This is a genomic window from Massilia pinisoli (assembly GCF_024753285.1).
Taxonomy (GTDB): domain Bacteria; phylum Pseudomonadota; class Gammaproteobacteria; order Burkholderiales; family Burkholderiaceae_D; genus Telluria; species Telluria pinisoli.
The window spans coordinates 1-47,908 of record NZ_JANUGW010000033.1 but is presented as its reverse complement, the minus strand read 5'-3'; the positions used below and the strand labels follow the sequence as shown (position 1 = coordinate 47,908).

The window sequence follows — 47,908 nt, the reverse complement described above, 5'->3', positions numbered from 1 at the left end:
CCCGCCAACGAAAAAGGCGCCGTGACAGGCGCCTTTTTCGTTATGCGATCCTGCGTTCAGCGCAGGCGCGGCGTATCGACGTGCACGTCGCCGCACTGGGCGCGGTGCATCAGCGCGTGGTCGATCAGCACGAGCGCCAGCATCGCTTCCGCGATCGGCGTCGCACGGATGCCCACGCACGGGTCGTGGCGCCCGAACGTCTCGACCGACACGAGATTGCCGGCCTTGTCGATCGAGCGGCGCGGCGTGCGGATCGATGACGTGGGCTTGATGGCGATCGACACGGTGATGTCCTGGCCTGTCGAAATCCCGCCCAGCACGCCGCCCGCGTTGTTACCCACGAAACCTTCCGGCGTCAGCTCGTCGCCGTGCTCGGAACCCTTCTGCATGACGGAATGGAAGCCGGCGCCGATCTCGACGCCCTTCACGGCGTTGATACCCATCATGGCAAAGGCGATGTCCGCGTCCAGCTTGTCGTAGATCGGCTGGCCAAGGCCCACCGGGACGTTCTTCGCGACGACGTCGATGCGCGCGCCGATCGAATCGCCGGCGCGGCGCAGGTCGTCCATCGCCGCTTCCATGCGCGCGATCAGGTCGGCGTCGGACGTGGCGGCGAAGAACGGGTTGGCGTGCACATGCTTGAAATCCTCGAACGGCACGGCGATGTCGCCCAGCTGGCTCATGCACCCCATGAATTCGGTGCCGAATTTTTCGCGCATCCATTTCTTGGCGATGGCGCCGGCACCCACGACGGGCGCCGTCAGGCGGGCCGACGAGCGGCCGCCGCCGCGCGGGTCGCGCACGCCGTACTTGTGCCAGTAGGTGTAATCGGCGTGGCCGGGGCGGAACGTGTCGGCGATGTTGCCGTAGTCCTTGCTGCGCTGGTCCGTGTTCTCGATCAGCAGCGCGATCGGCGTGCCCGTCGTCACCCCCTCGTAGACGCCGGACAGGATCTTGACCTGGTCGGCCTCCTGGCGCTGGGTCACGTGGCGCGACGTGCCCGGCTTGCGGCGGTCCAGCTCCGGCTGGATGTCCGCTTCGGACAGCGCCAGTCCCGGCGGACAACCGTCGATCACGCAGCCGATTGCGGGACCGTGCGACTCGCCGAAAGTGGTGACGGAAAACAGCTTGCCAAATGTGTTGCCGGACATGGATTCTCGTTGGGTTGTGCGAATGGAATGAAAGATTTTACCAGCATGGACAGGTGGGCGGGCAAATGCCCCTCCACCTCAACAAAAATGTTGCCCTGTGGAAGTTTCTTGCCTGAATTGATAGCATTGCATATATACTTGTTCGCAACCACCGAGCTTACCTGGAGACGCAGCACATGCCCGCATCGAACACGCCCCAGGGCGCCGCACAGGACGATGACCTGGTGTTCGCAGACGAGACGCCGGCCATCGCTTCCGACGGCGGCCATGCGTGGCGGGTGTTGATCGTCGACGACGACGCCGACGTCCATTCGACGACGACGTTCGCGCTGGGCAGTCTCGAGATGCATGGCCGGCCGCTGGCGTTCCTGCACGTCTACTCGGCCGCCGAAGCGAAGGCGGTACTGGAACGCGAGCACGACATCGCCGTGATCCTCCTCGACGTCGTGATGGAGGCGCCGGACGCCGGCCTGCACCTCGTGCGCCACGTGCGCGACACCTTGGGGCGCCACGACGTGCGCATCATCCTGCGCACGGGCCAGCCCGGCTACGCGCCCGAGATGGACGCCATCCGCGGCTACGACATCAACGACTACCGCACGAAATCGGAACTCACGCGCACGAAGCTGTACACGAGCGTGGCCGCGGCGATCCGCGCCTACGAGCAGATCCACGCGCTGGAAGACAGCCGCACGGGCCTGGCCGAGGTCGTGCGCGCGAACACGGAGCTGATGGCCCTGCACTCCGTCGGCGAGATGACCCTCGGCATCCTGCGCGAAGTGGCCGCCCTCGCCGGCCAGCTGGCCGATGGCCTGCTGTGCGCCTGCCCGCCGGGCGCCGCAAGCGTCGCCTGGCACGTGCTGGCCAGTTGCGGCCCGAGTGCCGAACTCGCGCGCGACGGCATGCTGGCCGCCGGCGCGGACGGCCCGACGGCGGCCCTCGCGCAGGCGCTCGCCGAACGCCGCAACCTGTACCATGACGATCACCTTGCCTTGTACTTTCCCGGCAAGGCGCATGCCGACTTCGCCGCCTGGGTGCGCCTGACGCGGCCGCTGGACGACATGCGCCGCGGCCTTGTCGACGTCTTCACGAGCAGCATCGCCGTCGGCCTGGACAACGTGGCGCTGATGACGGACCTGCACCGTGCCGCGTTCTACGATCCGCTGACGGGCCTGCCGAACCGGACGCGCCTCGTCGAACTCGTCGACGACAGTCTGCAGGCCGGCGCCGACGCCACGCTGTGCCTCGTCGACATCGACCAATTTTCGGAAACGAACGACGCGCTCGGCCACCAGTTCGGCGACGCCCTGCTCGTCGCGGTCGCCCAGCGCCTGCGTGCGCGCCTGGACGCGGGTCTCGCGCTGGCGCGGATCGGCGGCGACATCTTCAGCCTGCTGGGCCAGGCCGATCTCATCGACCCGGCCGCCATGCAGGACCTGTTCGCGGCGCCGTTCTCCATCGAAGGCCAGGACGTGCAGGTGTCGGCCACGCTGGGCCTCGTCCGTCTCGTCGAGCACGACGGCAACGCGGGCGACGCGCTGAAGGACGCCGACATCGCCTTGAAGCGCGCGAAGAGCCAGCGGCGCGGCGGCCATTTCTATTTTTCGCGCGGCATGGGTGTGGAGATCCGCGAGCGCGTCCGGCTGATGCACGCACTGCGCACCGGCTTCGCCCGCGGCGAACTGTTCCTTGCCTACCAGCCGCAGGTCGAACTGGCCGCGCGCCGCGCGTACGGCGCCGAAGCCCTGCTGCGCTGGCGCACGGAAGACGGCCGCTTCGTGCCGCCCGACCGCTTCATTCCCATCGCCGAATACTCCGGGCTGATCATCGACATCGGCGCCTGGGTGCTGCGCGAAGCGTGCGCGGAACTCGTGCGCGTGCGCGCGGCCGGCTACCTCGACTTCACGATGTCGATCAACGTCTCGCAAGTCCAGTTCCGCCACCCGCACTTCATCGACATGCTGCGCCAGGCATTGGACGACACCGGCGCGCCGCCGGAACGCGTGGAACTGGAAATCACGGAATCGATGGCGATGGAAGAGCCGGACCTGCTGATCGAGCGCCTCGCGGAAATCAAGCGGACGGGCGTGTCGATCGCCATCGACGACTTCGGGACGGGATTCTCGTCGCTGTCCTACTTGCAGCGCCTGTGTGTGGACCGGCTGAAGATTGACCGCACGTTCGTCACCGAGATCACGGACGCGGCGCGCGGCAGCAGCATCGCCGAGATGGTGATCGAGCTGGGGCGCAACCTCGGCCTGTCGATCATTGCCGAGGGTGTCGAAGACGAGCGTCAGGCGCAGATCCTGCAGACGCTCGGCTGCCCGCTGGCGCAGGGTTATCTGTTCGCGCGGCCGCTGGCGCCCTCAGCGCTCATCGAATGGCTGGCCAGCGATGCGCGGACGCGCGCCGCGTGATCTGAACGCGACCAACGACAACGGCGCGGTCGCGCCGCGCCATTGATCAAACGGTCGGGGACGTCAATCCTCGGCCATCTGCTCCGCGGGCCAGTCGCGGATATAGGCCTTGAGCATGCGGTTCTCGAAGCTCTGCGCTTCCAGCACGGCCTTCGCGACGTCGTAGAACGAGATCACGCCCAGCAAGGTGCGTGCGTTCATGACGGGCAGGTAGCGCGCGTGCTTTTCCAGCATGATGCGGCGTACTTCGTTGACTTCGGTGTCCGGCGTGACGGTGATCGGGCTGTCGTCCATGTGCTTGCGCACGGTGCCCGCCGACTCGAGCGAGCCGCCATGCGCATGCAAGGCCTTGATGACCTCGCGGAAGGTCAACATGCCGACCAGGTCGCCGTATTCCATCACGACGAGCGAGCCGATGTCGCGCTCGGCCATCGTGGCGGCGGCGTTCGCCAGGTCGGTGTCCGGCGACACGGTGTACAGAATGTCGCCCTTGACCTGCAGGATTTCCGATACCTTCATTTGGACCCCCTTGATTGGAGATGCGTGCTGCGTTGTGTATTTCATAAATTTGACTCTAGCCTAAGCAACCCGAAAAATCCAGCTTTATGCCCTGCAACCGTGCACAGCGCACCATCATGATGATTAAATGTAACGGTTAGCGCTATCGGATGCTAGCATGCGCCGTCTTCGTCATACAGGAACAGCATGCCATGAGCGGACCCAGGTATCCCGGCTTCACCACCCTCGCGCTGCACACGGCCGCCGGCGCGCCAAGCGGCCCCACCGCCGCCGCCGTGCTGGAAGAGCGCATCGCCGCCCTCGAAGGGGGTGTTGCAGGCATCGCGACCGCGAGCGGCCAGGCCGCCCTGCACCTCGCGCTCGCGACGCTCGCCGGCGCCGGCCACCACGTCGTTGCCGCGCGCACGATGCGTCCCGACGCGGCCGCGCTGCTGGCGCACGGGCTCGCGCGCTTCGGCGTGACGACGACGTTCGTCGACCCGCGCGACCCCGACGCCTGGCGCAGCGCCATCCGGCCGGAGACGCGCGTGCTGGTCGGCGCGGCCCTCGGCCATCCGGGCCTCGAGGTGCTGGACATCCCGCACGTCGCGGCCATCGCGCACGAGCACGACCTGCCGCTGCTCGTCGACGCGACGCTCGCGACGCCGTGGCTCCTGACGGCGTTCGACCAAGGCGCCGACCTCGTCGTCCACGCCGCCGGCTTCCTTGCCGGCCAGGCCGGCGCGGCGGGCGGGCTGCTCGTCGACGGCGGGACGTTCGACTGGCACGCCGCCCATGCGCGTACGGGGCGCTATCCCGGCCTGTGCGAACCGGACGCCCGCTTCGACGGACGGGTGTTTGCCGAGGAATCCACGGTGGGCGCGTTCGCCCTTGCGGCGCGCCACGCAGGGCTGGCCGACTTCGGCGCCGTGCTCGGCGCGCACGATGCGGCCGGCGTGCTGCGCGGGCTCGACACGTTGGGCGTGCGCATGGAGCGCCACGTCGCCGGTGCGCGCAAGGTCGCGGAGGCGCTCGTTCACCATCCGGCGGTCGTGCAGGTTGCGTATCCGGACCTCGAAGGCCATCCCGACCACGAACTCGCCCGTCGACTGCTGGCGCGCGGCTGCGGCGCCGTCGTCCCGTTCTCGCTGCAGGGCGGCCCCGCAGCGGCCGGCCGCTTCCTCCGCGCGTTGCAGCTCGTCGGCCGCGGCGATGCGCTCGGCGGCCCGCGCTCGCTGGCATCGAGCGACGGCGCCGGCATGGTCCACCTGGCAATCGGCCTGGAAGACACGGACGACCTCGTCGACGACATCACGCGCGCCCTCAAACTCGCGCAGAAGGGAGCCTGACATGCAGCTCGACGTGAACGGCAACACCGCCTACGCGTACGCGGCCGGCACCCGGCCGGGATCCGGCGCGCCCGCCATCGTGTTCATCCACGGCGCCCAGAACGACCATTCCGTCTGGACGGCGCAGGCGCGCCGCTGTGCGCAGTTGGGCCTGGACGTGCTCGCCGTCGACCTGCCCGGCCACGGCCGCAGCGCCGGCCCCGCGCTGGCGACGGTGGAAGCGATGGCCGCCTGGATGCTGGCCGTGCTGGACGCGGCCGGCGTCGACCGCGCCATCCTCGCCGGCCACAGCATGGGGTCGCTGATCGCCCTCGACACGGCGTATCGCGCACCGGCCCGCGTGCGCGCCCTCGCGCTGCTGGGCAGCACGTGGCCCATGAAGGTGTCGGATGCATTGCTGGAGACGGCCCGCACGGACGAAGCCGCGGCCATCGACATGGTGAACGTGTGGTCGCACGCGAGCATCGCGCCGGCGGCGCCGGGCCAACCGCAAGGGGTCTGGGTACCCGGCGCGTCGCGCCGCCTGATGCAGCGCCTGTCCCAGCTGAATCCGGCGCAGTTGTTCTACACGGACTTCGTCGCGTGCAACACGTACGGGGACGGCGGCGCCGCGGCGCAGGCCGTCACTTGCCCGGCGTTGTTCGTGCAGGCCCGGCGCGACGTGATGACACCGCCCCGCTCGGCCGGTGCGCTCGTCGCGGCGATCCCGCATGCGCGCGTGGCCGCGATCGATTGCGGCCATTCGATGATGACGGAACAGCCGGAGGCCGTATCGACCTTGCTGGAGGACTTCGTGCGCGCCCTGGATTAATCTACACTGGGTACGGGACACGACCGGAGACCCGCATGGCCGCAGTACGCTACGACAGCTTCTCGCAGTTCTATCCTTACTATCTGTCACAGCACGAGCACAGGCTGTGCCGGCGCGCGCACTTCCTCGGCACGTCGTCGGCCGTCGCCGGCATCGCGCAATGCGTCGCCACCGCGGATCCGTGGTGGCTGCTGCTGGCCGTCGTCACGGGCTATGGCGGCGCCTGGCTCGGGCACTTCGCGTTCGAGAAGAACCGCCCGGCCACGTTCGACTATCCGTGGTACTCGTTCCGCGCCGACTGGGTGATGTACTGGGAGATGCTGACTGGCAAGCTCAGCTGGTAGACGGCGCCGTCGCGTTGCGGTCGAAATGGTCGGCCAGCGTCTCGTCCAGCCCTTGCTCGACGGCGGCCTCGACCTCGCGCGCGAGCGCGGCCGTGTCCAGCGCCAGCGGCGCCTGCGCGACGTCCACGGCCGGGCCCGCTTCGCTGCCGATGCCGCCGAACACGAACAGCCGGTAGACGTCGGCCAGCCGCACGGAACGCGGATCGACGAGCAGCACCCAGCAATCCGTCCCGGCCCGCACACTTCTACCCCAACGCTGTGCATCGACCTGCACCTGCCCGACCCAGCCCGCCGCCACCATCTGCGCCAGCAGCGACGTCATTTCGTCATAGCCGATGCGCGTGCAGGCGCGGATGCGGGCGCTGGACACCATCGCCGTCCCCGTCAGGCGCACGCTGCCGTGCAACACCTTGAGCACGGCCATCGCGTCGACGAATGCGCCGCCCGGCACCGGCTCGTACCACCAGCGTTCGTACTTGACGATGGGCAGCGCCGCCGTCAGCAAGGCGCCCACCAACGTGATCATCCACGACAAATACATCCAGACGAGGAACAGCGGCAACGCCGCCAGTGCGCCGTAGATGATGGCGTACGTGGGAAACTGGCGGATGAAGATGGCGAACACCCGCTTGGCGATCTCGAACGCGATGGCCGCCACGAGCCCGCCCCAGACGGCGTCGCGCCAGTCGACGTCGCGGTTCGGCACCACGCGGTACAGCAGCGCGTACGCCCCCGTCGTCAGGGCGATGGAAACGACCGTGTAGAAGACGGCACCGAGGAACGGCACGAGGCTCATCAAGCCGTTCGTGGCGGAGAACAGCTGCGACGTGAGCGTCAGTGAAATACCGAACGCCAGCGGCCCGAGGGTGACGAGCGCCCAGTACACGAGCACCCGCTGGACGAGGGGACGCGGCCGGCGGACTTTCCAGATCTGGTTGAACGCCCGCTCGATCGTGCTGATCATCGCGATGGTGGTGAACACGAGCGCGATACCGCCCACGGCCGACAGCCCCGTCGCCTTGCTCGCGAACTGCGTCAGATTCGACGTGATCGTGTTGGCGATGGCCTTCGGCATCAGCATCTGGACAAAATAATTGTCGAGCGCCGTGCGCAGCTTGCCGAACATGGGGAACGTCGTGAAGATCGCCAGCACGATCGTCAGCAGCGGCACGAGGGCGAGCGTCGTCGTGAACGTGAGGCTGCCCGCCACCTGGGGCAGTTTTTCCTCGGTCAGGCGGCGGCGCGCGAAGCGCACGAGGTCGCGCGCCTCGTTCCACGTCAGTCCGCGCACCCGGTCGACGCCTGTGTTGATCATCTCGGTCGTGCTGCGGGACAGGTTGGTGACGGTCTTGGAAAGCATCGATAGGCAAAAGGCCCGCGACAAAACGCGTGTGGCAGGCGTGTCATCTTGTAAAGCGCCCTATAATACCAATGATGAACCCAACCAATGAGATTATCCTCGTGTTGTACTACTCGCGTCATGGCAAGACGCGCCGGCTGGCGGAACTGATCGGCCAGGGCGTCGACAGCGTCCCGGGCATGGAAGCCCGGCTGCGGACCGTGCCCGCCGTGTCCACCGTGGCCGAGGCGACGGAACCCGACATCCCGCGTTCGGGCAGCCCGTACGTCGAACTCGAGGACCTGGCGGAATGCGCCGGGCTGGCACTGGGATCGCCCACGCGATTCGGCAATATGGCGGCAGCGATGAAATATTTTTGGGACGGCACGTCCGCGCAGTGGCTGTCCGGCACGCTGGCCGGCAAGCCGGCTGCCGTGTTCACGTCGACGGGCAGCCTGCATGGCGGCCAGGAATCGACGTTGCTGTCCATGATGATCCCGCTGCTGCACCACGGCATGATGGTGATGGGCCTGCCCTACACCGAGCCGGAACTGATGACCACCGCCAGCGGCGGCAGTCCCTACGGCGCGACCCACTGGTCGGGCGTGGACGGCACCCGCCCGGTGTCCGACGACGAGAAGCGGCTCGCGATCGCGCTCGGCCGGCGCCTCGCGCTGGCGGCCCGCAAACTGCAGGGGACGGAGTAAGTAATGCAAGTGCTAAGGGTATTTCATACGGGCGCGGTGACCAGCCTGGTCCTGCTGTTCGCGTGGCTGCTGGCCTGGGAAATCGTCGTGGCGCCGCTGCATCCGGGCGGCTCGCTGCTCGCATTGAAGGCCTTGCCGCTGCTGCTGCCGCTGCGCGGTGTCCTCAAGCGCGACCTGTACACGCTGCAATGGTCGTCGATGGTCATCCTGATCTACTTCATCGAAGGCATCGTGCGCGCGTGGAGCGACCGCACGGAACTGTCGCGCATGATGGCGCTGGGCGAGACCTTGCTCGTCGTCTCGTACTTCCTGTTCGCGCTGCTGTACCTGCGGCCGTACAAGAAGCAGGCGCAGAAACTGGCGAAAGAATTGCTCGACAAGGTCAAAGTCCCGCATGACTGACGGCTTCCTGGAACGTTGCGGCGCCATCGTCGGCGCGGCCAACCTCCTCGTCGACGACCACGACACCGCGCCCTACCTGACCGACTGGCGCGGCCGCTTCACGGGACGCGCCCGCGCCGTCGTGCGCCCCGCGAACACGGCGGAAGTGGCGGCCGTCGTGCGCCTGTGCGCCGAATTCTCCGTGCCGATCGTCCCGCAGGGCGGCCGCACGGGCCTCGTGCTGGGCAGCGTCCCGGACGCGACGGGCGATGCCGTCGTGCTGTCGCTGCGCCGCCTGAACCGCATCCGCGCCGTCGATCCGTTCAACCGCACAATGACCGTGGACGCCGGCTGCATCCTGCACGACGTCCAGCAGGCGGCAGCCGAACATGGGCTGCTGTTTCCGCTGTCGCTGGCCGCCGAGGGCAGTTGCACCATCGGTGGCAACCTGTCGACCAATGCGGGCGGCACGGGCGTGCTGCGTTACGGGAACACGCGGGAATTGTGCCTCGGCCTCGAAGTCGTCACGGCGCAGGGCGAGGTGTGGGATGCGCTGCGCGGCCTGCGCAAGGACAACACGGGCTATGACCTGCGCGACCTGTACGTGGGCGCCGAAGGCACGCTGGGCATCATCACGGCCGCCGTGCTGAAGCTGTTCCCGCAGCCGAAGGCAGCGATCACGGCGCTCGTCGCGCTGGCCAGTCCGCGCGACGCGCTTGCGCTGCTGAAGCTCGTCGAGGCCGAATGCGGCCCCACGCTGACGGGCTACGAACTGATGAGCGACGTCAGCCTGCGCCTCGTCGCCAGCCACTTCCCCGACCTGCCCCGGCCGTTCCCCGAGCGCTATCCGCAGTACGCGCTGCTGGAGTTGTCGAGCCATGAGTCCGAGGCACACGGCGTCGCCCTGCTGGAGCGCGCCATCGAGCGGGCGCTGGAGGACGGCCTCGCGCGCGACGCCGTCGTCGCAACGTCGATCGCGCAGTCGCGCGCGCTGTGGGCCATCCGCGAGCACATCCCGCTCGCGCAGGCGGCCGCCGGCAAGAACATCAAGCACGACATCTCCGTGCCCATCTCGCGCATTGCCGACTTCATCGAGACGACGGACGCCCAGCTCGAAGCGGACTACCCCGGCGTGCAAGTCGTCTGCTTCGGCCACCTGGGCGACGGCAACCTGCACTACAACGTGGCGCCGCCGGACGGCATCGGCCACGACGATTTCCTCGCCGAGCAAGGCCCCATCAACCGCATCGTGCACGACAGCGCGGCGGCGCACGGCGGGTCGATCTCGGCCGAACACGGCGTCGGCGCGCTGAAGCGGGACGAACTGCCGCGCTACAAGTCGCCTGTCGAGCTGCGGCTGATGCGTGCGATCAAGGTCGCGCTGGACCCGCTGGGCATCATGAACCCCGGTAAAATCCTTTGACCCGGACACTATCATGACGCGCCTCCTGCCCCTTCTCGCCGCCTGCCTGCTGACCAACGCCTACGCCGACCCCGTCTACAAATGCACGCAGGACGGCAAGACGACTTACGCGGACCACCCCTGCGTCCAGGGGCAATCCACCGTGTTGCCGCCGCCGGCCGGCATCCGCCCGGAAGGCGCGGAGACAGTGGCGACGCGCGACGCGCGCACCTTGCTGGAACTGGAAAAGCTGCGCATCGCGCGGGAAAAAGAGCAGCAGCGCATTGACCACGCCGACGCCCGCCAAGCCCGCGCGGCGGACAAGCACCGCAAACAGTGCGCGCGCCTGCACCTGCGCCGGCAGTGGGCAGAGGAAGACGTCGCCCGCCTGACGGGACGCGCGAAGACGGCCGCGCAGCGCCGCATGCAGCGGGCGACGGCGGCGCTGGCGGTGGAATGTCCGGCGTGAACCAGCTTGCGCGCTGGCTCCTGTTCGGCGAATGGCGCGCGCACCCGATGCGCGCCGTGCTGGCCGTCGTGGCCATCGCCGTCGGTGTCGCGATGGGCTTCGCCATCCACCTGATCAACGCCGCGGCATTCAATGAATTCAACGCGGCCGTCCATAGCCTGTCCGGCCAGGCCGACGTCCAGGTGACGGGCCGCGAGGCGCTGTTCGACGAAGACGTGTATCCGCACCTCGCCCGGCACGAAGGCGTCGCCGTCGCGTCGCCCGTGCTGGAGATCGACGCTGCGCGCGCGGATGGCCAGGGCGCGCTGAAGATCGTCGGCGTCGACGCCTTCCGCGCCGGCTATATCGCACCGGACCTGATGGGCGTGCCCGACGCCGCGCACCCGTACGACGTCCTCGCCGACGACGCCGTGTTCCTGTCGCCGGCGGCGCAGGCCTGGCTGGGCAAGACGCGGGGCGACACGATCGCCCTGCGCGCGGGCACGCACGACCTGCGCCTGCGCGTGGCGGGGCCCATCCTGCGCGCACGCAGCGGGCAGCGTCTCGGCGTGATGGACATCGGCGCGCTGCAGTGGCATTTTCATCTCGTCGGCAAGCTGTCGCGCGTCGATTTGAAGCTGCGCGACGGCGTCGACCGCGCCGCGTTCGAACGGGCGCTGGCCGCGCAGCTCGAGCGCGATTATCCCGGCCGCTTCACGGTCGGCACGCCCGGCGACGCGAACCAGGAAAGCCGCAGCAATAACCTCAGTCGCGCGTACCGCGTCAACCTGACGGTGCTCGCACTCGTCGCGCTGTTCACGGGCGCGTTCCTGGTCTTTTCCACGCAGGTCCTGTCCGTGCTGCGCCGCCGCAGCCAGTTCGCGCTGCTGCGCGTGCTGGGCCTGCCCCGCCGTGCGCTGCTGCGCCAGGTGCTGGCGGAAGGCGCGGTGCTCGGCGTGCTCGGTGCGGTGCTCGGCATCGCGGGCGGCTATGCGCTCGCGGCCGCGGCGCTCGCGCTGTTCGGCGGCGACCTCGGTGCCGGCTACTTCCCCGGCATGAAGCCGCACGTCGCGTTTGCGCCGGGCGCCGCCCTCGTGTATTTCGGCCTGGGCCTCGGTGTCGCCCTGCTCGGCTGCGCGGCGCCGGCGCTCGAGGCGGCGCGCGCCCGTCCGGCCATCGCGCTCAAATCCGGCAACGACGAGACGGCGCTCGCGCGCCTCAACCGCATCTGGCCCCCCGTCGTCTGCCTCGCGCTCGCCGCCGCGTGCGCGTTCGCACCGCCCGTGTTCGGGTTGCCGCTGTTCGGCTACCTCGCCGTGGCGTTGCTCCTTGTGGGCGGCATCGGCCTGATGCCACGGCTGGCGGCCTCCGCGTTCCGGCTGCTCGATGGCCTGCTGCGCCGGCGCGGCGAGCGTGCGCCCGTGCTGGCGCTGACGCTCGCCCGCCTCGCGAATGCGCCGGGCCAGGCGTCGATCGCCCTCGGCGGCGTGCTCGCGAGCTTCAGCCTGATGGTCGCGATGGGCATCATGGTCGCGAGCTTCCGCGTCTCCGTCGACGACTGGATCCTGCACATCCTGCCGGCCGACCTGTACGTGCGCAGCAGCGGGGGCGGCAACACGGGCGGCTTCGGGTCACAAGAGCAAGCCGCGATCGCCGGCGCGCCCGGCGTCGCGCGCACCGCGTTCCTGCGCACGCGGCCCCTGTCGCTCGACCCCGCGCGTCCGAACGTCGTCCTCGTCGCGCGCGACCTCGACGCAGCCGATCCCGGTCGCATGCTCGCCCTCGTGGGCGACGCCGTGCCCGTACCTGCGGGCACGCGGCCCGTGTGGGTGTCGGAAGCGATGACGGACCTGTACCACGTACGGCCGGGCCAGGTGCTGACCTTGCCGCTGGGCGGCCGGCCGGAACCGTTCTTCGTCGCCGGGGTTTGGCGCGACTACGCAAATCAGACGGGTTCCGTCGTCGTGCAACTGGCCGACTACCGCGCGCTGACGGGAGACGCCACCGTCACCGATGCCGCCGTGTGGGCCGCGCCCGGCGCCGACGCGGCACGCATCGAGGGCGCGTTGCGCCGCCTGCCATTCGGCGCCGCGCTGCAGATGGCGCGTCCCGGCGACATCCGCGCCATGAGCTTGCGGATCTTCGACCGCAGCTTCGCCGTGACCTATCTGCTGGAAGCGATCGCCATCGGCATCGGCCTGTCGGGCGTGGCCGCGACGTTTTCCGCGCAGACGCTCGCGCGCGCCAAGGAATTCGGCATGCTGCGCCACGTTGGCGTCACGCGCAGGCAGGTGCTGGGCATCCTCGCCGTCGAAGGGGGCGCCCTGACGACCCTCGGCGTGCTCACCGGGTTCGTGCTGGGCCTCGTCATCAGCCTGATCCTGGTCTATGTCGTCAATCCGCAATCGTTCCACTGGACGATGCAGCTGCACCTGCCATGGCCGCTGATCGGCAGCGTGGCAGCGGTGCTCGTGGCGGCGTCCGTCGCGACGGCGCTCGTGTCGGGCCGCTACGCGCTGTCCGGCGGACCGGTGCGCGCCGTGCGGGAGGACTGGTGATGGCGCTGCTCCGCATCCTGATCCTGTGGCTCGCGGCCGCGTGCGCACACGCGGCGCCGCCCGTGTTCGCGGCCGTCACGCCGGGCCGCACGCTGGCCTTCCCCGCCGACTATGGCGCGCATCCCGACTACCGCACGGAGTGGTGGTACGCGACCGGCTGGCTGCGCACGCCGGACGGCAAGCCGCTCGGCTTCCAGGTCACGTTCTTCCGGAGCCGCACGGGGACGGACCCCGCGAATCCGAGCGCATTCGCACCGAAGCAGCTGATCATCGGCCACGCGGCGCTGTCCGACCCGTCACTCGGCCACCTCGTGCACGACCAGAGAAGCGCCCGCGCCGGCTTCGGCCTCGCGTTCGCGGACACGGGCACGACGGATGTGAAGCTGGACGATTGGCGCATGCGCCGCGAACCGGACGGCCGCTACCTCGTCGTCGTGCGGTCGGGCGGGTTCGCGTTCACGTTGCGCCTCGCCCCCACGCAACCGCTGCTGCTGCAAGGCGCGGCCGGCTATTCGCAGAAGGGCCCGCAGGCGGGCCACGCCAGCTATTACTACAGCGAGCCGCACCTGCAGGTGGATGGCGAGATCGTGCGGGGCGGCCGCAAGCAGGCCGTGACGGGGACTGCGTGGCTCGACCACGAATGGTCCAGCCAGGTGCTGGACGCGAACGCCGCCGGCTGGGACTGGGCCGGCATCAACCTCGACGACGGCGGCGCCCTCATGGCCTTCCGGATCCGCGCCAAGGATGGGAGTACACTGTGGGCCCACGCGACCTGGCGCGACGGCGCCGGCAAGGTGACGCAGTATGGCGCCGATCAAGTGAGCTTCGCGCCGACGCGAACCTGGACGTCGCCCCGCACGAACGCCGCCTACCCGGTGGCGGCCACGTTGACGACGGGGTCGACCGAATGGCGCATCGAACCCTTGCAGCCCGACCAGGAACTGGATTCGCGCCGCTCCACGGGCGCCGTCTACTGGGAGGGCGCCGTCGCCGTGCAGCGCGCCGGCCGGCCCGCCGGACGGGGCTACCTGGAACTGACCGGCTACGTCGCCGCGATGAAGCTGTGAACGCGCACATCCGCCCACCACGAACCACGATTGAAGACATGAGCAACGGCACCGCCACCGACACGACAATCTCCGCACCCGCCGCCTCCCGCAAGGGCGCCCTCGCCGCATTGAAAGGCCTGTTGCCGTTCCTGCGGCCTTACCGCCGCCAGTTCCTGTTCGCCGGCATCGCACTGCTCGTCGCGGCCGGCGCCACCTTGGCGATCCCGTACGCGTTCAAGCAGATGATCGACCACGGCTTCGGCGCAGCATCGATCAACCGCGGAGGCGCAGCGAGCGCGGCCAGCGTGAACACGACCTTCCTCGCCCTGTTCGGCGTCGCCGCGATCCTCGCAGTGGCGACGGCGGCCCGCTACTACACGGTGTCGTGGCTGGGCGAGCGCGTGACGGCAGACATCCGCAGCGCCGTCTACCGCCACGTGGTGGAGCAAAGCCCGGAATTCTTCGAGACGACGCGCACCGGCGAAGTGCTGTCGCGCCTGACGACGGACACCACCTTGATCCAGGCCGTCGTCGGCACGAGCATCTCGCTCGCGCTGCGCAACACGCTGCTGTTCGTCGGCGGCCTCGCGATGCTGTTCGTGACGAGCGCGAAGCTCACGTCGATCATCCTCGGCCTGCTCGTGCTCGTCGTCGTGCCCATCGTGCTGTTCGGCCGGCGCGTGCGCAAGCTGTCGCGCGATTCGCAGGACCGCATCGCCGACGCCTCCGCGATGGCCGGCGAAATCCTCAACGCCATGCCGACCGTGCAGGCCTTCACGCACGAACACATCGAGGCCCAGCGCTTCGGCGCGTCCGTCGAAGGCGCGTTCGCGACCGCGATGCGGCGCATCCGCGCGCGTGCCGTGCTGACGATGCTCGCCATCGCCCTCGTGTTCGGCGCCATCGTGTTCGTGCTGTGGCTCGGCGCGCACGCCGTGCTGGAAGGGACGATGACGGGCGGCGACCTGGGCCAGTTCATCCTGTACGCGTCGATCGTCTCCGGTGCCATCGGCGCGCTGTCCGAAGTGATGGGCGAAGCGCAGCGCGCGGCCGGCGCCACTGAGCGCCTGCTGGAGCTGCTCGCCGTCCAATCCGACATCCGCAACCCGGCGCACCCGACGCTGCTCCCCGCGCGCACGGCCGGCGGCGCCGCGCTGCACCTGGCGAACGTCCAGTTCTCGTACCCGTCGCGCCCGGAGACGGCCGCGCTGGACCGCGTGACTCTGGACGTGAAACCCGGCGAGACGGTGGCCGTCGTGGGCCCGTCCGGCGCCGGCAAGACCACGCTGTTCCAGCTGCTGCTGCGCTTCTACGATCCGCAGGCGGGCAACATCCGCCTGGACGGCGTGGACATCCGCGACCTCGACCTGCACGTGCTGCGCGACGCCATCGGCATCGTCCCGCAGGACACGGTGATCTTCTCCGCGAATGCGCTGGAAAACATCCGCTACGGCCGCTCCGACGCGACGGACGCGGAAGTGATCGCTGCCGCGAAGCTCGCCGCCGCCCACGAATTCATCGAGCGCCTGCCGGAGGGCTACCAGTCGTACCTGGGCGAACGGGGCGTGCGCCTGTCCGGCGGCCAGCGCCAGCGCATCGCCATCGCCCGCGCGCTGTTGAAGAATCCCCCGCTCCTGCTGCTCGACGAGGCGACGAGTGCCCTCGACGCCGAGTCGGAACGCCTCGTGCAGCGCGCACTGGAGGCGGCGATGGTGGGCCGCACGACGCTCATCATCGCGCACCGTCTGGCCACCGTGCAGCGGGCCGACCGGATCATCGTGATGGAGGATGGACGCATCGTCGAGACGGGCACGCACGCGTCGCTCGTGGCGTTGGGTGGCATCTACGCGAACCTGGCGGCTTTGCAATTCCATAACGTCCACGTCGTGCATTGAGTTAGCGGGGTGACAATCCAAGGCGGTGGTTTCCCGGCAATTCATGCCATCGCGACAAGATTTTGTTGCATGAATGCATCGAAATGAAGCCATCATTTCGTTGCCTTGGGGACACTTGACGTAACATAGACCAACGTCACCCTCCTCGCACCGTCATGAACAAACAATCGTTCCGCGTCGCCAACTGGACCGTCGGCACCAAGATCACCGCATTCACGTTCGCCCTCGTCAGCGTCATCCTCGCCGGCCTCGTCTTCACCATCACCTGGACGACCTCGTCGATGCTGCACGCCCGTGCCATCGCCAACGTCGAATCCGAACTGCAGAGCGTCGTCAACGCGGTCGAGATGTTCGACAAGGTGATGAAGAGCCAGGCCGTCAGCTTCGGCCGCATCTTCGCCGCACAATTCGAAGGCGAGTTCACGCTCGACACGAGCACGATGGTCGCCGTCGGCGACAAGCAGGTGCCCACGTTGAACATCGCCGGCAAGCCGCTGAACCTCGACTTCACGCTGCCCGATCGCTTCACCCGCCAGACGGGCGGCAACGCGACGGTCTTCGCCGCCAGCGGCGACGACTTCGTCCGCGTCAGCACCTCCGTCAAGAAGGAAAACGGCGACCGCGCCGTCGGTACGATCCTCGACCACGCGAGCCCCGCGTACGCCGCCATCCGCGACGGCAAGCCTTACGTCGGCATCGTCAAGCTGTTCGGCAAGCCGTTCATCACCGACTATGAACCGATCCGCGACGCGTCCGGCAAGGTGATCGGCATCCTCTACGTCGGCCTCGACGTGGAAGCGAACATCACGGCGCTGCGCGACCGCATCAAGAAGATGAAGGTGGGCGACACGGGGTATTACTTCGTGCTGGACGCAACGAAGGGCAAGACCTACGGCGACTTGATCGTCCATCCGGTCAAGGAAGGCAAGAACATCCTGGGTAGTAAGGACGCCAGCGGCCGCGAATTCATCAAGGAGATGCTGGAAACGCAGCACGGCCTGATGGCTTATCCGTGGCAGAACGCGGAAGCGGGCGAGACGGCCCCGCGGATGAAGGTCGCCGCGTACACGCTGTTCAAGGACTGGAACTGGCTGATCGCCGGCGGCACCTACGAGGACGAGATCACGAAGGAAGCGGCCAGCCTGCGCAACCGCTACATCGTCATCGGCCTCGTGGCACTGGCCATCTTCGCGGCGATCCTGCACACCGTCATGAAGCGCACCGTCACGCGTCCCCTGGTGCGGGCACGCGACGCCGCCGTGCGGATCGCAGAGGGTGACCTGACCGTGCGCATGGACGTCGACCGCAACGACGAGATCGGCCTGCTGGCCGAAGCCATGAACAACATCAGCAGTGGCCTGTCGGCCGTCGTCGGCCAGGTGCGCAGCGGCGCCGAGCAGATCGCCGGTGCGTCCGGCGAGATCTCGAGCGGCAACCTGGACCTGTGCGCGCGCACCGAGCAGCAGGCTGCCAACCTCGCGTCGACGGTGAACTCGATGCAGGACCTGACGGAAACCGTGCGCCGCAACGCGGGCGATACGCACGAGGCGAACCAGCTTGCCGTGAACACGTCGATGGTCGCGCAGGAAGGCGGCCGCATGGTGCGCCAGGTGATCGAGACGATGGACACGATCAAGGCGTCGTCGGGCAAGATCGGCGACATCATCGGCGTCATCGACGGCATCGCGTTCCAGACCAATATCCTCGCGCTGAACGCGGCCGTCGAGGCGGCGCGCGCCGGCGAACAAGGTCGCGGCTTCGCCGTCGTGGCGACCGAGGTGCGCAACCTCGCGCAACGCAGCGCCGCTGCGGCGAAGGAGATCAAGGGTCTGATCGTCGCGTCGACGGAAGAAGTGGACGCGGGCAGCCGCATCGTGCAGGAAGCGGGCGTCACGATGACGGAAGTGCTGGCCAGCGCCGAGAAGGTCACCGCCATCATGGCCCGCATCAGCACGGCGAACGCCGCGCAGAGCAGCGGCATCGAGCACATCAACCGTTCGATCGGCGAAATGGACCAGGTGACGCAGCAGAACGCGGCGCTCGTCGAGGAAGCCAGCGCCGCCGCCCAGGCCATGCAGGAACAGGCCGACCACCTGGCGCGCGCCGTGCGCCTGTTCAAGCTGGACCAACAGCAAGCGGCCGCGCGGCCCGCCCTCGCACAGTACTGACGGGCAGACGGCAGGCGCCCTTCCGCGTCCGCCGGCTTCGGTGTAGAGTAGCGCGGGCCGCCCGGCCCGTCCTGCCCTGGAGCCCCGATTGTCCGACACCGACCTGCTCTCCCGCTGCACCACCGTCCTCCCCGGCCACCGTGCCCGCACGCCGGCCGAGATGTTCGCCGCGATGGGCGCCTGGTGCGAAGCCAACGGCATCGCCCACGACACCTATGGCGACGGCGCCCTGATCCAGCGCTTCGAGGCGCGCGTGGCCGAGCTGCTGGGCCTCGAAGCCGCCGTGTTCTGCATCAGCGGCACGATGGCCCAGGCGACCGCGCTGCGCCTCGCCGCCGATGCCCGCGGCCGCGCGCCCGTCGTCCTGCACCCGACCGCGCACGTGTTCGTCCACGAACGTTCGAATTTCCAGCTGCTCGGCCACTTCGACGCGCTGCGCGCCGGCGACCCGCATCGCCCGTGGTCGGCGGCCGACATCGCCGGCATCCCGGATCGGGTGTCCGCGGTCGCGCTGGAGATTCCCATGCGCGAGATCGGCGGGCAGCTGTCCGCGTGGGATGACCTCGAGGCCATCAAGGCGCACTGCCGCGCACGCGGCATCCACCTGCACATGGACGGCGCCCGCTTGTGGGAAGCGGCGGCCGGCTATGGTCGTCCCGTGGCCGAGATCGCGGCCGGCTTCGAAACCGTCTACACATCGCTGTACAAGGGTATCGGCGGCCTCGGTGGCGCGATGCTGGCCGGGCGCCGCGAGTTCGTCGCGGAGGCCGCGGAATGGTTCAAGCGCCAGGGCGGCAACGTGTTCCAGCGCTCGCCGTACGTGGTGGCCGCGGCGATGCAGTTCGAGCAGCGCCTGGCCGCGATGCCCGCCTGCTTCGCCCGCACCCTGTTCCTGTACGACGTGCTGCGCGACTATCCGCAATTGCGCGTGAACCCGGCGCGGCCGCACGCCAACATGCTGCACGTGCACCTGCCCGTGTCCCGCGAGCGTGCGCTGGAAGTCCGCCGCGAACTGGCGCGCGACCACGGCATCTGGACCTTCAACCGCATCAGCCACGGCGTGTTGCCGGACACCTCGTTCTTCGAGCTCTACGTGGGCGACAACCTACTCGATGCGCCGGACGGCCGCGTGCGCGAAGCCGTCGCGCTGCTGGCGGCGGCCGTCGCGCGCAGCGCGTAAACATCCCCATGCGGACCCGCGCCGCAATCGGTTAAAATGCGCGGGTTTTCAATCTTTCACTGCGAGCCACACCGATGCGCCAATACCACGACCTGATGCGCCATGTGCTGGAGCACGGCACGGTCAAGACCGACCGCACCGGCACCGGTACCCGCTCCGTGTTCGGCCATCAGATGCGCTTCGACCTGCAGGACGGTTTCCCGCTGGTGACGACGAAGAAGCTGCACCTGAAGTCGATCATCCATGAGCTGATCTGGTTCCTCGCGGGCTCCACGAACATCGCGTACCTGAAGGACAACGGCGTCTCGATCTGGGACGAGTGGGCCGATGCGAACGGCGACCTCGGTCCCATCTACGGCTACCAGTGGCGCAGCTGGCCCACGCCGTCCGGCGAGCACATCGACCAGATCTCGCAGGTCATGGAGCAGATCAAGCACAACCCGGATTCGCGCCGCATGATCGTCTCGGCGTGGAACGTGGCCGACGTGCCGAAGATGAAGCTGCCCCCGTGCCATGCGCTGTTCCAGTTCTACGTCGCCGACGGCAAGCTGTCGTGCCAGCTGTACCAGCGCAGCGCCGACATCTTCCTCGGTGTCCCGTTCAACATCGCGTCGTACGCGCTGCTCACGCACATGATGGCCCAGCAGGCCGGCCTGGACGTGGGCGACTTCGTGTGGACGGGCGGCGACTGCCATCTGTATTCGAACCACATGGAACAGGTCGAGCTGCAGCTTTCACGCGAGGAGCGCCCGCTGCCCAAACTGGTCATCAAGCGCAAGCCCGAGTCGCTGTTCGACTACCGGTTCGACGATTTCGAGATCGTCGGCTACGACCCGCATCCGGCCATCAAGGCGCCCGTCGCCGTGTAAGCAAGGAGGTTCGCATGGCCACTCACCTGTCTCTCGTCGTCGCCATGGATGCCAACCGCGGCATCGGCGTCGACAACAAGCTGCCCTGGCACCTGCCGGAAGACCTCGCGCACTTCAAGCGCGTCACGCTGGGCCACCCGATCATCATGGGCCGCAAGACCTTCGAATCAATCGGCCGCCCGCTGCCGGGGCGGCGCAACATCGTCGTCACGCGCAACGGCGACTGGTGCCGTGACGGCGTGGACGTGGTCCACTCGCTCGATGAAGCCGTGGCCCTCGTCGGCGCCGACTCCGCCAGCATCATCGGCGGCGCGCAGATCTTCGCGGAGGCGATGCGCGTCGCGGACCGGCTGATCGTCACGCACATCGACAAGGTCTATCGCTGCGACACGTTCTTCCCTGCGATCGACAGCAGCGAGTGGACGGCCGTGTCGAACGAGCCGCTGCATTCGCCGACCGCGGACGTCGACTACGCCATCGTCACGTACGACAAAGTCAAGTAACCCACACGAGCACCACCATGTCCGAACACGGCTTTCATGTACACGGGCCGCACGACCACGCGGTCGAACACGCCGGCCACCACGGCGGCGACAACTTCTCCAACAACATCGCGGTGATGACGGCGATCCTCGCCACCGTCGGTGCGCTGTTCGGCTATCTCGGCGGCGCCACGCAGAACGAGGCCGCGCTGTACAAGAATAACGCGGCGATCGCGAAGACGGCGGCCGCCGACGCCTGGAACTACTACCAGGCCAAGTCGATCAAGCAGAACATCGCCGAGATGGCCGCGTCGCTGCCCGGCGCCGACCAGGAACGCTTCAAGGCCCAGGCCGCGCGCTACGACGCGGACAAGGCGAAGAACCGCATGGAGGCGGAAAAGCTCGACAAGCAGTCGGACGAGTGGAACGAGAAATCGGAGCACGCGCTGCACACCCACCACCAGTGGGCGCTCGCGACGACCGCGGAGCAGATCGCCATCTCCCTCGCCGCGATCACCTTGCTGACGCGCCGGCGCTGGCTGCTGTCGGTCACGTATGTCGTGGCCGTCATCGGCTTCGCGCTGGGCGCGTTCGCGTGGTTCCACGTCGATCCGCTGGGCGCCCTGTTCGCTGCGCACTGACGCGAACGCCACGCTACAAGTACATGTGCCGCCCCGGAATGTGTTCCGTCATCGGGTTTAAACAAGAGTGCGCCACAATCTTCCCCGTGTAGCTAATCTATTAAAAATTTTTGCACGGGACCACGCAATTTCTGCGAAAATCCGCTTCTTCATTTTTCCGGTGCCGTGCCCGGCCGCCCTCCACTTTCCGGAAGGCGGCGCGCACGGCGCTTCGTTTTGGAGCTGTCCATGAAATTTCGTTTCCCAATCGTCATCATTGACGAGGATTTCCGTTCCGAGAACACGTCCGGTCTCGGCATTCGCGCGCTCGCGGCCGCAATGGAAAAAGAAGGCATGGAAGTGCTGGGCCTGACGAGCTACGGCGACCTGTCGCAATTCGCCCAGCAGCAGTCGCGCGCCTCGGCCTTCGTGCTGTCGATCGACGACGAGGAATTCGGCGGCGGCACCCTCGAGGAAACCAACTTCGCCCTGTCCGGCCTGCGGGCGTTCGTGCAGGAGATCCGCCACAAGAACTCCGACATCCCGATCTACATCTACGGCGAGACCCGCACGAGCCGCCACATCCCGAACGACATCCTGAAGGAGCTGCATGGCTTCATCCACATGTTCGAGGACACGCCGGAATTCGTCGCGCGCCACATCATCCGCGAAGCGAAAGCGTACCTGGACAGCCTGGCGCCGCCGTTCTTCCGCGCGCTCGTCCACTACGCGAACGACGGCTCATATTCCTGGCACTGCCCCGGCCACTCGGGCGGCGTCGCATTCCTGAAATCGCCGATCGGCCAGATGTTCCACCAGTTCTTCGGCGAGAACATGCTGCGCGCGGACGTCTGCAACGCCGTCGAGGAGCTGGGCCAGCTGCTGGACCACACCGGCCCCGTCGCGAAATCGGAGCGCAACGCAGCCCGGATCTACAACGCCGACCACTGCTACTTCGTCACGAACGGCACGTCCACATCGAACAAAATGGTGTGGCATTCGACGGTGGCGCCGGGCGACATCGTCGTCGTCGACCGCAACTGCCACAAGTCGATCCTGCACTCGATCATCATGTGCGGCGCGATCCCCGTGTTCCTGATGCCGACCCGGAACAACCTCGGCATCATCGGCCCGATCCCGCTCGAAGAATTCTCGCCGGAGTCGATCCGCAGGAAGATCGAGGCGAACCCGTTCGCGCGTGAAGCGAAGAACAAGAAGCCGCGCATCCTGACGATCACGCAGTCGACGTACGATGGCGTCGTGTACAACGTGGAGACCTTGCGCGAACTGCTGGACGGCGAGATCGACACCCTGCACTTCGACGAAGCGTGGCTGCCGCATGCGACGTTCCACGACTTCTACCGCAACATGCACGCGATCGGCCGCGACCGCCCGCGCGCGAAGCAGTCGATGATCTTCTCCACGCAATCGACGCACAAGCTGCTGGCGGGCCTGTCGCAGGCGTCGCAGGTGCTCGTGCGCGAATCGGAGACCGTCGCGCTGGACCAGGATGCGTTCAACGAGGCATACCTGATGCACACGTCGACGTCGCCGCAATACTCGATCATCGCATCGTGCGACGTCGCCGCCGCCATGATGGAAGCGCCGGGCGGCACCGCGCTCGTCGAGGAATCGATCTTCGAGGCACTGGACTTCCGCCGCGCGATGCAGAAGGTCGACCAGGACTATGGCGACGACTGGTGGTTCAAGGTCTGGGGTCCGCAGGACTTCAGCGAGGAAGGCATCGGCACGCAGGCCGACTGGATGATCCACGCGGACGACGACTGGCACGGCTTCGGCAAGCTCGCCGAAGGCTTCAACATGCTCGACCCGATCAAGGCGACGGTCGTCACGCCGGGCCTGTCGCTGGACGGCTCGTTCGGCGGCTCGGGCATCCCCGCGTCGATCGTGACGAAGTACCTGGCGGAGCACGGCGTCATCATCGAGAAGTGCGGCCTGTACTCGTTCTTCATCATGTTCACGATCGGCATCACGAAAGGCCGCTGGAACACGCTCGTCACCGCGCTGCAGCAGTTCAAGGACGACTACGACCGCAACCAGCCGATGTGGCGCGTCATGCCCGAGTTCACCGCGGCGAACCCGCGCTACGAATCGTGGGGCCTGCGCGACCTGTGCCAGCAGATCCACGATTTCTATAAATCGCGCGACGTCGCCCGCCTGACGACGGAGATGTATTTGTCGGACATGATCCCCGCGATGAAGCCGTCGGACGCGTTCGCGAAGATGGCGCACCGCGAGATCGAGCGGGTGGCGATCGAGGACCTGGAAGGCCGCATCACGGCGATCCTGCTGACGCCTTACCCGCCGGGCATTCCCCTGCTGATCCCGGGCGAGCGCTTCAACAAGACCATCGTCGACTACCTGCGCTTCGCGCGCGATTTCAACGAACGGTTCCCGGGCTTCGAGACGGACGTGCACGGGCTCGTGAAGCGCGAGATCGACGGCAAGCTCGGTTACTTCGTCGACTGCGTCAAGCAGGATTGATCCGGACAGGTTCGGTGGGCACGGGGTGCCCACCATGCGTGAACGTACCATCGATGCAAAAAGGAGGCCGCGGCCTCCTTTTTTTCTGCGTCCCGACCCGCTCAGGCCTTGGGCAACGTCACCCCATGCTGCCCCTGGTACTTGCCGCCGCGGTCCTTGTACGAGGTCTCGCACACTTCGTCGCTCTCGAAGAACAGCACCTGCGCGCAGCCCTCGCCCGCGTAGATCTTCGCCGGCAGCGGCGTCGTGTTCGAGAACTCCAAGGTGACGTACCCTTCCCATTCCGGCTCGAACGGCGTCACGTTGACGATGATGCCGCAGCGCGCATAGGTCGACTTGCCCACGCAGACGGTCAGCACGTTGCGCGGGATGCGGAAGTATTCAATCGTGCGCGCCAGCGCGAACGAGTTCGGAGGGATGATGCACACGTCGCTCTTCACGTCGACGAACGAGTTCGAATCGAAGTTCTTCGGGTCGACGATCGTGCTGTTGATGTTCGTGAACACCTTGAATTCGTCGGCGCAGCGGATATCGTAGCCGTACGACGAAGTGCCCCACGAAATGATCTTGCGGCCGTCCGTCTCGCGCACCTGTTTCGGCGAGAACGGTTCGATCATGCCCTGTTCTTCCGCCATCCGGCGTATCCATTTGTCGCTCTTGATACTCATCGCTGGGCTTCTTTTCCAAAAAAGAGGGATAACAATCCCGCAATTTTACGCGAAAAGCGCCGCGGGGCGGCCCGCCTTTTTTTCGTTGGCCTGCGCCAGCAGGCGCGCGATCATCTCGCGGGTCAGCTGGGCCGTCAGCGCCGGCTGTTCCATCGGGTACAGGTGCGTCCCGTCGATCGTGACGAAATTCGCCCCGACCAGGCGGCGCGTGCCGTCCAGGCCCGCCTGGCGCAGCTCGGCGGAATCGGTGCCGGCGATGAAGCCGACGGGCACCGGATACGGCGCGCGCAGCACGCGGTCCATATCGTGCGGCAGCGTGCTGTAGATCGCCGCCTCGACGTCACGGTCGAAGCGCAGTTGCACGCCGTCCGGGTGCGGCTTCAGGCCGTTGTCGAGATAGTCGTCGAGCGCGCCCGGCGCCCACGCCTGGAAGATCGGCTTCGCCATGAAGTGTTCGTGCGCGGCCGCGCGCGACGGCCACACGTTGCGGCGCCGCGCCGCCAGCGCGCCGGGCGACAGCCGCTCGCGCAGCCCGAGCAGCTTCACGAGCCGCCACACCTGCGCGCGCCAGCCTGCGACGACGGGCGAATCCAGCATCACGACGCAGCGCGCCAGGTCCGGACGGCGGTGCGCCGCAAGCATGCCGACCGCGCCGCCCAGCGAATGCCCGACGACGATGACGGGCTGGCCGTACGCTTCCAGCTGCGCGATCAATTCGTCGATCAGCGTATGCCAATTGTCGCGCACGGGATAGCGCGGGTCGTGGCCCAGCATGTCCGTCGTGCGCACGTCGAAGTCGCGGCGCAGGTCGTCGAGCAGGCGGCCGTACGATCCCGCCGGATAACTGTTCCCGTGGGTGAAATGGAGGAGTGGCTTAGACATCGGAAAGGAGTGACACGGCGTGTAGTCGGAACGACGCCATTGTAATGTCATTACTTCCCTTGGTTTAGAGGGAAACGCCTACACCGGGGCGGCCGCGGACGCACGCCCGCGCGTCCGCGGGCCGTGCGGCCGTACCCGTTCAGCGGCGCTCCGGCGGACCTTCCGGACGGTCGCCTCCCTCGTGGCCGCGCATGTGATGCAGGCGCAGCTGCTCGCGCTGCGCCGGCGTCAGAACGGCGAGGATTTGCGCTTCCGTGCGCGCATGCAGCAGCGCTTCGGCGCCGACCGCCTGGCCGAGGTCACGGGCCAGCGCGGCCGCTTTCGCATCGTCGAACCGGTCGGCGCGGGCGAGGTCGCGCATGGCCTCGTGCGCCTTGCGGATCGTCTTTTCGTGCTCGTGGTGCTCCGGCGCCGCGGCGTGCATGATGGCGAACACCTTGTCCTGCTGCGCCTCGCTGAGGTTCAGGCGATGCAGCGCCATGTGACCGAACGGCATGTCCGGACCCGGCGCGCCGGGTCCGTGGGGGCCGAAACCGTGATGGCCCGGGCCGTGCTCGTGGTCGCCACCGGGCCCGGGTTGTTCGGCCGCAGGCGGCGCGTCAGCCGCGGCAGCGGCAAATGCCGGGGCGGCGCAGGTGGCGGCCAGGCACGCGGCGAGCAGCGCGGCCGCGGCGGAGAAACGGGAAGTGTTCATGTTCGTCATCCTTGTTGTTGTTCGGAGATTGCATTGTCGGATTCCCCCGTGTTAAACGGTGTTGTCGCCATGTAAAACGGCGTAAAGGGCACCGGGCCGGCGTGGTAGGTGCAGCGTCCGTGCGCTAAGATGCGACCATGAACCAAGTCCTACTCATCGACGACGACACGGAACTCGTCGCCATGTTTGCCGAATACCTGGAGCAGGAAGGATTTCGCGTCGCCTGCGCCCACGATGGCGAGACGGGTGCGCGCGAGGCGCTGACGGGCCAGTACGCGATCGCCATCCTCGACGTGATGATGCCCCGCATGAACGGCATCGACACGCTGCGCCGCATCCGCGCCGCCAGCCGCATGCCGATCCTGATGCTGACGGGCCGCGGCGACGACGCCGACCGCATCCTCGGCCTCGAGCTCGGCGCCGACGACTACGTCACGAAGCCCTGCACGCCGCGCGAGCTGACGGCCCGTGTGCGCGCCATCCTGCGCCGTACGCAAGGGTCGCCGCACGACGGTCCCGGCATCACGCTCACCGTGGGCAAGCTGACGATGCTGCCGGAGCAGCGTCGCGCCACGTGGGAGGGCCAGCCGCTGGAACTGACCAGCACCGAATTCAATCTGCTCGAAGTCCTCGCCCGCAACGCCGGCCGCCCCGTCAGCAAGAACGACCTGTCCGAGCAGGGACTGGGCCGCCCGCTGGCCCGCTTCGACCGCAACATCGACGTGCACCTGTCGAGCCTGCGCCACAAGCTGGGCACCTTGTCCGACGGCCGTTCCTGCCTGCAGACCGTCTACCGTCTCGGCTACCAGCTGATCCGCGAGTAGCGATGGGCCGGCTGTTCTGGAAGTTCTTCCTGTCCATCCTGCTGGCCCAGGTGGCCGCCTTGATCGGCATCGGCGGCACCCTGTGGCTGCGCGACCAGGCGCGTCACCACCACGGCGAACCCACGCTCGACACGAGCCCGCCCGCCACGATCATGCTGGATGCCGCGGCCGCCACGCTCAAGCACGGCGGCATCGACGCGCTGCGCGACCTGGCCGCCACCAGCCGCCGCATGCAGTTGTACGTTCTGGACGAACAAGGCCACGAACTGCTCGACCGGCCCGTTCCCGCCAGGCTGCGCGAAGAAGTCGAGCGCGACCTGAACGCCGATGGCCACGGGCACGCCGTCGCGCACCTGACGGGCGCCGACGGCCGCCACTACGTCGCATTCGCCTCGCGCGCATGGCACATGCCGCCCATGGACGTTCCCGGCCGGCCCGGCTTCGGCCCGCCCGGCCCGGGGCCACGCGACGGCGGACCGGGCGACGGGCCCGGCGGGCCCCGCATGGACGGCGGCCGGGGTCCCGGCGGCCCGGGTGGTGGCTGGGTCGGCCTGCCGCCGGAATTCGGCCGCCACGTGGGGCCCTGGCTGCCGCTCGCCGCCGCCGTGCTGGCCAGCCTGCTGTTCGCCGCCCTCCTCGCCTGGTATTTTTCGCGTCCCATCCGGGCCTTGCAGCGCGCGTTCGACGCGGCCGCCGCCGGCGACCTCGCGCCGAAATTCGCGCACACGCCGCCGCGGCTGATCGGCGACGAGCTGGCGGAACTGGGGCACGACTTCGACCGCATGAGTGCCCGCCTGCGCGCGCTGATGGATGGCCAGCGCCGGCTGCTGCACGACGTCTCGCACGAACTGCGCTCGCCGCTGGCCCGGCTGCAGGCCGCCATCGGGCTCGCGCACCAGCAACCGGAGCGCCTGCAGGCGTCACTTGAACGCATCGAGCGCGAGAGCGTGCGCATGGACCGCCTCGTCGGCGAGCTGTTGACCTTGTCGCGCCTGGAAGCGGCGACGGCGCTGCCCGCGACGGAACACGTGGACCTCGTCGAAATGGTCGACCAAATCGCGGACGACGCCCGCTTCGAAGCCGGCGTGGAAGTCGCCGTCGAGGCGCCGGAACCGGTGACCGTGTGCGGCGCACCGGACCTGCTGTGGAGCGCCGTCGAAAACATCGTGCGCAACGCGGTCAAGCACGGTGCGGGCGGACGCGTGGACGTGGGCGTGCATCCGGACGGCGCCCTCGTGCACATCGAGGTGCTCGACCAAGGCCCCGGCATCGCGCCGGACCACCTCGGCGACGTGTTCGAACCGTTCTTCCGCTCGAACCCGGCGCACAACAACGTCGACGGCCACGGGCTCGGCCTCGCGATCGCCAAGCGTGTCGTCGAGACGCACGGTGGACGTATCTCGGCCGCGAATCGTGCGGAAGGCGGCTTGCGCGTGACGATCACGCTGCCGCGGGCGGTGTAGCCGGCTGGGGCGCGTACCATCAGCGCGCGCACACGGCTGCCTGTCGAACGTAGCCAGCAAAGCCTGGAGCTGGTCACTGACATCTCCGGGGCACGAGTATGACAACGTCACGGCGCGTTCGCTTCTGATCATTTCCTGGTTCGCGCATCTTACGAAGGCATGTAAGATGTTGATATATTTCCAATCGACAAGGAAATGGCATTAACTCTGCACCTGTCGCTATTGGCTTGAATAACTAGACGAAGTTGGCTGCTGCCCGTTCGTGACGGGTGCTTACCCTGACAAATCCGATGCTTATCGTTCCCGTAGAAAACCGGCCTGATTGGAAAAATCCGCCGCTGGCGACCTTACTGCTCATCATCATCAACGTGCTGGTCTTCTTCGTCTATCAGGGCAAGGACCCGCAGCGACTGGAACGATCTTATCGATGGTATGTGGAATCGGGCCTGTACGAGCGCGAGCAACAGCCGTTTCGCCACTACCTGAGCCGCATCGATCCCGAAGCGCAGCGACAGCTGGATGCGACCGCAGACGACGACACGGCGCAGCCAGACGAGTCATTGCAACGCGACTTGCAGTTCCAGCACGCGGCCTTCGACCCGCAATTCGCCCAAGCATTACATAAGGAACTGGACGTCGATCCACAATGGCGAACGGAGCGAAGCCGGTTCGAGAATTTGGTCGATGCGGTCAGCAATCGGGCCTACGCCTTTCATCCCCGGGAAGCGCGGCCGATCACGTGGTTGACAAGCATGTTCTTGCATGGAAGTTTCATGCACCTGTTGGGGAATATGGTTTTCCTGTTCCTGTTCGGTTTTGCACTCGAAACCGCGGTCGGGCGCGGCGTGTACCTGTTGCTCTATCTGTGCAGTGGCCTGGGCGGCACCCTGCTATATTGGATGTCGGAATCTGGTAGCGACCACGGCGTATTAGGCGCATCGGGCGCGATATCGGGCCTTATGGGCATGTATATCGCCCTGTACGGCCTGAGAAAAATCAACTTCTTCTACAACGTCGTCTTTTTCAGCGGGCATGTACGGGCCCCCGCGCTCATCGTCTTTCCCGTGTGGGTCGGCTACGAATTGCTGGGAGCGCGCTACAGTGATGACGGTGTGGCGCACTGGGCCCATACCGGCGGGCTGTTATTCGGCTTCACGTTGCTGGCCCTATGGCTGCGCTTCGGCCTCGACTACAACCGCAATTTCGTCGAAAAGATCGACGTGAATGCCCCGTTCAGGTCGGCGCTTTCTGCCATACAGGAATCGATGGTGGCGATGAAGCTGGACGAAGCGCGCCGGACGGCTGTCCAGCTCGTGAAGACCCATCCGCACGATGTCCGCGCGTGGCGCGCGCTGTATGGCGTCGTGAAGGTCTCGCCGTCGAGCCGGGACTATCACGAGACCGTGCACGCCTTGTTCAAGCGCGCCGGTAACGCCGCGCGCGACCCGGCGCTGCAAACACTGATCGAGGAAGTGGCGCATGAATACGCCAGGATCGGTGGTGCTACGCCGGCACTGACGGAATCGGTGTCGCTCGTGCTGGCGCAGCGCCTCGGACGAGTCGAGCACATCAAACCATTCTCCCTTCTCGTCGAACGTCTGCTGGAACGCGAATGCCGTCACGAAACCATGCCCAGAATTTTGCAAGCGGCGGCTAACCTGTCCGCAAAGGCACAGCAGACGGGGCAGGCACAACGCTATCGCGAGCAGCTACAGACGCGCTTCCCCGATTCGGAAGAAGCCCGGCAACTGGCAGCTTACCCCGCAACCTGACTTGTCTGTCCGAGCGCCAGGATCACCTTGCGGTAATTCTCGATCTCGCCGGCCATGGCGTGCCCTGGGCAATGCTTCAGCAGGAAATCGAGAATCATGATGGCCTTGCCATCGTCGCGCAAGCCTTCCGAGTAGATGCGCGCCAGCAGATAGTAGGCGGCTGGAAGGTCATCGCTATTGGGGGCTTCCTTATGCAGCATGCCGATCAGCGCAACGGCTGGTTTGAATTGCCTTTGCAGGAAATATTCCTCGGCGAGCGCCCGCCGCACCGGGATACTTTTCGGCTTGTAGTGCGGCACCACACGGCATGCGGCTTCGAGCGCGCCAATCATGCGGCTCTTGCGTTGCGCGTCCAGCAAGGCCCCGAGATAACGCTCCGTATGCAGCTGCACGCGGTCCGGATCGGCATCGGATACGCACAGCAATTTGTGGTAGTACTCGAGCACTGCAATGTCGTTCGGGTAATCGGCGACCATGCCGGCCATCTGCCGCAGGGCGTCCTGGTAACGCGACTCCCGCACCAGTATCGCGGCGCGCGCCATTTCCAGAGCGCGATTGTCCGCAGGCGCGACCCGATGTTCATCGTCGGGCCTGATGTCCAGCCCCTGGTGGTGCTGAAACAGCAGGTATCCCATCATCGCACCCATGACCATGTTGAAATAGGCCGTACTCGCGACGAGCATGGCCATGAGCACTTCCGGATTGCTTTCCGCCAGACGGCCGAGTGTGGCGGCAGGAATCAACGCGACGACCTGCTGCGGCCCTTGCGCAGTCACGATCAATACCAGAATCAGGCCGAGATAGGACCAACCGGTGCGCGCTGCCAGCTGAACTACCTGGATGGGATCCAGGGCATCCCGCAACGAACCGTGAATCGCAAGTAGCATGATGCTTGCCGGCAGCAAACCCGACAGGCAAATCATTCCCGCGATGCCCGGCCAGCCGACATGCCCCAGGACGCGCACCATCGCGCCGTAGGCCAGCACCAGCCCGAGCATCTTGAGCACGGTCGGATTGCCGTCAAACAGCTCGCGAATGCTGGGCGGTCGTGACCTCCCCCGGCTGCAAAACTCGATGACGCGCAAGCCTTGCCGGATGCCCAGGGCGACGACAATGAAAATCGGCACCCCGGCCACGACGCCATGCGCGCGCAACAGCTTTCCCGATGCGATGGTGAGAAAGGCGAGTAAAGCGAGGAAAATCCATCCGTTCGTTCTGAACGGATACGCAAAGAAACGGGGCATCTGCGACCAGAACGGCGGCAGGGAATGCCCGACGCCGAGGTAATGCATGTTACCGCTGCACAGGGTGCAATACAGCTGCCGGGCCGAATCGGGCGAGGCTGGAAAGCAGTCCTGGCACAACAGCGTGCCGCAACTTACGCAATGCCAGGCTGCCGCCTTGTCCACGTGATAGCCACAATAGTCTTTTGCCACGATGTCGCGCCTTCCGCTCCAATGATCGCCGAATGGACATGATGCTAACATTGTATTTCGGCAATTACCATGTTGAATTTGCATTCCCGATGTCTTCAGCTTCGGCACGGGCTGCCTCCGCCGTGGATGCACGGTCAGACTCATGCCCATACCAGTAGCGCGGGTGCTGTGCGCGCCATGTCGTGACGTCCACCCGGTCGCCGAACGCGAGCGCCACGGCGCCCGCCTCGTCCGTGCGCAGACGGCGGATGCCCAATGCGCCGTAGCGCAACCAAACCGCATCTTTCGGATGATGGTAGCGATTCCTCCAGCCCACCTGAAACACAGCCACGGTCGGACGTACGGCCGCGAGAAAGGCCGCCGTGGACGAGGTGCCGCTACCGTGGTGCGGCGCCAGCAGCACGTCGGCATGCAGCCGTTCGGCACCACCCAGCACCAGGCTCGATTCCTGCGACGCTTCGATATCGCCGGCCAGCAGGATCGCAGTACGGCCGTTGGTGATCCGCAGCGTGCAGCTGCGGGCGTTCGTCTTCAGCTGCACCTCGTCGTAGCTGGCGAGCGTCGGGTGCAGCGTCTCGAACGTGATGCCGTCCCAGTGCCAGTGCTGGCCGGCCGCGCACCGTATGTGGCGGCGCGCCGCGCGCACGATCGCGCGGTCTCCCGGCAGCGACGACGCGAGCCAGGTCACGTCGACTCCCTCCAGGACAGCCAGCGCGCCGCCCGTGTGGTCCGTGTCGCTGTGGCTGACGACGACCCCGTCCAGCGCCGCGATGCCGCGCATGCGCAGGTAGGGCAGGATCACGCGGCTGCCGCCGTCGGCGCCGGGCGCATACCCCGGTCCGGTGTCGTACAGCAGGCGGTGGCGCTCCGTCTCGACGAGCAACGCCATCCCCTGGCCCACGTCGAACGCCGTCACGCGGAAGGTGCCGGCCCGCGGCCGGTCCGGCACCTGCAGCAGCATCGGCAGCAGCGCCACGGCCCCCGCCCAGCGATGGGGCCAGCCGCGCGGCATCAGCATCCACAAAGTGCCGCCCAGCCCCAGCACGAACACCCAGGCCTGCGGCGCCGGCGCGCGCCACACGGCGCCGGGCCACCCGGCCATGTGGCGCAGCAGCCAGGCCAGCATCTCGACCGTCCAGTGCGCGAGCAGCAGGAGCCAATCGCCCGGCGGCCCGGGCATCATGCTGCCCGCCAGCGCGAGCGGTGTCACGACGAAGCTGACGAGCGGGATCGCCACCGCGTTCGCGAGCGGGCTGACGACCGACACCTGGCCGAACAGCAGCAACGTGAGCGGCACGAGACCTGCCGTGACGGCCCATTGCGTGCGTCCTGCAACCATCAGCGCCCCGCGCGCCCCGGCCGGCGGCGCCCCGACGCGGCCATGGCCCGCGAACACGATGACGGCGACGGCACCGAACGACAGCCAGAACCCCGGCCACAACCCGGCCCACGGATCGAGCAGCACGACGACGCCGAGCGCCGCGCACAGCACATGCGACACGGCCGTGAGCCGCCCCGTCCACAGCGCGAGCGCCACGACGGACAGCATGTACAAGGTGCGCTGTGCCGGCACGCCGAAGCCGGCCAGGAGCACGTACAGCAGCGCGATACCCGCCCCCACCAGGGCCGCGACCTTTTGCGCCGGCAGCCGCAACGGCAGTTGCGCGCCCGTGAAGAACGAGCGCCGCCACAAGGCGGACGCGGCCCAGCCGGCGAGGCCCGCGATCATCGTGATGTGCAGGCCGGAGATCGAGATGAGGTGGCCGATGCCCGTGCGGTTGAACACCTGCCAGTCGGCCTGGTCGATGCCGCGCTGGTCGCCGATCACGAGCGCCACGATGACGCCGGCGTACGTGCGGCCGGCGAGCGCATGCTGAATGCGCGCGCGCAGCGTCGCGCGCACGCGCTCGACGACGACGCCGGGACTCGGCACGAAAGAGTCCAGCAGCCGGTCGTCCTCGGTGCCGCGGACATAGCCCGTGGCGCGCACGCCCTGCTCGAGTAGCCAGACTTCGTAATCGAATCCGCCCGGATTGGCATTGCCGTGGGGGCGCTGCAACCGCACCGTCAACCGCCAGCGCTGCCCCGGCTGCACGTCGCCGACGACCTGGTGTGCGCCATGCATGCCCGCATACCACGACAGCACGATGTGCGGCGGCACGCGCGCGCCGGCGTCGAGGCTGCGCTCGACACGGAAATCGAAGCGCACGCCCTGATCGAAGCGATACGGCAGCGTCTGCACGATGCCGACGATGCGCACGTCGCGGCCCTCATCTCGCGCGTCGAGCGATGGGGCCAACGTCGTCTGCGCTACGTAGGCCGCCCACGTGTAGCCGCTCAGGAGCCCGGCGATGGCAAGCGCGGCGATGCGTGCGGCCGGCGGGCGGATCACACGCGCGCCGGCCAACAGCAGGAGTGCCGCCGCGATGCAGGTCGCCATCAGACGGGCCGACGGCAGCGCGGCGGCGCTCTGCAACACGGTGGCGCCAGTGACGAAGCCCAGGATGAAGCTGCGCATGGTGGGCGTCGTCAGGCGGCGGTGAAGTCACGAGTGACCGATGGGTGCGTCGCGTGAGGGCCGATGCGGGCTTGCTCGTTGCCCGTTTATGGCCGGCCAGCGTTCCGACGAGGTCGAGACGACAGGCCGCGCGTCAGGTTTGCGCAAGCGGATGCTGGACGACATGCGGTCCCATAGGGCCATCACGGCGTTTTGGTGGAGGCTGGACTCGACCGGCTTGCCGCCCGGGCGCGGGTTGGTGCCCGTTTCCATCCTCAGCAGCAGGCTGGGGTGCAACAGGTCGTCCGGGACGCCGGCGGCTTCCCACATAAAGCCGTAGCCCGTAGTGAAGTTCAGCTCGCGCACACGTTCCAGCACCTCCTCGCCGTCGATGCCGTTAACGCTGCGTTTGCCTGTCCTTAGTTTGGTGACACGCAGCAGTTCGTCGGCACTGGAGTCGGCATCGGTGGCCGCAACCCGTGCCAGCAGCCCTTCATCGGCCTTTCCTCCCGCAATGCTGCTCAAGGCCAAGCCCACGTCGGGATGCCCGGGCAAACCCAGGTGAAAAACAATGTGCTCGTTCGTGTGATCGGGCAGCGGTTCGACGAACACGCCCCGCCGGACACAGAAACCCGGCGTCAGCGGGATGTCGTCCTCGCCGCGCACACCCAACCGCGCCAACAGCGATTTCGCTTCCCGCGCGCTTGCCTCCTCGGTTCCTTTCGCGGCGAGCGTGAATGTCGCTCCATCGATGTGCGCATGGGCTACGACCGATACCGATTCCATGGCGATGCGCCTGTCGCCTGCCATCAGGTACCCGCGGCTGCGCCCATAGATGAACGAACGGCCGACCGCGCCGGGAACGCTCAAGTCGCGCGCCGCAACGAGGCCGCCCTCGCCGTCACCGTTACCTTCTGCGCCGCGTGCGCTAATCTCGGCCTCGCGCGCGGCCATCCGTGCGTGGAACGCGGGCTCGGTCTTCTCGACCGTGTCGATCGTGAATCCTGCGATCATTTCGCTGGACAGGTTCACGTTCGCATCCTCGGGCGCGTCCACCAGGTAGCGTCCGACACAAATCGTTCTCATCTTTTCTGTGATTGTTGCCACTTCGGTTCTGTCCCGCAGACTCCGCATATGACCAGCGGCCCAGGTTCCGGCGCACACGAACGCCGCGAGCAGTGCGACGAACCCTCGCCATCCACGCTTTTTTAACCGAGTCATGGAAATCATCCGTTCCAGGTATTGTCTGGGCTGCTATCCCATTCACGCGAGCGTCGACGGACCAGGTGGCGGCGTGGCTGATACGCCGTCCGCGGGCAGCGCAACGCTCTCGGCCTCCGCATGGCGCATCAACTGCCATGTGCTACGCCGCTGTATGACTTCCGGGCCGGCCGAACGGCCGAACACCCCGGTCGGCACCTGGAAGGTCGCTGCCGGGAGTGCGCTACCGCGCGGGAACCAGCGCGTGCCGTCCAGGGCATTCGTCTCGCCGCAGCGCCACCATCCGCTGGCAGGACACAGGTCGCCGGTGCGGACGCTCGTGCCCAGCGCGACCTTTTGTGCGGCGTCGAGCTCCGCGTCCCCCACCGTACTGACCTGTCCCGGCGGCGCCAGCGATACCAATGCCGGGGTCCGCGGCCGCAGCCGTTTGTCGACGAGCCGCCACGTGGTCAGTTGCGCCGGCTCGATGCTGGGCTGGAGGCCCCGCAGCTTTTGCCACAGGGTCTGCCGGGGCAACAGCAGCGCCTGCGGCATGCGGTCGCCCTTGCGTATCCACTGGACCGCGCCGCCCTGCACGTCCACGCCAGGGCCGCCCTCGCGGCACTTCCACCAGCCTGATTGCAAACACACTTCGCCGGCGGTCACCAACGCGCCCAGTCTCGGTCCGGCCGGTTCGGGCTGCGAATCCGCCGGTGGCGGAGTGCCCGGCTTGCGGAACCGAATGCTTGAGGAGATGCGATCCCATAAATCGAGCACGGCGTCTTCATGCAGGCTGGTATCCACTGGCTTACCCCCAGCGTGAGGGCTCAGTCCACCGTGCAGTTCAAGCGACAGAAAAGGCTGAGTTGGGTCGTCTGGAATGCCCTGCGTCTCCCATACAAAACCATACGTGGTCGCGAAGTTCAGCTCGCGAACGCGTTCCAGAATTTCTTCCCCGGCGAGCTCGTTGATGGTGCGATCCCCGGAGCGCAGCTTCGACACCCTTAACATCTCATCCGGGTCGGCTTCGGCGTCCATTTGACTGTAACGGCTAAGCAGGCCGAGACTCCTCTCCCCTCCAGGAAGGCTGTCAAAAACGACGCCAACGTCAGGATGGCCGGAGAACCCGACATGCATTGAAATATGCTCGGTTTTATGCGCAGGTAAAGGGTCCGCAAAAACGGCACGCGGAATACAGAATCCCGGGATGGTCGGGATGTCGCCATCATCGCGCACGTGGAGCCGTGCTAACAGTTCTTCCGCAGTCTTGGCCCTATGCTCGCTCGATCCAGTCGCGGTGAGCGAGAAGCTGAGACCATTGACATGAGCATGCGCCTCGACCGAGACCGACTCCATGGCGACGCGGCGATCGCCTTCCATGACGTACCCGCGGCTGCGCCCGTAAATGAGCACACGTCCAATCATGTTGGGCACCCGCAAATCCCGGGCCTCGACGATGCCCCCGTCGCCGCCGGACTTGCCCCCATCTGCCCCGACCGCTGCCTCGTGCGCATCGATCCGCTGCCGAAATGAGGCCTCATCTTCTTCGAACGTTTCAATGGCGAAGCCGGCGATTCTCTCGCGGGAAATGGTGATCTCTGCCTCAGCCGGTACGTCGATCAGAAACCGTCCGATGCACACCGTTTTCATATCTTCCGTCATTTTCGCCACCTCGGATCTGTCCCGCATGCTCCGGACCTGACCAGCAGCCCACGTTCCGGCACAGGCCAACACTGTTACCAAAACGATGAGCTTTTGCCAACCGCGCTTTCCAATTCGCGTCATGGCATCTTTTGTATGAGTTTGACGATAAGATGATGAGTCAACGACAGGGCGGCTTCATGATTGAATGCGCCCTGGTGATCAAAACCACGAACGTCGAACAGTTGGAGTACTTTTCCGCTTGGACCTGCGCCGGATTGATGTGGGACTGTGCCATCGCCAGCAACGTCCTGCCATGCGGGTACAAATTGCAGGTTCGTGCGCCCTTCGACACGCACGCGCCGACTCCCGCCGGGGCCATATCCTGCCTGCGATGCAGCCCGCAAATTCGCATCCGTAAATACTGCGCCCGAGCCGGAATCCCGTGACACCCAACGTACGGCACCGAACGACAAATGGGCTGGATCGGCCCCGTAGAACGCATAGGTGTTCGGATGGTAGTAGGCATCCAATACGTTGCGATGGAAATGCTCGGCTTTTGCCACCGCTGTCCTGATCGCATTGATCACACCATGGTCTTCGTCGCGGTAATTCCTTGCGGGATCGGCCAATGCGGGGTCGATCAGGCGATACCAGGACTTCATATCCCGGTAAAACTCGTACGGATTCCCGACCGGCAAATGCACGACGTCGCGCGGCACATCGGTATTATTCACGCGGCTGACCAAACAAACATGCAGCCACGGCTGGGGATACATATGATTCGGCAGCAGTTCCAGCACACCGGGCGAAGTCGCCATGACTGGCATTGTCGAGTCCGGTTGATCACCCAGGATTTCCGCTATGTACTCGGCCTTTTTATTGTCAATTCCACCGTTACTCGGGCTCCACTTCTCGGCACCACAAGCAATACGTCGATAGCATGCCGGCGCACCCAATGCCGGCATCGCACCGTGGATCACACCCAGCACTCGATCGGGAATTTGTTTTGCGCACGCGCGCGCAACCAGACCGCCCATCGAATGGGTGACAAGAATGACCTGGCGACACTCCCGCTTGTGCTCGGTCCAGAACGCGATGATGCGCTCGATGCGCGCGCGTAGCCACGCCGCCGAGTCCTCGCAGGAACAGAGCCAGTTGTATCCGCACGCATACACCGGGTAGTAGTAGGCCGCATGCTTCTCGAGTTCCGCCTCGGTGACGTTGTCGATACTACGCACACCCCACTGCGCCGGGTCGCATGCCATGACCTCCTTCCAGTGACGGCATATCACCCGCACGTTGTCGATAGGATCCATCTCGAAAGTATGGTTGAGGCCGACGTGTAACCCGTAGAGCAATTTGCCGTATGAATCCCAGTGAACCTCACCCCACCAACGCTCCCGCACTTCAGCCTCGGTCATGCCATAGTGGCGCGCTTCGAGAGGCAGGTGAATTTCCCCGCGTTTATCCACCTCGAGCGTATTCCCGTCGAGAATCCGCTGGCGACGAGCCGGATCACGAGCCTTCCACAACCGCGCCGCAGCAATGCCATCGATCGTCCCATTCGGCGCCCGCCACGCCGGCGCTCCCGGATCCAGCACCTCGTTGGCCTTCCTCGCCGGACTCGTCGCCGCCCGCAGATTGCTCCCCATGATCCCGGGCACAACGATGACGGGAACAACTTTCGACGACGGCAACGTGAACAGCCCACGTGTCGTGAACGAGGTCGGTGTCAGGACGGTCCGGCCGGTCCAGCCGCCGTCCGGCTGCGGGACGAGGTGGGGCAAGGGGCGGGTCGGGTCTGCCATGCGTGCTCCGTGGGGGGGGGGGTGGGCCCGGGTCACCGGGCGGTGCCGTCGTCGGGGAGGAAGGCCAGGTGGACGTCGCCGATCATTTCGCCGATCAGCAACGACGTGCGGCCCTGTGCGTCGGTACGGCCGGTGACGGTGCGGCCGTCTTCGAACGTCGCCTTGTAGCGCTGGTTCGGCACCGGCTTGCCCGTTTGCTCGTGGCGCAACACCACGTATTCGTCGGTGCGCAGGTGCGAGGTCGGCATGCGGACGCCGATCGGCGCCGCGCCGGCCGGGCCCAACTGGTCGAAGCCGGCCGCCTTGAACACCTGGCGTCCCGTCGTCTGCTGCGTCACGGTGCCGGACGCCCAGTCGGTCTGTGCGCCCGGCGCGATGATCTTGACGTCCGGCGCTTCCAGCTCGATGCGTTCCGCGGCCACGAGGCTGATGCGGCCGGCCGACTTGATCTGGATATTGCCGACGTGTGTGTGGACGACGATGTCGCCGCGCCCGGCGACGAGCCGCACACCCAGCTCGTGGGCGAACAGGCTCAGGCGCCGCGCCGCGCGCACGAACACGTTCTTCCCGGCCGCGAGTTCGGCATCCCCGGCGCTGACGACGTCCACCTTGCCGCTCGCGCCCAGCGCCAGGCTGTCGTTGCTGGCGATGATGATCCCGTTCGGCGCCGTCGCCGCGACGATGGCTTCCCCGCCGCCGGACGCGCCGTCGGCCACGTTGCTGCCCCCGTGCCAGCGCTTGAGCTTGTCGACGAGGGCGGCGAGCCGTTTGCCCGTCGGTTCGTCGTCCGTGTGGACGGCGGCCAGCTTGCCGACCTCGTCGAGGATGCCCTGCATGACGTCGGCCAGGCCGGCCAGTCCGGCGCGGTCGAGCTGCGCGCCTTCCGCCTGCGGACTCGCTTCCGCGCTGATCAGCACGCCCTGCGCACCACGCACGGCCACGGTGAGGTCGCTGCGCAGCTCGGCGCCCTCGCCGCGCGGCGTGCCGCTGCCGTCGGCGCGCGGGCGCGTCAGCCAGCCGAGGTTCAGTTCCGACGCGCCATGGTCGCTGGCCAGCTGGGCGCTGATCTCGCCGCGCGTGTCGTCGAAGCGCAGCTGGTTGCCGCGCATGCCCTGCACCTCGTGTGTGCGCGTGCCCGACACGTAGCGGTTGCCCGGCAGCGCGCCCGTCCGGCTGAACGCGGGCGGTGCCGTGTGCTGGTTGTACAGTTGGGCGAGGATGATCGGGCGGTCCGGGTCGCCGCCGAGGAACGCGACCAGCACTTCGCTGCCCACGCGCGGCAGTGCCAGCGCACCCGCCTGCAGCTCACTGCCGTGGCCGTTGCCGGCCCAGTTCGACGCGACACGCACCCAGGCCGAGTCGGCCGGCGAATCGGACGCGCCGGCGCCGTGCGCGTGTCGATGGTCGGCCGCCCGCATGCCGGGGAAGCGGATCTTCACGCGGCCCAGCGCGTCGCAATGGACGTCCTCGCCGGCCGGTCCGACGACGATCGCGCTCTGCAGCTCGGGATGGGGCAGGTCCGTGCGCGGGTCGTAGGCGGGCACGATCGGCACGCCACGCCGGACGGCGGTGAACCTGACTCGCACCCGCGCCTGGCCATCGTCCGCGCGCGCGCGCGGCAGCGCGACCTGCGCAGCTTCCACAACCGGCCAAGCGGCGTGGCGATCGATGTCGCGCGGCAGGTTGTTGTCGGCGACGACGGACAGCGCGGTGATCACGAAGTCGCGCGCCGGCGCCGGATGCGTGTCGATCTCGGGATGGCCGTCCAGCGTGAAGTACTGCCCCGCGCAAAAGTCGCGCACGGTGCCCTCGCCCTCGAAGCACTTCGCTTCGAACTCGTGCCGGCTCATGCGCACCTGGCCGAGGCGCCAGTGGTCGAGTGCGTCGTTGCCGGCATGCGGCATCTCGATCAGGTAGTCGTCCAGCGACGCCGCGAGCGCGTTGCCGCTGGGGCCCTGGTCGGCGTTGCTGCGCGCGGTGGTCGTCATCGCGTCGGGACTGCCCGCGTTCTTGTAGTCCCAGCTGTGGCGCGTGGCAACGCCGGGCTGCAGCCGGCGCGCGGCGCGCCAGCTTTGCACGGTGTCGCGGCCGTCGGCCACGCTGTCGCGGTGGTAGCGCACGCTGCCCGCCGCGTTCTGCGGCAGACCGTGCGGATCGGTGAACAGCACGAGCGTGTGCGCGGGCGTGCGGTCGTGCGCGGGGTCGACGGGACTGCCGCGCCGGCGGCCGGGACGGAACACCCACGCGATGCCGCGGCGCTTCAGCAGGCGGCGCACGAACGTGGCGTCGGATTCGTTGTATTGCATCGTCTGTTCGCGCGGCGGGAACTGGCGCAGGTCGAACAGCGGGTCGAGTTCCAGCTCGAACGCGTTGGCCAGCACCGTGTTCGACTGGCGCCATTCGTCGCACAGCAGCTGCACGATCTCCAGCTCGTTCTGGTAGCGGAACACGCGGCTGTTGGTGCGCTTTTCCATCACGGCGAATACGTCGCGCAGCACCAGTTCGTACGCGGCCAGGCCGCCGTCGGCATCACCCGCGCGCGCTTCCGTGACGATGCCGCACACGCTGCGCAGAATGCCGCGGTCGGTCACGAACTGCAGCTCCGCCGGCAGCGCGATCAAGTCCTTCAGCGCGATGGTCGGGCTCGCGGCCACGCAGCCGATGCGGTAGTCGATGCCGCCGCAGACGCCTTCGCTGCCCACGACCCGCTGGGGCAGCAGCACGTCGTCGGCGAGCTGGCCGCCGTGGGCCAGGCGCAGCCGCAACGGCCGCTGCGCGGTGGTCAATGACTTCTCGTGCTGCAGGACCCGCAGGAATTCGCTCGCGCTTTCCACTGTCTCTCCCGTGACCACGCCGCGGATACGGCACCAGGGGATTCTTCCATGCTTCAAACGGCGCGGGATTGCCGTGGGTCAGAGTGCGCGGGAGCGAACTTCGGCGCGTGCGGATGGTCGCACGCGGCGCACCGCCCGGTCGCACACGGCGCGCCGGCGCGACACGATGGAACCGGATGATCGTGCGCGCAGTCGCGGCGCCATGAGGGCCGGGTACGACCCATGTGCATCATGCGCGCCGCATCGGCGCGTCAGCGGATCAAGCCAGCAGCGTAGCCAGCCGCGGGATCGCCGCCAGCGCATTCGCGTGCGTGGCCGCGCGCACGGCGTCGGGATCGAGCGTGCGCAGTCCGGCCAGCGCGGCGCCGATTGCGGGCAATTGCTCCGGGCTGTTGCGGCCCGGATGGATCCACGTGGGCGCGATGTCCGGCGCGTCCGTCTCGAGGACGATGGCATCGAGCGGCAGGTCCGCCGCGAGCCTGCGGATCTGCAGGGCGCGCGTAAACGTCATGGCGCCGCCGAAGCCCAGGTGGAAGCCGACGTCGATGAATGCCTTGGCCTGCTGGTGGCTGCCGTTGAACGCATGCGCGATGCCGCCCGCGGGGCGGATCCGGCGCACGTGTTTCAGCACCTGGTCCTGCGAACGGCGCACGTGCGTGAGGACCGGCAGGTCGAAGTCGCGCGCGATGCGCAGCTGCTCGCGCAGGAAGCGTTCCTGCTTCTCGCGCATCGCGGGCTCGCACAGCATGGGGATGAAGAAGTCGAGGCCGATCTCGCCGATCGCGACGAAGCGCGGGTCCGGCATGGAGGCCTCGACCTGGCGCCGCAGCTCGATGAGATCCTCGTCCGTGGCCTGCGGCACGTACATCGGGTGGATGCCCAGCGCGTAGCTGGCGTTCGGCACGTCCGCCGCGAGCCGGCGCACCACGTCGAAATTAGCGCGCGCGACGGCCGGGAGCACGATCATGCCGACCCCCGCCTCCTGCGCGCGGCGCGCGACGGCGACGGACTCCGTGCCGAATTCGTGGGCGTCGAGGTGGCAGTGGGTGTCGATCCACATGGCGGCGCGGCTTACACCTCGGCCGGCTGCAGGCCGTGCTCCGTCATGCGCAGCACGCGGTCGCAGCGGCCCGCCAGTTCCGGGTCGTGCGTGACGATCACGAACGCGGTGCCCAGCGTCGTCGACAATTCCAGCATCAGGTCGAAGATGCCTTGCGCCGTCGAGTGGTCGAGGTTCCCCGTGGGTTCGTCCGCCAGCACGCACGCGGGTTCCGTGACGAGCGCGCGGGCGAGCGCGACGCGCTGGCGCTCGCCGCCGGACAGCTCGCCGGGCCGGTGGATGGCACGCTTCGTCAAACCGACGCGCGCCAACATGGCGCGGGCGCGTTCGATGGCCTCGCCACGCGGCACGCGGCGGATCAACAGGGGCATCGCGACGTTGTCCAGCGCCGTGAATTCCGGCAGCAGGTGGTGGAACTGGTAGACGAAGCCGAGCGAGCGGTTGCGCAGTTCGCCGCGGCGCGTTTCGGACAGCGTGGCGAAATCCTCGCCGTGCAGCGTCACGACACCCGTGCTGGGCGTATCCAGGCCACCGAGGACGTGCAGCAGCGTGGACTTGCCGGAACCCGACGCGCCGACGATGGCCACGCGCTCCCCGCGGCCGATGGTGAAGTCGATGTTGTCCAGCACCTGCACGGCGTAATCGCCCTGGCGGAAGGTCTTGCCGACGCCGCGGCAGGCGAGGATGGCCGTATTCAGATTCATATTACTCATAACGCAGGGCCTCCGCCGGTTTTACGCGCGAGGCCGACCAGCTCGGGTAGATCGTGGCGACGAAGGCCAGCAGCACCGAGACGCCGCCGATCTTGAAGACGTCCGGCCAGCGCAGGTCGGACGGGATTTCGCTGATCAGGTAGATGTCTTTCGACAGGAACTGCACGCCCAGCAGGTGTTCGATGAACGGGACGATGTGGTCGATGTTCAGCGCCACGAGCACGCCCAGCAGCACGCCGGCCACCGTGCCCATGATGCCGACGAGGGCGCCCTGGATCATGAAGATCTTCGTGATCGACCGCGGCGACGCGCCCAGGGTGCGCAGGATCGCGATGTCGGGCTGCTTCTCCGTCACCGTCATCACGAGCGTGGACACGAGGTTGAACGCGGCCACGGCGATGATCAGCGTGAGGATGATGAACATCATGCGCTTTTCCGTCTGCACGGCCGCGAACCAGTTGGCGTTCAGCTGCGACCAGTCGCGCATGATCAGGTCGCCGGACATGCTGCGCTTGAGTTCCTGCGCGACGAACGGGGCCTGGTGCATGTCAGCGATGCGCAGGCGCAGGCCGTTCGGCGCGTCCAGCCGGACCATGCGCTGCGCGTCCTCGATGTTGATGAAGGCGAGCGCCGAGTCGAATTCGTAATGGCCGGCCTCGAAGATGCCGCCCACGGTGAACACGCGCGAACGCGGCACCATGCCGGCCGGCGTCGTCTGGCCCTGCGCCAGCAGCATGTTGACCTTGTCGCCGATGCCGACGCCGAGCGAGCGGGCCAGCGCGTAACCCAGCACGATGTTGTATTCGCCCGACCGCAGGCTGTCGAGGCTGCCCTGGGTGATCTTCTGCGCCACGTCGGACACCTTGTGCTCTTCCGACGGCAGGATGCCGCGGATGACGGCCGGCTTCATCGTGTCTTCGCGCACGAGCAGGCCCTGCGTCTCGACGAACGGCGCCGCGCCCCGCACGGCCGGGTTGCGGAACGCCTCCTTCTCGGCGTCGCGCCAGTTCGGCATCGAGCCGCTGGCGTCGAAGACTTCGATGTGCGCCAGCACGGACAGCATGCGGTCCGTGACTTCCTTCTGGAACCCGTTCATCACCGACAGCACGACGATCAGCGCGCCGACGCCGAGCGCGATACCCGACACGGAAATCAGCGAAATGAAGGAAATGAAGCTGTTGCGGCTGCTGCGCTTGCCGGCGCGCGTGTAGCGCAGGCCGACCAGCCATTCGTACGGCAGTTTGTGGATGAGACTCATGGGCTCCGGGCTAAATGCGTTGGTCCCGCAGTTTGCCACACAACGCTCATCCGTGTGGGGCGTTGTCACAATTGGAAGTACTTTTTCCGGCATACACACATTCCGGGGCCGCGGCGGACGGCGTGCAAGGAGGGGGCCGCATGTCTGCGCGGGCCGTTTTCGCCTACAATAACGGGATGGCCCACATTACGCTCGTCCTGCCGTTCGCCCTCCCCGCTCCCGAATTCGCGCCCGACCTGACCCGCGCCCTGCAGGCGCCGGCGCTGGCCGCGCTGTTGTCGAAAACGTCAGGCCGGCAGTACCGCCCGCTCGACGCGGAAGCGCGCGTGCTGCCGCACGAGTTGTGGATCGCCCGGGCGCTGGGCCTCGCGCGCGGGCTCGTGCCGGGCGTCGCGGCCAGCGCCATGCGCGGCGTCGGCCTCGATCCGGGCGACGGCATGTGGTTCGTCGTGAATCCGACGCACATCCAGATCGCGCGCACGCACCTGCAGATGGGCGACACGCGCGCGCTCGACCTGCGCGAGGCCGAAGCGCGCGCCCTGTTCGACAGCGCCCGCCCCTGCTTCGAGGAAGGCGGCTACGCGCTCGCGTGGGGCACGCACGACACGTGGTTCATGCGCGCCGACGACTGGACGGAGCTCCTGACGGCCAGCCCCGACGCGGCCGTGAACATGAACCTGACGGACTGGATGCCGTCCGGCCCGCAGGCGCGCGCGTTCCGCAAGCTGCAGAACGACGTGCAGGTGACGTGGTTCACCGACCCGGCCAACGCGGCGCGTGAGGCGCGCGGCCAGTTGCCGATCAATTCGTTCTGGCCGTGGGGGAATGCCAGCGTCGCGACGGAACACGCGCAACAGCTGGTCGCGAAGGCGGCCGGCAAGACGGTCGCGCGCCCGCGCGTGGCCGCGTTCGAGGCGCCCGGCTGGCTGGCCGCGCTGGCGGAACGCCAGCTGAAAAGCCTCGCCGGCCTGGAGGCACTGCTGGACGACGATGCCGACTGGCTGCTCGCCTGCGGCAACGTGGCCGCCCCCGACATCGCTGCCGACTGGAGCGGTTGGCTGCAGCAGATGCAACGCCTGGAGGCCGAGCTGTTCGCCCCGCTGCTGGCACTGCTCGCCAAAGGCCGCATCAAGACCGTGCGCCTCGTGCTGAGCCACCGCGACGGGCTCCTCGAAACCACCACGACACCGCTGGCGCAACGTAAATTCTGGCGCCGCCCGACACTGGAACCACTGCTGTGAAGACCCGCATCGCCATCCGTCCCTGCCCCGTAAGACTATCCGAAATGCTGCGCCAGGGCGGGATCCACCCCGTGCTCGCCCGCGTGTACGCCGCCCGTGGGCTGTCCGATCCGCGCGAACTCGAGACCGGACTGCAAGCGCTGGTGCCGCCCGGCACGCTGCGCCAGATCGACGCGGCCGCCACGTATCTCGCCGACGCCATCGCGGCCGGCAAGAAGATGACCATCGTCGCCGACTACGACTGCGACGGCGCCACCGCCTGCGCGACCGCGCTGCGCGGCCTGTGGGCGATGGGCGCGCGCGTCGACTACATCGTCCCGAACCGATTCGAGTACGGCTATGGCCTGACCCCGGAAATCGTCGAGCTGACGGCACGCGAGAAGGCGCCCGACATCATCATCACCGTCGACAACGGCATCGCCAGTATCGACGGCGTGGCGGCGGCGAAGGCGCGCGGCATCGACGTCGTCGTCACGGACCACCACCTGCCGGGCGACGCGCTGCCGGAGGCGCGCGTGATCGTGAACCCGAACCAGCCGGAATGCGGCTTCCCCAGCAAGCACCTGGCCGGCGTCGGCGTCGTGTTCTACGTGCTGCTGGCGCTGCGCGCGGAACTGCGCCGCCGTGGCGTGTTCGACGCACAGACACAGCCCAAGCTCGACAACCTGCTCGATCTCGTCGCGCTGGGCACGGTCGCCGACGTCGTGAAACTCGACACCAACAACCGCATCCTCGTCGCGCAAGGCCTGAAGCGGATGCGCGCGGGACGCATGCACGCGGGTGTCGCCGCGCTGTTCCGCGTCGCGGGCCGCGAAGCGCGCTGCGCGTCGCCGTTCGACCTCGGCTTCGCGCTCGGCCCCAGGCTGAACGCGGCCGGCCGCCTGGAAGACATGTCACTCGGGATCGAGTGCCTGATCACGGACGACGAGGGCCGCGCGTGGGCCATCGCGCAGCAGCTCAACGACATCAACCTCAAACGGCGCGAGATCGAGGCCGACATGCAGGACACGGCCTTGCTGCACCTGGACGATTTCAAACCGGCGGACGCCAGCACGATCGCCGTGTTCGACGATGGCTGGCACCAGGGCGTCATCGGCATCGTCGCGTCGCGCCTGAAGGAAAAATTCTACCGCCCGACGATCACGTTCGCGCCCGCGGGCGACGGCTGGATCAAGGGCTCGGGGCGCTCGATCCCCGGCTTCCACCTGCGCGATGCGCTCGACCTCGTGTCGAAGAAGGTGCCGGGCCTGATCGACAAGTTCGGCGGGCACGCGATGGCGGCCGGCCTGACGCTCCGCGGCGACCATTTTGGTACGTTCGCCGAGGCGTTCGAAGCCGTCGGCCAATCCTGGCTCACGGCGGCGCAGCTGGAACGGGTCGTCGAGACGGACGGGCCGCTGGAGGACGATTTCTACAGCACGCAATTCATCGAACTGCTGGACGGCCAGGTGTGGGGCCAGGGCTTCGCGCCGCCCGTGTTCTGTGACGAGTTCCGCGTCGTCAGCCAGCGCATCCTGAAGGACCGACACCTGAAGCTCCTGCTGGAGCGCAACGGCCGCCGCTACGACGCCATCTGGTTCGGGCACACGGATGCGTTGGGCGACCGGGCGCGCGTCGCGTTCCGGCTCGATGCCAATGAATACAACGGCGTCACGAAGGTCCAATTGCTCGTCGAGCACGCCGAAGCCGTGTAGATCCTATGATGGAAAAAAGTGAGCCGGTTTGCAGATTGAGTCCTAAC

Annotated in this window: 37 protein-coding genes; 22 read left to right on the top strand and 15 right to left on the bottom strand. The window is 67.4% G+C overall.

The window, feature by feature from the left end; genetic code table 11:
* Nucleotides 1-56 precede the first annotated feature (56 nt).
* The gene (gene aroC / locus NX784_RS27765) at nt 57-1,151 is read right to left on the bottom strand and encodes a chorismate synthase (RefSeq protein ID WP_258819908.1); all 1,095 of its coding nucleotides are present in this window, start codon (nt 1,149-1,151) and stop codon (nt 57-59) included.
* Between the two features lie 176 nt (nt 1,152-1,327).
* Here aroC and NX784_RS27760 point away from each other — a divergent pair, with 176 nt between their 5' ends.
* Entirely contained in the window at nt 1,328-3,568 is a 2,241-nt protein-coding gene (locus tag NX784_RS27760) for a GGDEF/EAL domain-containing response regulator (RefSeq protein WP_258819907.1), read from the top strand.
* Nucleotides 3,569-3,631: 63 nt separating this feature from the next.
* On the opposite strand, the gene NX784_RS27755 is transcribed toward NX784_RS27760, so the two are convergent.
* Nucleotides 3,632-4,087 (bottom strand): CBS domain-containing protein, encoded by a 456-nt coding sequence (locus NX784_RS27755; protein ID WP_091661250.1) that lies wholly within the window; start codon nt 4,085-4,087, stop codon nt 3,632-3,634.
* Nucleotides 4,088-4,278: 191 nt separating this feature from the next.
* Between NX784_RS27755 and NX784_RS27750 the strand changes: the two genes are divergently transcribed.
* From NX784_RS27750 to NX784_RS27740, 3 genes are read left to right on the top strand one after another with little or no spacing between them, the layout of a single operon-like run.
* Nucleotides 4,279-5,415 (top strand): PLP-dependent transferase, encoded by a 1,137-nt coding sequence (locus NX784_RS27750; protein ID WP_258819906.1) that lies wholly within the window; start codon nt 4,279-4,281, stop codon nt 5,413-5,415.
* 1 nt (nt 5,416) lies between these two features.
* Nucleotides 5,417-6,226: an alpha/beta fold hydrolase gene (locus NX784_RS27745; RefSeq protein WP_258819905.1), complete on the top strand. Its 810-nt coding sequence runs from the start codon at nt 5,417-5,419 to the stop codon at nt 6,224-6,226.
* Nucleotides 6,227-6,261: 35 nt separating this feature from the next.
* Complete coding sequence (locus NX784_RS27740; RefSeq protein WP_258819904.1) at nt 6,262-6,570, top strand: Mpo1-like protein; 309 nt, start codon at nt 6,262-6,264, stop codon at nt 6,568-6,570.
* Here NX784_RS27740 and NX784_RS27735 read toward each other — a convergent pair.
* Nucleotides 6,560-7,930, bottom strand: a complete 1,371-nt coding sequence (locus NX784_RS27735; RefSeq protein ID WP_258819903.1) for a YihY family inner membrane protein — start codon at nt 7,928-7,930, stop codon at nt 6,560-6,562. The genes NX784_RS27740 and NX784_RS27735 overlap by 11 nt on opposite strands.
* Nucleotides 7,931-8,004: 74 nt before the next feature.
* On the opposite strand from NX784_RS27735, the gene wrbA reads away from it, so the two are divergent.
* The 13 genes from wrbA (at nt 8,005) to NX784_RS27670 (ending at nt 24,173) form a co-directional block, all read left to right on the top strand.
* Nucleotides 8,005-8,616, top strand: coding sequence for an NAD(P)H:quinone oxidoreductase (gene wrbA, locus NX784_RS27730; RefSeq protein WP_258819902.1), 612 nt, complete (start codon nt 8,005-8,007; stop codon nt 8,614-8,616).
* 3 nt (nt 8,617-8,619) lie between these two features.
* Nucleotides 8,620-9,018, top strand: a complete 399-nt coding sequence (locus NX784_RS27725; RefSeq protein WP_258819901.1) for a DUF2069 domain-containing protein — start codon at nt 8,620-8,622, stop codon at nt 9,016-9,018.
* Nucleotides 9,011-10,420 carry an FAD-binding oxidoreductase gene (locus NX784_RS27720; protein WP_258819900.1) on the top strand — a complete coding sequence of 470 codons (1,410 nt, stop codon included), beginning with the start codon at nt 9,011-9,013 and terminating at the stop codon, nt 10,418-10,420. Before NX784_RS27725 ends, NX784_RS27720 begins: the two co-directional genes overlap by 8 nt.
* A gap of 13 nt (nt 10,421-10,433) precedes the next feature.
* A complete protein-coding gene (locus tag NX784_RS27715) occupies nt 10,434-10,868 on the top strand; it encodes a DUF4124 domain-containing protein (protein WP_258819899.1) in 435 nt (144 codons plus the stop codon).
* Nucleotides 10,856-13,405 carry an FtsX-like permease family protein gene (locus NX784_RS27710; protein ID WP_258819898.1) on the top strand — a complete coding sequence of 850 codons (2,550 nt, stop codon included), beginning with the start codon at nt 10,856-10,858 and terminating at the stop codon, nt 13,403-13,405. The genes NX784_RS27715 and NX784_RS27710 overlap by 13 nt, the downstream gene beginning before the upstream one ends.
* Nucleotides 13,405-14,472: a lipocalin-like domain-containing protein gene (locus NX784_RS27705; protein ID WP_258819897.1), complete on the top strand. Its 1,068-nt coding sequence runs from the start codon at nt 13,405-13,407 to the stop codon at nt 14,470-14,472. Before NX784_RS27710 ends, NX784_RS27705 begins: the two co-directional genes overlap by 1 nt.
* A gap of 38 nt (nt 14,473-14,510) precedes the next feature.
* Nucleotides 14,511-16,349, top strand: coding sequence for an ABC transporter transmembrane domain-containing protein (locus tag NX784_RS27700; protein ID WP_258819896.1), 1,839 nt, complete (start codon nt 14,511-14,513; stop codon nt 16,347-16,349).
* A 155-nt stretch (nt 16,350-16,504) separates the two neighbouring features.
* Nucleotides 16,505-18,517, top strand: a complete 2,013-nt coding sequence (locus NX784_RS27695; protein ID WP_258819895.1) for a methyl-accepting chemotaxis protein — start codon at nt 16,505-16,507, stop codon at nt 18,515-18,517.
* Nucleotides 18,518-18,605: 88 nt separating this feature from the next.
* Complete coding sequence (locus NX784_RS27690) at nt 18,606-19,697, top strand: threonine aldolase family protein (RefSeq protein ID WP_258819894.1); 1,092 nt, start codon at nt 18,606-18,608, stop codon at nt 19,695-19,697.
* A gap of 74 nt (nt 19,698-19,771) precedes the next feature.
* Complete coding sequence (thyA, locus tag NX784_RS27685) at nt 19,772-20,566, top strand: thymidylate synthase (RefSeq protein WP_258819893.1); 795 nt, start codon at nt 19,772-19,774, stop codon at nt 20,564-20,566.
* Nucleotides 20,567-20,580: 14 nt separating this feature from the next.
* Complete coding sequence (locus tag NX784_RS27680; RefSeq protein ID WP_258819892.1) at nt 20,581-21,069, top strand: dihydrofolate reductase; 489 nt, start codon at nt 20,581-20,583, stop codon at nt 21,067-21,069.
* Nucleotides 21,070-21,086: 17 nt separating this feature from the next.
* Entirely contained in the window at nt 21,087-21,689 is a 603-nt protein-coding gene (locus NX784_RS27675) for a DUF4337 domain-containing protein (protein ID WP_258819891.1), read from the top strand.
* Between the two features lie 228 nt (nt 21,690-21,917).
* Nucleotides 21,918-24,173 (top strand): arginine/lysine/ornithine decarboxylase, encoded by a 2,256-nt coding sequence (locus NX784_RS27670; RefSeq protein WP_258819890.1) that lies wholly within the window; start codon nt 21,918-21,920, stop codon nt 24,171-24,173.
* Nucleotides 24,174-24,274: 101 nt separating this feature from the next.
* Here NX784_RS27670 and dcd read toward each other — a convergent pair whose 3' ends face one another.
* From dcd to NX784_RS27655, 3 genes are all read right to left on the bottom strand, one after another.
* Complete coding sequence (dcd, locus tag NX784_RS27665; RefSeq protein ID WP_258819889.1) at nt 24,275-24,841, bottom strand: dCTP deaminase; 567 nt, start codon at nt 24,839-24,841, stop codon at nt 24,275-24,277.
* A 45-nt stretch (nt 24,842-24,886) separates the two neighbouring features.
* On the bottom strand, nt 24,887-25,723 hold the full coding sequence (locus tag NX784_RS27660; protein WP_258819888.1) for an alpha/beta fold hydrolase: 837 nt from the start codon (nt 25,721-25,723) through the stop codon (nt 24,887-24,889).
* Nucleotides 25,724-25,862: 139 nt separating this feature from the next.
* A complete protein-coding gene (locus NX784_RS27655) occupies nt 25,863-26,417 on the bottom strand; it encodes a Spy/CpxP family protein refolding chaperone (RefSeq protein WP_258819887.1) in 555 nt (184 codons plus the stop codon).
* 137 nt (nt 26,418-26,554) lie between these two features.
* Here NX784_RS27655 and NX784_RS27650 point away from each other — a divergent pair, with 137 nt between their 5' ends.
* The 3 genes from NX784_RS27650 to NX784_RS27640 all read left to right on the top strand — a co-directional run bounded on the left by NX784_RS27650 (nt 26,555) and on the right by NX784_RS27640 (nt 30,476).
* Nucleotides 26,555-27,241, top strand: coding sequence for a response regulator transcription factor (locus NX784_RS27650; protein WP_258819886.1), 687 nt, complete (start codon nt 26,555-26,557; stop codon nt 27,239-27,241).
* Nucleotides 27,242-27,243: 2 nt separating this feature from the next.
* Complete coding sequence (locus tag NX784_RS27645) at nt 27,244-28,704, top strand: sensor histidine kinase (RefSeq protein WP_258819885.1); 1,461 nt, start codon at nt 27,244-27,246, stop codon at nt 28,702-28,704.
* Between the two features lie 290 nt (nt 28,705-28,994).
* Nucleotides 28,995-30,476, top strand: coding sequence for a rhomboid family intramembrane serine protease (locus NX784_RS27640; protein WP_258819884.1), 1,482 nt, complete (start codon nt 28,995-28,997; stop codon nt 30,474-30,476).
* Here the strand turns inward: NX784_RS27640 and NX784_RS27635 are convergent.
* From NX784_RS27635 to NX784_RS27595, 9 genes are all read right to left on the bottom strand, one after another.
* Complete coding sequence (locus tag NX784_RS27635; RefSeq protein WP_258819883.1) at nt 30,461-31,912, bottom strand: hypothetical protein; 1,452 nt, start codon at nt 31,910-31,912, stop codon at nt 30,461-30,463. The two genes, NX784_RS27640 and NX784_RS27635, sit on opposite strands and share 16 nt — an antisense overlap.
* A 64-nt stretch (nt 31,913-31,976) precedes the next feature.
* On the bottom strand, nt 31,977-34,430 hold the full coding sequence (locus NX784_RS27630; RefSeq protein ID WP_258819882.1) for a DNA internalization-related competence protein ComEC/Rec2: 2,454 nt from the start codon (nt 34,428-34,430) through the stop codon (nt 31,977-31,979).
* Between the two features lie 27 nt (nt 34,431-34,457).
* Nucleotides 34,458-35,639, bottom strand: a complete 1,182-nt coding sequence (locus NX784_RS27625) for a T6SS immunity protein Tli4 family protein (protein ID WP_258819881.1) — start codon at nt 35,637-35,639, stop codon at nt 34,458-34,460.
* 33 nt (nt 35,640-35,672) lie between these two features.
* Nucleotides 35,673-37,271 (bottom strand): T6SS immunity protein Tli4 family protein, encoded by a 1,599-nt coding sequence (locus NX784_RS27620; protein ID WP_258819880.1) that lies wholly within the window; start codon nt 37,269-37,271, stop codon nt 35,673-35,675.
* 119 nt (nt 37,272-37,390) lie between these two features.
* Nucleotides 37,391-39,061, bottom strand: coding sequence for an esterase/lipase family protein (locus NX784_RS27615; RefSeq protein WP_258819879.1), 1,671 nt, complete (start codon nt 39,059-39,061; stop codon nt 37,391-37,393).
* Between the two features lie 32 nt (nt 39,062-39,093).
* Complete coding sequence (locus tag NX784_RS27610; protein WP_258819878.1) at nt 39,094-41,895, bottom strand: type VI secretion system Vgr family protein; 2,802 nt, start codon at nt 41,893-41,895, stop codon at nt 39,094-39,096.
* 259 nt (nt 41,896-42,154) lie between these two features.
* On the bottom strand, nt 42,155-42,955 hold the full coding sequence (locus NX784_RS27605; RefSeq protein ID WP_258819877.1) for a TatD family hydrolase: 801 nt from the start codon (nt 42,953-42,955) through the stop codon (nt 42,155-42,157).
* Nucleotides 42,956-42,966: 11 nt separating this feature from the next.
* Nucleotides 42,967-43,668, bottom strand: a complete 702-nt coding sequence (lolD, locus tag NX784_RS27600) for a lipoprotein-releasing ABC transporter ATP-binding protein LolD (protein WP_258819876.1) — start codon at nt 43,666-43,668, stop codon at nt 42,967-42,969.
* The gene (locus NX784_RS27595; protein ID WP_258819875.1) at nt 43,661-44,926 is read right to left on the bottom strand and encodes a lipoprotein-releasing ABC transporter permease subunit; all 1,266 of its coding nucleotides are present in this window, start codon (nt 44,924-44,926) and stop codon (nt 43,661-43,663) included. Before NX784_RS27595 ends, lolD begins: the two co-directional genes overlap by 8 nt.
* A 176-nt stretch (nt 44,927-45,102) precedes the next feature.
* Here NX784_RS27595 and NX784_RS27590 point away from each other — a divergent pair, with 176 nt between their 5' ends.
* Entirely contained in the window at nt 45,103-46,167 is a 1,065-nt protein-coding gene (locus NX784_RS27590; RefSeq protein ID WP_258819874.1) for a hypothetical protein, read from the top strand.
* 44 nt (nt 46,168-46,211) lie between these two features.
* On the top strand, nt 46,212-47,861 hold the full coding sequence (gene recJ / locus NX784_RS27585) for a single-stranded-DNA-specific exonuclease RecJ (RefSeq protein WP_258819909.1): 1,650 nt from the start codon (nt 46,212-46,214) through the stop codon (nt 47,859-47,861).
* The last annotated feature ends 47 nt before the right edge of the window (nt 47,862-47,908 follow it).

Bases quoted from the DNA above. Each gene is read 5' to 3' on its own strand.
- NX784_RS27725 (WP_258819901.1), top strand. From the start codon at position 8,620: ATGCAAGTGCTAAGGGTATTTCATACGGGCGCGGTGACCAGCCTGGTC.
- dcd (WP_258819889.1), bottom strand. From the start codon at position 24,841: ATGAGTATCAAGAGCGACAAATGGATACGCCGGATGGCGGAAGAACAG.
- NX784_RS27740 (WP_258819904.1), top strand. From the start codon at position 6,262: ATGGCCGCAGTACGCTACGACAGCTTCTCGCAGTTCTATCCTTACTAT.
- NX784_RS27630 (WP_258819882.1), bottom strand. From the start codon at position 34,430: ATGCGCAGCTTCATCCTGGGCTTCGTCACTGGCGCCACCGTGTTGCAG.
- NX784_RS27700 (WP_258819896.1), top strand. From the start codon at position 14,511: ATGAGCAACGGCACCGCCACCGACACGACAATCTCCGCACCCGCCGCC.
- NX784_RS27620 (WP_258819880.1), bottom strand. From the start codon at position 37,271: ATGACGGAAGATATGAAAACGGTGTGCATCGGACGGTTTCTGATCGAC.
- recJ (WP_258819909.1), top strand. From the start codon at position 46,212: ATGCTGCGCCAGGGCGGGATCCACCCCGTGCTCGCCCGCGTGTACGCC.
- NX784_RS27745 (WP_258819905.1), top strand. From the start codon at position 5,417: ATGCAGCTCGACGTGAACGGCAACACCGCCTACGCGTACGCGGCCGGC.
- lolD (WP_258819876.1), bottom strand. From the start codon at position 43,668: ATGAGTAATATGAATCTGAATACGGCCATCCTCGCCTGCCGCGGCGTC.
- NX784_RS27755 (WP_091661250.1), bottom strand. From the start codon at position 4,087: ATGAAGGTATCGGAAATCCTGCAGGTCAAGGGCGACATTCTGTACACC.
- NX784_RS27605 (WP_258819877.1), bottom strand. From the start codon at position 42,955: ATGTGGATCGACACCCACTGCCACCTCGACGCCCACGAATTCGGCACG.
- NX784_RS27590 (WP_258819874.1), top strand. From the start codon at position 45,103: ATGGCCCACATTACGCTCGTCCTGCCGTTCGCCCTCCCCGCTCCCGAA.
- NX784_RS27595 (WP_258819875.1), bottom strand. From the start codon at position 44,926: ATGAGTCTCATCCACAAACTGCCGTACGAATGGCTGGTCGGCCTGCGC.
- NX784_RS27760 (WP_258819907.1), top strand. From the start codon at position 1,328: ATGCCCGCATCGAACACGCCCCAGGGCGCCGCACAGGACGATGACCTG.
- NX784_RS27675 (WP_258819891.1), top strand. From the start codon at position 21,087: ATGTCCGAACACGGCTTTCATGTACACGGGCCGCACGACCACGCGGTC.
- NX784_RS27735 (WP_258819903.1), bottom strand. From the start codon at position 7,930: ATGCTTTCCAAGACCGTCACCAACCTGTCCCGCAGCACGACCGAGATG.
- wrbA (WP_258819902.1), top strand. From the start codon at position 8,005: ATGAACCCAACCAATGAGATTATCCTCGTGTTGTACTACTCGCGTCAT.
- NX784_RS27660 (WP_258819888.1), bottom strand. From the start codon at position 25,723: ATGTCTAAGCCACTCCTCCATTTCACCCACGGGAACAGTTATCCGGCG.
- aroC (WP_258819908.1), bottom strand. From the start codon at position 1,151: ATGTCCGGCAACACATTTGGCAAGCTGTTTTCCGTCACCACTTTCGGC.
- NX784_RS27650 (WP_258819886.1), top strand. From the start codon at position 26,555: ATGAACCAAGTCCTACTCATCGACGACGACACGGAACTCGTCGCCATG.
- NX784_RS27715 (WP_258819899.1), top strand. From the start codon at position 10,434: ATGACGCGCCTCCTGCCCCTTCTCGCCGCCTGCCTGCTGACCAACGCC.
- NX784_RS27645 (WP_258819885.1), top strand. From the start codon at position 27,244: ATGGGCCGGCTGTTCTGGAAGTTCTTCCTGTCCATCCTGCTGGCCCAG.
- NX784_RS27655 (WP_258819887.1), bottom strand. From the start codon at position 26,417: ATGAACACTTCCCGTTTCTCCGCCGCGGCCGCGCTGCTCGCCGCGTGC.
- NX784_RS27710 (WP_258819898.1), top strand. From the start codon at position 10,856: ATGTCCGGCGTGAACCAGCTTGCGCGCTGGCTCCTGTTCGGCGAATGG.
- NX784_RS27625 (WP_258819881.1), bottom strand. From the start codon at position 35,639: ATGATTTCCATGACTCGGTTAAAAAAGCGTGGATGGCGAGGGTTCGTC.
- NX784_RS27680 (WP_258819892.1), top strand. From the start codon at position 20,581: ATGGCCACTCACCTGTCTCTCGTCGTCGCCATGGATGCCAACCGCGGC.
- NX784_RS27750 (WP_258819906.1), top strand. From the start codon at position 4,279: ATGAGCGGACCCAGGTATCCCGGCTTCACCACCCTCGCGCTGCACACG.
- NX784_RS27615 (WP_258819879.1), bottom strand. From the start codon at position 39,061: ATGGCAGACCCGACCCGCCCCTTGCCCCACCTCGTCCCGCAGCCGGAC.
- NX784_RS27720 (WP_258819900.1), top strand. From the start codon at position 9,011: ATGACTGACGGCTTCCTGGAACGTTGCGGCGCCATCGTCGGCGCGGCC.
- NX784_RS27640 (WP_258819884.1), top strand. From the start codon at position 28,995: ATGCTTATCGTTCCCGTAGAAAACCGGCCTGATTGGAAAAATCCGCCG.
- NX784_RS27670 (WP_258819890.1), top strand. From the start codon at position 21,918: ATGAAATTTCGTTTCCCAATCGTCATCATTGACGAGGATTTCCGTTCC.
- NX784_RS27705 (WP_258819897.1), top strand. From the start codon at position 13,405: ATGGCGCTGCTCCGCATCCTGATCCTGTGGCTCGCGGCCGCGTGCGCA.
- thyA (WP_258819893.1), top strand. From the start codon at position 19,772: ATGCGCCAATACCACGACCTGATGCGCCATGTGCTGGAGCACGGCACG.
- NX784_RS27695 (WP_258819895.1), top strand. From the start codon at position 16,505: ATGAACAAACAATCGTTCCGCGTCGCCAACTGGACCGTCGGCACCAAG.